At 68.0% G+C, this 57,296-nt stretch carries 51 protein-coding genes and 1 riboswitch (1 of these 52 running past the window's edge); of the genes, 24 read left to right on the forward strand and 27 right to left on the reverse strand.

What is annotated here, in order from left to right:
- Positions 1-398 precede the first annotated feature (398 nt).
- The 7 genes from ACQ260_RS12150 to thiO all read right to left on the reverse strand — a co-directional run bounded on the left by ACQ260_RS12150 (position 399) and on the right by thiO (position 9,158).
- Entirely contained in the window at positions 399-1,982 is a 1,584-nt protein-coding gene (locus ACQ260_RS12150) for a TROVE domain-containing protein (RefSeq protein WP_432559717.1), read from the reverse strand.
- A gap of 219 nt (positions 1,983-2,201) precedes the next feature.
- The gene (locus tag ACQ260_RS12155; protein ID WP_432559718.1) at positions 2,202-4,292 is read right to left on the reverse strand and encodes a hypothetical protein; all 2,091 of its coding nucleotides are present in this window, start codon (positions 4,290-4,292) and stop codon (positions 2,202-2,204) included.
- Between the two features lie 43 nt (positions 4,293-4,335).
- Complete coding sequence (locus ACQ260_RS12160; protein WP_432559719.1) at positions 4,336-5,580, reverse strand: amidohydrolase; 1,245 nt, start codon at positions 5,578-5,580, stop codon at positions 4,336-4,338.
- Positions 5,581-5,697: 117 nt separating this feature from the next.
- On the reverse strand, positions 5,698-6,897 hold the full coding sequence (gene moeB / locus ACQ260_RS12165) for a molybdopterin-synthase adenylyltransferase MoeB (protein WP_432559720.1): 1,200 nt from the start codon (positions 6,895-6,897) through the stop codon (positions 5,698-5,700).
- Positions 6,894-7,712 carry a thiazole synthase gene (locus ACQ260_RS12170; protein ID WP_432559721.1) on the reverse strand — a complete coding sequence of 273 codons (819 nt, stop codon included), beginning with the start codon at positions 7,710-7,712 and terminating at the stop codon, positions 6,894-6,896. The genes moeB and ACQ260_RS12170 overlap by 4 nt, the downstream gene beginning before the upstream one ends.
- Positions 7,709-7,945: a sulfur carrier protein ThiS gene (thiS, locus tag ACQ260_RS12175; protein WP_432559722.1), complete on the reverse strand. Its 237-nt coding sequence runs from the start codon at positions 7,943-7,945 to the stop codon at positions 7,709-7,711. Before thiS ends, ACQ260_RS12170 begins: the two co-directional genes overlap by 4 nt.
- A 43-nt stretch (positions 7,946-7,988) precedes the next feature.
- Entirely contained in the window at positions 7,989-9,158 is a 1,170-nt protein-coding gene (gene thiO / locus ACQ260_RS12180) for a glycine oxidase ThiO (RefSeq protein ID WP_432559723.1), read from the reverse strand.
- Positions 9,151-9,257, reverse strand: a riboswitch (TPP riboswitch). Its footprint overlaps the gene before it by 8 nt.
- A gap of 53 nt (positions 9,258-9,310) precedes the next feature.
- Here thiO and nthA point away from each other — a divergent pair.
- The 3 genes from nthA to ACQ260_RS12195 are packed head-to-tail and all read left to right on the forward strand — an operon-like array spanning position 9,311 to position 10,778.
- A complete protein-coding gene (gene nthA, locus ACQ260_RS12185) occupies positions 9,311-9,916 on the forward strand; it encodes a nitrile hydratase subunit alpha (RefSeq protein WP_432559724.1) in 606 nt (201 codons plus the stop codon).
- Complete coding sequence (nthB, locus tag ACQ260_RS12190) at positions 9,913-10,545, forward strand: nitrile hydratase subunit beta (protein WP_432559725.1); 633 nt, start codon at positions 9,913-9,915, stop codon at positions 10,543-10,545. The genes nthA and nthB overlap by 4 nt, the downstream gene beginning before the upstream one ends.
- Positions 10,542-10,778: a nitrile hydratase accessory protein gene (locus ACQ260_RS12195; RefSeq protein ID WP_432559726.1), complete on the forward strand. Its 237-nt coding sequence runs from the start codon at positions 10,542-10,544 to the stop codon at positions 10,776-10,778. The genes nthB and ACQ260_RS12195 overlap by 4 nt, the downstream gene beginning before the upstream one ends.
- A 46-nt stretch (positions 10,779-10,824) precedes the next feature.
- Here ACQ260_RS12195 and ACQ260_RS12200 read toward each other — a convergent pair whose 3' ends face one another.
- The 3 genes from ACQ260_RS12200 to ACQ260_RS12210 are packed head-to-tail and all read right to left on the reverse strand — an operon-like array spanning position 10,825 to position 14,438.
- Positions 10,825-12,063 carry a phosphotransferase gene (locus ACQ260_RS12200; protein WP_432559727.1) on the reverse strand — a complete coding sequence of 413 codons (1,239 nt, stop codon included), beginning with the start codon at positions 12,061-12,063 and terminating at the stop codon, positions 10,825-10,827.
- Between the two features lie 9 nt (positions 12,064-12,072).
- Positions 12,073-13,092, reverse strand: coding sequence for a tryptophan--tRNA ligase (gene trpS / locus ACQ260_RS12205; RefSeq protein ID WP_432559728.1), 1,020 nt, complete (start codon positions 13,090-13,092; stop codon positions 12,073-12,075).
- Positions 13,093-13,097: 5 nt separating this feature from the next.
- Positions 13,098-14,438 carry a hemolysin family protein gene (locus ACQ260_RS12210; protein WP_432559729.1) on the reverse strand — a complete coding sequence of 447 codons (1,341 nt, stop codon included), beginning with the start codon at positions 14,436-14,438 and terminating at the stop codon, positions 13,098-13,100.
- A gap of 160 nt (positions 14,439-14,598) precedes the next feature.
- Here ACQ260_RS12210 and ACQ260_RS12215 point away from each other — a divergent pair, with 160 nt between their 5' ends.
- From ACQ260_RS12215 to purU, 4 genes are read left to right on the forward strand one after another with little or no spacing between them, the layout of a single operon-like run.
- Positions 14,599-15,858, forward strand: a complete 1,260-nt coding sequence (locus ACQ260_RS12215) for a GNAT family N-acetyltransferase (RefSeq protein ID WP_432559730.1) — start codon at positions 14,599-14,601, stop codon at positions 15,856-15,858.
- Between the two features lie 20 nt (positions 15,859-15,878).
- Positions 15,879-16,502, forward strand: coding sequence for a DUF4352 domain-containing protein (locus ACQ260_RS12220; protein ID WP_432559731.1), 624 nt, complete (start codon positions 15,879-15,881; stop codon positions 16,500-16,502).
- A gap of 4 nt (positions 16,503-16,506) precedes the next feature.
- A complete protein-coding gene (locus ACQ260_RS12225; protein WP_432559732.1) occupies positions 16,507-17,481 on the forward strand; it encodes an ADP-ribosylglycohydrolase family protein in 975 nt (324 codons plus the stop codon).
- 44 nt (positions 17,482-17,525) lie between these two features.
- The gene (gene purU, locus ACQ260_RS12230; protein ID WP_432559733.1) at positions 17,526-18,377 is read left to right on the forward strand and encodes a formyltetrahydrofolate deformylase; all 852 of its coding nucleotides are present in this window, start codon (positions 17,526-17,528) and stop codon (positions 18,375-18,377) included.
- Between the two features lie 11 nt (positions 18,378-18,388).
- Here purU and ACQ260_RS12235 read toward each other — a convergent pair whose 3' ends face one another.
- Positions 18,389-19,129 (reverse strand): response regulator, encoded by a 741-nt coding sequence (locus ACQ260_RS12235; RefSeq protein ID WP_432559734.1) that lies wholly within the window; start codon positions 19,127-19,129, stop codon positions 18,389-18,391.
- Positions 19,033-21,282, reverse strand: a complete 2,250-nt coding sequence (locus ACQ260_RS12240) for a sensor histidine kinase (protein WP_432559735.1) — start codon at positions 21,280-21,282, stop codon at positions 19,033-19,035. Before ACQ260_RS12240 ends, ACQ260_RS12235 begins: the two co-directional genes overlap by 97 nt.
- Before the next feature lie 160 nt (positions 21,283-21,442).
- Here ACQ260_RS12240 and ACQ260_RS12245 point away from each other — a divergent pair, with 160 nt between their 5' ends.
- The 7 genes from ACQ260_RS12245 (at position 21,443) to ACQ260_RS12275 (ending at position 29,146) form a co-directional block, all read left to right on the forward strand.
- Positions 21,443-22,432, forward strand: coding sequence for a malate dehydrogenase (locus ACQ260_RS12245; RefSeq protein WP_432559736.1), 990 nt, complete (start codon positions 21,443-21,445; stop codon positions 22,430-22,432).
- Between the two features lie 125 nt (positions 22,433-22,557).
- A complete protein-coding gene (locus ACQ260_RS12250) occupies positions 22,558-23,031 on the forward strand; it encodes a MaoC family dehydratase (RefSeq protein WP_432559737.1) in 474 nt (157 codons plus the stop codon).
- Between the two features lie 92 nt (positions 23,032-23,123).
- Positions 23,124-24,236, forward strand: coding sequence for a thiamine pyrophosphate-dependent dehydrogenase E1 component subunit alpha (locus tag ACQ260_RS12255; protein ID WP_432559738.1), 1,113 nt, complete (start codon positions 23,124-23,126; stop codon positions 24,234-24,236).
- Positions 24,226-25,215 carry an alpha-ketoacid dehydrogenase subunit beta gene (locus tag ACQ260_RS12260; protein WP_432559739.1) on the forward strand — a complete coding sequence of 330 codons (990 nt, stop codon included), beginning with the start codon at positions 24,226-24,228 and terminating at the stop codon, positions 25,213-25,215. The genes ACQ260_RS12255 and ACQ260_RS12260 overlap by 11 nt, the downstream gene beginning before the upstream one ends.
- Positions 25,212-26,606 carry a dihydrolipoyl dehydrogenase gene (gene lpdA, locus ACQ260_RS12265; RefSeq protein ID WP_432559740.1) on the forward strand — a complete coding sequence of 465 codons (1,395 nt, stop codon included), beginning with the start codon at positions 25,212-25,214 and terminating at the stop codon, positions 26,604-26,606. The genes ACQ260_RS12260 and lpdA overlap by 4 nt, the downstream gene beginning before the upstream one ends.
- 65 nt (positions 26,607-26,671) lie before the next feature.
- A complete protein-coding gene (sucB, locus tag ACQ260_RS12270) occupies positions 26,672-28,369 on the forward strand; it encodes a 2-oxoglutarate dehydrogenase, E2 component, dihydrolipoamide succinyltransferase (RefSeq protein ID WP_432559741.1) in 1,698 nt (565 codons plus the stop codon).
- Between the two features lie 159 nt (positions 28,370-28,528).
- Complete coding sequence (locus ACQ260_RS12275) at positions 28,529-29,146, forward strand: DUF4190 domain-containing protein (RefSeq protein ID WP_432559742.1); 618 nt, start codon at positions 28,529-28,531, stop codon at positions 29,144-29,146.
- A gap of 13 nt (positions 29,147-29,159) precedes the next feature.
- On the opposite strand, the gene ACQ260_RS12280 is transcribed toward ACQ260_RS12275, so the two are convergent.
- The 5 genes from ACQ260_RS12280 to ACQ260_RS12300 are packed head-to-tail and all read right to left on the reverse strand — an operon-like array spanning position 29,160 to position 33,903.
- Positions 29,160-29,468, reverse strand: a complete 309-nt coding sequence (locus ACQ260_RS12280; protein WP_432559743.1) for a DUF3017 domain-containing protein — start codon at positions 29,466-29,468, stop codon at positions 29,160-29,162.
- A 1-nt stretch (position 29,469) separates the two neighbouring features.
- The gene (locus tag ACQ260_RS12285) at positions 29,470-30,336 is read right to left on the reverse strand and encodes a bifunctional methylenetetrahydrofolate dehydrogenase/methenyltetrahydrofolate cyclohydrolase (protein WP_432559744.1); all 867 of its coding nucleotides are present in this window, start codon (positions 30,334-30,336) and stop codon (positions 29,470-29,472) included.
- A gap of 28 nt (positions 30,337-30,364) precedes the next feature.
- The gene (gene purH / locus ACQ260_RS12290) at positions 30,365-31,924 is read right to left on the reverse strand and encodes a bifunctional phosphoribosylaminoimidazolecarboxamide formyltransferase/IMP cyclohydrolase (protein ID WP_432559745.1); all 1,560 of its coding nucleotides are present in this window, start codon (positions 31,922-31,924) and stop codon (positions 30,365-30,367) included.
- A 4-nt stretch (positions 31,925-31,928) separates the two neighbouring features.
- Positions 31,929-32,522, reverse strand: coding sequence for a phosphoribosylglycinamide formyltransferase (gene purN / locus ACQ260_RS12295; RefSeq protein WP_432559746.1), 594 nt, complete (start codon positions 32,520-32,522; stop codon positions 31,929-31,931).
- A gap of 10 nt (positions 32,523-32,532) precedes the next feature.
- The gene (locus tag ACQ260_RS12300) at positions 32,533-33,903 is read right to left on the reverse strand and encodes a cell division protein PerM (RefSeq protein ID WP_432559747.1); all 1,371 of its coding nucleotides are present in this window, start codon (positions 33,901-33,903) and stop codon (positions 32,533-32,535) included.
- A gap of 124 nt (positions 33,904-34,027) precedes the next feature.
- Here ACQ260_RS12300 and ACQ260_RS12305 point away from each other — a divergent pair, with 124 nt between their 5' ends.
- The gene (locus ACQ260_RS12305; protein ID WP_432559748.1) at positions 34,028-36,037 is read left to right on the forward strand and encodes a hypothetical protein; all 2,010 of its coding nucleotides are present in this window, start codon (positions 34,028-34,030) and stop codon (positions 36,035-36,037) included.
- Between the two features lie 98 nt (positions 36,038-36,135).
- Here ACQ260_RS12305 and sucD read toward each other — a convergent pair whose 3' ends face one another.
- The 3 genes from sucD to icmB form a co-directional block, all read right to left on the reverse strand.
- On the reverse strand, positions 36,136-37,029 hold the full coding sequence (sucD, locus tag ACQ260_RS12310; RefSeq protein ID WP_432559749.1) for a succinate--CoA ligase subunit alpha: 894 nt from the start codon (positions 37,027-37,029) through the stop codon (positions 36,136-36,138).
- Positions 37,030-37,045: 16 nt separating this feature from the next.
- Positions 37,046-38,227: an ADP-forming succinate--CoA ligase subunit beta gene (gene sucC, locus ACQ260_RS12315; RefSeq protein WP_432559940.1), complete on the reverse strand. Its 1,182-nt coding sequence runs from the start codon at positions 38,225-38,227 to the stop codon at positions 37,046-37,048.
- Between the two features lie 192 nt (positions 38,228-38,419).
- Positions 38,420-38,839, reverse strand: a complete 420-nt coding sequence (icmB, locus tag ACQ260_RS12320; protein WP_432559750.1) for a coenzyme B12-dependent isobutyryl CoA mutase small subunit — start codon at positions 38,837-38,839, stop codon at positions 38,420-38,422.
- Positions 38,840-39,113: 274 nt separating this feature from the next.
- Here icmB and ACQ260_RS12325 point away from each other — a divergent pair, with 274 nt between their 5' ends.
- Positions 39,114-40,265, forward strand: coding sequence for a M23 family metallopeptidase (locus tag ACQ260_RS12325; RefSeq protein ID WP_432559751.1), 1,152 nt, complete (start codon positions 39,114-39,116; stop codon positions 40,263-40,265).
- 103 nt (positions 40,266-40,368) lie between these two features.
- Here the strand turns inward: ACQ260_RS12325 and pcrA are convergent, their stop codons facing one another.
- Positions 40,369-42,780, reverse strand: coding sequence for a DNA helicase PcrA (gene pcrA / locus ACQ260_RS12330; RefSeq protein ID WP_432559752.1), 2,412 nt, complete (start codon positions 42,778-42,780; stop codon positions 40,369-40,371).
- Positions 42,781-42,868: 88 nt separating this feature from the next.
- Between pcrA and ACQ260_RS12335 the strand changes: the two genes are divergently transcribed.
- Positions 42,869-44,101 carry a phospholipase D-like domain-containing protein gene (locus tag ACQ260_RS12335; protein WP_432559753.1) on the forward strand — a complete coding sequence of 411 codons (1,233 nt, stop codon included), beginning with the start codon at positions 42,869-42,871 and terminating at the stop codon, positions 44,099-44,101.
- A 577-nt stretch (positions 44,102-44,678) separates the two neighbouring features.
- Positions 44,679-44,957 carry a GlsB/YeaQ/YmgE family stress response membrane protein gene (locus tag ACQ260_RS12340; RefSeq protein ID WP_432559754.1) on the forward strand — a complete coding sequence of 93 codons (279 nt, stop codon included), beginning with the start codon at positions 44,679-44,681 and terminating at the stop codon, positions 44,955-44,957.
- Between the two features lie 82 nt (positions 44,958-45,039).
- Here ACQ260_RS12340 and ACQ260_RS12345 read toward each other — a convergent pair whose 3' ends face one another.
- Both ACQ260_RS12345 and ACQ260_RS12350 read right to left on the reverse strand, forming a co-directional pair.
- The gene (locus tag ACQ260_RS12345; protein ID WP_432559755.1) at positions 45,040-45,741 is read right to left on the reverse strand and encodes a response regulator; all 702 of its coding nucleotides are present in this window, start codon (positions 45,739-45,741) and stop codon (positions 45,040-45,042) included.
- Positions 45,738-47,111, reverse strand: coding sequence for an ATP-binding protein (locus ACQ260_RS12350; RefSeq protein WP_432559756.1), 1,374 nt, complete (start codon positions 47,109-47,111; stop codon positions 45,738-45,740). The genes ACQ260_RS12345 and ACQ260_RS12350 overlap by 4 nt, the downstream gene beginning before the upstream one ends.
- A 149-nt stretch (positions 47,112-47,260) precedes the next feature.
- Between ACQ260_RS12350 and ACQ260_RS12355 the strand changes: the two genes are divergently transcribed.
- The 3 genes from ACQ260_RS12355 to ACQ260_RS12365 are packed head-to-tail and all read left to right on the forward strand — an operon-like array spanning position 47,261 to position 49,136.
- On the forward strand, positions 47,261-48,586 hold the full coding sequence (locus tag ACQ260_RS12355; protein WP_432559757.1) for a PspC domain-containing protein: 1,326 nt from the start codon (positions 47,261-47,263) through the stop codon (positions 48,584-48,586).
- The gene (locus ACQ260_RS12360) at positions 48,583-48,789 is read left to right on the forward strand and encodes a hypothetical protein (RefSeq protein ID WP_432559758.1); all 207 of its coding nucleotides are present in this window, start codon (positions 48,583-48,585) and stop codon (positions 48,787-48,789) included. Before ACQ260_RS12355 ends, ACQ260_RS12360 begins: the two co-directional genes overlap by 4 nt.
- A gap of 35 nt (positions 48,790-48,824) precedes the next feature.
- The gene (locus ACQ260_RS12365; RefSeq protein WP_432559759.1) at positions 48,825-49,136 is read left to right on the forward strand and encodes a PspC domain-containing protein; all 312 of its coding nucleotides are present in this window, start codon (positions 48,825-48,827) and stop codon (positions 49,134-49,136) included.
- A gap of 270 nt (positions 49,137-49,406) precedes the next feature.
- On the opposite strand, the gene guaA is transcribed toward ACQ260_RS12365, so the two are convergent.
- Both guaA and ACQ260_RS12375 read right to left on the reverse strand, forming a co-directional pair.
- Entirely contained in the window at positions 49,407-51,014 is a 1,608-nt protein-coding gene (guaA, locus tag ACQ260_RS12370; RefSeq protein ID WP_432559760.1) for a glutamine-hydrolyzing GMP synthase, read from the reverse strand.
- A gap of 55 nt (positions 51,015-51,069) precedes the next feature.
- Positions 51,070-53,259 carry a hypothetical protein gene (locus tag ACQ260_RS12375; RefSeq protein ID WP_432559761.1) on the reverse strand — a complete coding sequence of 730 codons (2,190 nt, stop codon included), beginning with the start codon at positions 53,257-53,259 and terminating at the stop codon, positions 51,070-51,072.
- A gap of 154 nt (positions 53,260-53,413) precedes the next feature.
- Between ACQ260_RS12375 and cysK the strand changes: the two genes are divergently transcribed.
- The 3 genes from cysK (at position 53,414) to ACQ260_RS12390 (ending at position 56,124) form a co-directional block, all read left to right on the forward strand.
- The gene (cysK, locus tag ACQ260_RS12380) at positions 53,414-54,343 is read left to right on the forward strand and encodes a cysteine synthase A (RefSeq protein ID WP_432559762.1); all 930 of its coding nucleotides are present in this window, start codon (positions 53,414-53,416) and stop codon (positions 54,341-54,343) included.
- A 100-nt stretch (positions 54,344-54,443) separates the two neighbouring features.
- On the forward strand, positions 54,444-55,331 hold the full coding sequence (locus ACQ260_RS12385) for a Rossmann-like and DUF2520 domain-containing protein (RefSeq protein ID WP_432559763.1): 888 nt from the start codon (positions 54,444-54,446) through the stop codon (positions 55,329-55,331).
- On the forward strand, positions 55,324-56,124 hold the full coding sequence (locus ACQ260_RS12390; RefSeq protein WP_432559764.1) for an Fpg/Nei family DNA glycosylase: 801 nt from the start codon (positions 55,324-55,326) through the stop codon (positions 56,122-56,124). The genes ACQ260_RS12385 and ACQ260_RS12390 overlap by 8 nt, the downstream gene beginning before the upstream one ends.
- Before the next feature lie 12 nt (positions 56,125-56,136).
- Here the strand turns inward: ACQ260_RS12390 and ACQ260_RS12395 are convergent, their stop codons facing one another.
- Together ACQ260_RS12395 and ACQ260_RS12400 are read right to left on the reverse strand one after the other, a co-directional pair.
- Positions 56,137-56,442: a chorismate mutase gene (locus ACQ260_RS12395; protein WP_432559765.1), complete on the reverse strand. Its 306-nt coding sequence runs from the start codon at positions 56,440-56,442 to the stop codon at positions 56,137-56,139.
- On the reverse strand, positions 56,439-57,296 hold the 3' portion of the coding sequence (locus tag ACQ260_RS12400) for a GuaB3 family IMP dehydrogenase-related protein (RefSeq protein WP_432559766.1). Its footprint extends 246 nt past the window's final position; only the last 858 of its 1,104 coding nucleotides appear in the window; its start codon lies beyond the right edge, outside the window; its stop codon occupies positions 56,439-56,441. The genes ACQ260_RS12395 and ACQ260_RS12400 overlap by 4 nt, the downstream gene beginning before the upstream one ends.

The raw sequence follows: 57,296 nt of genomic DNA on the forward strand, positions 1-57,296 counted from the left end.
GCAGAAAAGGTCCCAAAAAAGTGCATATGACGTAAAAACACGCTGTTGAGTTCTCAAAAACCGTACACACACCGCGCTCAACACGATCCATACGAACCGAATCTCGCTTGGGGCAACTTGGCTAAGTTTACCGGAGCTGGTCCTCGGTGTCAAATCCGATTCTTGCTCCGATTCCCCGGAACGTTACCTCCGAGGCGCCTCCACCACGCCTTCCGGCGTTGTGGCGACTCGATCTAACTTACGCTCTCTCCCCTGGCGAGTCAAATCGGGCGGCTGCCCGGCTCGATCCGACCGGGATCGGGAGCCCTGCCCCTCTCGGGACAAGACCCCCGATCTTGCCAGACCCCCACACCGCGCCGCAAATCGAGCTCGGAATCGGTCCTCACCGGGGTCGGCGCTCAGGCCCGAATGAAGTCGGCGATCACCGCCGGCGCCGACGCATCGAAGCCGACCACGTCCAGCATCCCGCCGTCGTTCGGGTCGGCGATCGACGACCCCGTGGCCGTCAGACCGACAACGATCAGCTTGGCCGGGATGCCGGTGCGCTTCCGGTAGTGGGCCAGTGCCTGGTGCGGATGCTGGTGTCCCGCCCAAGTCTCGTTGTCGGTATAGACCACGAATGCATCGACGTCGCGACCGCGCGCGAGGGCGTACTCGATCGGCTTAGCGCAGTCGGTCCCGCCCATCGGGACCCTCCGCATGGTGGCGACCACATCGTCCAGCCGCTGCCGCGGGGAGATGCGCAGCGGAACGAGCTCGTGGCTGAAACCGACCATCTCGTAGGTCCGCTCCGTGGCTGCGGTGACGAGCGACATCGCTGCCGCCCCCTCGCGAGGGGTCATCGCCGAACCGGCGACCGTCCCCCAGTCCATGGAGGCCGAAACGTCCACGGCGAGGAGCAATCGCTTTCCGGTCGGCACCACCGAGGTGAACGCCAGCCGGAACATCTCGTCCAAGGCGTCGACCAGACGCGGTATCGGATCCCACGTCATGGAGCCGCGGAGCCCGCGCCCGGCTGCGTACGTCCGCTGGGCCATCAGGACCTGGAGCGGATGAATGCGCGCCCGGCGGACGGCCTCCGGGTCTGTCAGCCGCGCGACCACCCGATCGAGCTCCGGGGCCGACGGCGACAGGACGCAGAGCCTCGTCAGCCGGTTGAGCTGGCGCAGCAGCGCGGTCATCGGCATCCCCTTCGCCAGCAGGGCCCGCCAGACGGCCGGCTCGGCCAGCGCGCGGTCAGGCAACATCTCCCAGGTGAGGGGGTACGCCGCCACGAGGCGGGTCACCTCCGCGGCCGATGCACGCTGGGCCTGTTCGAAGCCGCTGACAACTTCGAGTCCCCGCCCGTGGGGCACCTCGGCGCGCCGGACCACCCACTCGAACAACGCCCGCCGAACCGGATCGTCGGTGTTCGGGTGGGACAGCCGCAGCAGATCGCGATGGGACCAGCCTTCCCGCTGGGCATACTTCACCGTCTGGAGGGCGACGTGTGCGACATCGGGTCGCAGGTACCAGTCCGCGACGGCCCGCCGCAGCCCTCGACCCCAGCCACGGAACTGCTCGACGTAACCCGCGAACAGGAACAGGTGCGTACCCGTCCGGGCGATGTCCGGAAGCATCCGCAGCGCCTGGGCACGGTGCGCGTCATCCGCCAGCGACGCGGCCGCAGCCAAGGCGAAGAGCGTCGGCTGCTGCTTGGGCGCGAGTCCCGCGAGGGAGACCTCCCGGATGGTCGCGAGCAGGGTCGCCGGGTCCTCGGTGCACATGCGCTCGACGACCGCGGCGTTGTCGATGGTGAGCTCCAGCGGTCGCGTGTAGTAGGTGCCACCCTCGGTCCCGAGGATCAGGAAACGCCGCAGCCGTGCCGCGTCGTCAAGCTGAAATGTCCAGCCGCCCGCTGCGTTGGGAGCCTGATCCGGGTGCGCCGGCAGGGACTGCGCCGTGGTGCGCCGGTTGATGAATCGGAGAATGTCGGGGGTCATGGTTCCCTCCTTCCAAGAAGGTCGACGACGGGCCGGGTCGAACGGGCAGGTTGTGAAATCCGGAAATGCGGTGCTCTGCCCTTGAGCTACGTGCCCGAAAGCACAACGGGAATCGAACCCGCAACCTCCGTCGGAATGGTGATAACCGAATCTCTTCGGCCCGTTCGACTGCGACAACAGTGACAGATCCCTTGGCTCACCGCATCCGATTTATCGCGATCAGCCGCGCACTCCACCCGCGGGCGTCCAGGCCAACGTGCCACCCGTGAAACGCTGCGTGCACATCCACCCGCCGGACGAGGCACCGCACTCCTCGTCGCTCACCGGATAGCCGAGTCGCCCGTTCTCCCAGCCACGACGGCCCCATTCGTCACGGATCGCCCCTCGGACCCAGTGCGCTCCCGAGCGCGGCGACCAATAGAACGAACCACGCTGAAATGTCTGGAAGCAGCCGCCATCACGCAGTCCGCAGAATTCCCCGGACGTGGGATAGCCGAGCAGTCCGCGTTCATAGCCGGTGCCATTCCAAGCGGCCCCGATTGCACCACGCAACGGGTGTGCGTCGGACGCCGGTGACCAATAGAGCCGGCCGCCCTGATAAACCTGCCAACAACCACCTGCCACGAGACCGCACATTTCCGGCGAGGTCGGATAACGCAGCCAACCATTCTCCCAAGCGAGGCCACCCCAGCGCTCAAGGATGCGGCCCCGCACGAGGTGTTCCCCGGAAGCCGTCGACCAATAGAGCGACCCACCGATGAAGACCTGGAAGCAACCGCCGTCGCGCAAGCCGCAATAGCGGGCGGTTGAGGCGCTGCCATAGCGCGGGTCGAAGTCGACCGCGGTCGACCGCGAGTGGCCGCTGGCGATCACCAACCGTCCAGGAAGGGCGGGTGCAGCGACAGTGAAGGTGCCGTCAGCGGCCACGTCCGCCGTCGTGGTGCCCGACTCCGCTTCGATGCGCACGGTCGTCCCGGGCGGCAGGGAATCGTCCACCGCCACCCGACCCCGGACGCGTCCGCCCGCCGCTGCTCCCGCGGTCGGGGTGTTGAGCCACACGTCGAGGCTATGGCCGGCGGGCAGTCCGGTCAGGGCCGAGCCGAAACTGCGCCCCACGCCGTGCACCCCGGCCGAGAGGATTCCGACCGCTTTGAGGCCCGTCACCATGCCGGCACCGGAGTCACCCGCCTGTGTGGGCAGCAGGGTGCTGAAGCCATGGATCCAGCGGATATCAGCGGGGCCGTCGGGTCCACGGACGGCGTACGGACCCACCTCATCGATCGTCGAGCACTGCCACGCGCGGCTGGTGCGCCCGCTCGTGCACACCGGCGCACCCACGATCGGCGCCGCCATCCCGGTCACTCGCATGCTCCCGGGATAGCCGGCCAACGCCGGCCGCAGTCCGGGATCCGCGCCCGCATAGACGCTGAGATCGGTGCCGGGATCGGCGGCCGAGTTGGTCGGACGGCCGAACTCGGTGAAGGTGAGGGTGCCGAGGGAGTACGCGGGGTCGGTCTCCCAGCGCGCATCGCGAAGGGTCCCGTTGTCGCTGCAGTGGCCGGCGGTGATCATCGACCGGCGCCCGGCCGGATCGAATGCCGCGAAGCCGATCGAGCAGCGGGGCATGCGTGGCCCGGAGCCCCATCCCTCACCACCGAGGATGTCGGCGGTGCTTGTCGCGAGCGCTCCGGGTCGCACCTCGAGCTCGGGATTCGCGTCGGCGAGCTCGCGTGGCGTGCGGCCCGGGGACCCGTCGGCGAGAACGCCACGTGCGTCAGGGTCGACGACCGTGACCACCCAGCCGTCCACTGTCCAGGCGACCGCCAGCAGGCCGGTGCGACGATGGTCGACCTCGTCGATGAACAAGCGATCGATCCGATCGGCATCGAGATGCTGGGCGGGCCGTTCCGAGCGGGCGCCCTCGGCCACCGCGGCTCGTTCAACGGCGGCACCAGAGCCGGTCACCACCATCTCCGCGCCCTCGAGGGCGACGCCCTGATAGCCGGGGACGGTCGAGAGTTGCGCGTCGAGAACGGCGGCTTCTTCCGCCTGCCGCCCGAGCGCCAGATAGTCCGTCCAGGACAGCCCGAGATCACGCTCCACGGCTTGCCGCAGTTCTTCAGGCGGCTCCGGCGGAGTCGTGGAGGTGGTGGGCTCGTCCGCAATCGGTGGAGCCGCTTGCGCGACCGGGCCCGGCACCAGCGCGGCACCCAATCCCGTCGCGGCGCTCAACGCCGTCGCGGCAGCGACTGCAGCGAGCCGACGGCGCCACGGGAGCTGCCACCGGGCTTCGCGGGGGGAAGAAACCACGCGGCGATTCTGCCCGACGCTCCGCCGGATCCCGGGGAGGCGCTCAGGTCCGCAGAGCTGCCAGTCCGACCATCGTCTTGGCACCCACCTCGAGGCACCGCTCGTCCACATCGAACATGGGCCGGTGGAGATCGGGCCACTCGGCGACATCGACAGGACGCACGCCGAGTCGGCCGAGCGCACCCGGCACCTGCATCAGCATCTCCGAGAAGTCCTCCCCACCGAGCGACTGCTCGGTGTCGACGACGCTGCTCTCCCCGAGCAGGGCGCGACCGACCTCGGCGATGCGGCTGGCACCCTTCGGGTGGTTGACGGTGGGCGGGATGCCCTCGGCAAGTTCGACCTCGACATGCACCCCGAACGGCCCGGCCGCCTTGCGCACGAGGTCGGGCACCAGGTCGCGAGCACGGTGCCAGCCCTCGAGATCCAGCACCCGCAGGGTCCCCTCGAGAAGCCCGGTCGCCGGGATCGCGTTCGGGGCGCTGCCCGCGTCGACGTGACCCCACACGACGGAAGCGCCGGCCCGCGGGTCAGCGAGCCGCGACAGCAGGAGCGGCACCTCGGTGATGACCGCGCCCATGGCCATGACCAGATCTGCCGTGAGGTGCGGTCGTGAGCTGTGTCCGCCCGGACCGGCGAAGTGCACTTGGATCCGGTCGCACGCCGACGTGATCGGGCCGGGCCGGACGGCCACCTTCCCCACCTCGGTCCGGGGGTCGCAGTGCAGCGCGTACACCTCCCGCAAACCCAACATCCCGCCGTCGCGGATGATCTGACCGGCGCCGCCGGGGCTGGTCTCCTCGGCCGGCTGGAAGAACAGGCGCACTGCCCGCGGCAGGCGGTCCTGGTCACGCAGGCGGGACAGGACCGTGGCCGTGCCAAGGAGCAGCGCCGTGTGCACGTCGTGGCCGCAGGCGTGGGCGACGCCCGTGTTGACCGAGCGATAGGGCACGTCCTTGGTGTCGGTCAATTGCAACGCGTCGATGTCAGCGCGCAGGCCGATGCGCGGTGGGGTGCGGCGGCGGGGCGGCATGATGTCGACCCACAGCCCGGTCGGCCCCGACAGTTCCCGAGGGGTCAGCCCGAGGGCTTCGAGCACGCCCCTGATCCGGGCTGTCGTGCGGTGCTCGGCCCAGCTCGGCTCGGGGTGACGGTGCAGGTCGCGCCGCCACATGATCATGTCGTCGGCCACCTCAGCGGTTTCGGTCGCGATGAGGTCCGCCAACGATTCCTTCTCTGCCGCCAGCACCGCCGCTCGTTCGGCGGCCGCGGGATCAGAACGCGTCATTCGATTGCCAATCGGTCCACACTCGCCGCACGCTCATGACCGGAAACGTTACCCCGCCCGCTCGGAACGTGCGGAGGGCTGCTCCGGATCCGGGTCGCGAAGCGGCATGGGCACCGATCACTCCACCGCTTTCCAGGCGCCATAGCCACCGGCCAGGTGCCGGAGCGTGACCTCGAGACCGGCGAACGCGGGCCGAAGTGTTTCGAGGGCGCGACCGGACCGTACGCCGGCCGCGCAGTACAACACCACGTCACGGCCCCGCGCCTCCGGCGGCAGCGCTTCGATCCCCCGCTCCTGGATGTCGCCGAGCGGGGCGGCGATCGCCCCGGGCACCGTGCCGAGCTGTCGCTCCCAGTCCTCCCTGACATCCACGACGGCGAGCGCCAACTCACCGCTGTCCCGTCGCGCGATCAATGTCTTGAGCGCCGGCACGTCGAGCGTCTCCGCCGCGGTCGGACCGCCGACCGCACACACGAACTCCACCGGTCGGACCTCGGTCACCGGGGCGCGCTCCGGGTCCGGGAGGATCCGCATCGACCGGAAGTCCCCGGCGAGCGCGTCATGGACCAGGAGTCGCCCCAGCAGCGGTTCGCCGCGGCCCAGGATGAGCTTGAGCGCTTCGGTCGCCATCAATGTGCCGATGGTTCCGGGGAGCACACCCAGGACCCCGGCCTCCGCGCACGACGGCACGCTTGCCGGGTCGGGCGGCTCCGGGAACAGATCGCGATAGGTCGGCCCGCGACCGGCCCAGAACACCGCGAGTTGGCCGTGGAACCGCAGGATCGCGCCCCAGACGACGGGCTTGCGGAGGATCTCCGCGGCATCGGACACGAGATAGCGGGTCGCGAAGTTGTCGGTTCCGTCCAAGACCAAGTCATAGCCGGCGACGAGGTCGAGCACGTTGTCCGCGGTCAGCCGCTCGTGATGCTCGACCACTTCGACCAGCGGGTTGAGCGCCCGGACCCGGTCCGCCGCCGAGGTCACCTTGGGACGACCGATATCCGGTGTCGAGTGGATGATCTGGCGCTGAAGGTTGGACAGATCGACATCGTCGTCGTCGATCGTCCCGAGGGTCCCGACACCGGCTGCAGCGAGATATTGCATCGCCGGGGACCCGAGCCCGCCTGCCCCGACCAGCAGGACGCGGGCGTTCTTGAGGCGCCGCTGACCCTCGACGCCGACATCGGGAAGCCCGAGGTGACGCTGATAGCGCGCGATCTCGTCGGGGGTCAGCTCCGGACCGGGCTCGACGAGCGGGCCGATCGGTCCCTGCCCGCCGGCCGCGGACTCGACGGGCGGGGAAACCTGCGTACTCACGAAATCCGACCCTCCATCGGCGACGACGCCAGTGCGTGGCGGCGGCGTGGGATGCGCCCGGCACGATGAGCGAGCCGGCCGGCGGCCACTGCCTGACGCATGCCGTCGGCCATCAACTCCGGCCGCTGCGCCCGGGTGATCGCGCTCGCGACCAGGACGGCGTCACAGCCGAGTTCCATCGCCAACGCAGCCTCCGAAGCGGTCCCGATCCCGGCATCCAACACGATCGGCACGGAAGCACGCGCGCAGATCAGCTCGATGTTGTGCGGGTTGAGCACCCCGAGACCGGTGCCGATCGGCGACCCGAGTGGCATCACGGCCGTCGCACCGGCGTCTTGGAGGCGAAGGGCGGAGGCGGGGTCGTCGATGGTGTACGCGAACACCTTGAACCCTTGGTTCGCCAGTTGTTCGGTCGCCTCGAGCAGCTCAATGATGTCCGGCAGGAGCGTGTCCTCGTCGGCGATCACCTCGAGCTTGATCCAGTCGGTCTCCAGCGCCTCCCGGCCGAGTTGGGCCGTGAGCACGGCATCGCGGACCGTATAGCAGCCGGCCGTGTTCGGCAGGATCTTGATGCCGAGGCGCGTCAACATCCCGAACAGCGACTGGCCCTCGGCCGGCGAATATCGCCGCAGGGCGACGGTCGTCAGCTCGGTGCCCGAGGCGACCAGCGCGCGTTCGAGGGCCGCGAGGTCGGTGATGCCGCCGGTGCCCATGATCAGGCGCGAGGACAGGGTGACGCCGTCGATCGTCAGGGAGTCGGTCGCCACGGAGTCGGTCGTGTGGCTGTCGGTGGCACCGGTGAGAACGTCGGTCATCCGCCCTGCACCGCCTCCACGACCTCGACCTCCGCACCCGGTTCGAGGGTCGTGGTCGCCCAACGGCTCCGGGGCACGACGGCTCCGTCGACCGCCACCGCCAGTCCCAGCGCGGCGCCGTCGGGCGTGCGCCCGTCCGCACCGACCTCCTTCGCGGTGAGCGTCCGCACCAGGTCGCGCACGGTCGCGCCCTGGGTGAGGTCGGCGGGTTGGCCGTTCACTGTGTACGTCATCGTGCTTCCTTCCTACACCACGCGACCCGTCGGGAACGCGTTCTCAGGCAGTGCGGTCGTGACCGACCGCGGTGGTCAACAGGCGCGCGGGGTCCACCGCGGCCAGATGGTCGTGGTCATCCACAGCGGTGGTGCCGCAGACCAGGTCGGCGGTGAGCCGCGAGCCGAGCGCGGTGAGCAGGATGCCGTGGCGGAAGTAGCCCGCCGACAGCACCAACCCCGGCGCGACCTCGCCGATCAGCGGGATGTCGTCGGGTGAACCAGGCCTCGCCCGGGCGACCGCTTCGACGAACTCAGCCTCCAGCAGCCCGGGGACCAGCGTCCCGCCGTCGCGGAGCAACCGCCAGATCCCGCCGGCGCTCGGAGCGGCGAGACCGTCCTCTCGGCTGGTCGCACCGATGACGACATGGCCATCGCTGCGGGGGACGAGATAGACCGGCACGCCGTGGACCAGCCCGCGGATCGTGTGCCCGAGCAGGTGGGTGTCGCTGGGGCCGAGCAGGTGGGGCGGAATCGCGACCTTGAGCACGTCGCCGAAGACCGGGCGGACCGGGGCGTACGCCTGGGGCGGGAGCCCCTCGATTCCGCTCAGGCCGACGCCGGGTGCGAGCACCAGCTTGTCAGCGGACTCGGCTCGCCCGCTCTCCAGCCGGACCGACCAACCATCGCCCTGCGCTGCCACGGCCGTGACCGGTTCAATAATCAGACGCCGAGGATCGTGACGAAGGGCGGCGTCGAGCAGCGTCCGGACCAGCTGCCGCGGATCCACGCGATGATCGTCCGGGGTCCGGAAGCCCGCCGCGATGCGCGGGCCGACCGCCGGTTCGAGCCGGCGTACCTCCCGGCCGCTCAACTCCTCCACCGCCATCCCGTGCCGGTGCTGCACCTCCGCGAGCAGCGCGAGGGTGTCCCGGTCCGCACGGTCCGCGGCGAGCACCAGCGTGCCGACGGTCTCGTGGCCGGTGGGGAGTTCGCTGTCCCCGGCGAGTTCAGTGATGAAGGTCGGATATTCCGCAGCCGAGGCGAGCATGAGCGGATAGAGGGCCGCCTGGCCGTGCTGCACCTCGCTGATGGCCGCCAACATCCCGCCCGCCGCGTGGGTCGCGCCCATGCCGGGGGTCGGGTCGCAGAGCACGACATCGACTCCGCGCCTGCGCAGACGCCACGCGGTGGCGGCGCCGATAACGCCTGCCCCGACCACGATGACTCGCACTGGATTCCCTCCTTGCGTCGGCATGACCCGCATCAAGTTCGAGTGGTCGGTGCGGCGTGCACCCTCTCAGCCCGCGCCCGGGCTCCCACGGAAAACCCCAGTGTAGGCGGAGCAGGAAACGGGTCGGGCCGCCACCGGGGATACTGCTGGGTATGGCAGACGATCACCACGGCGGCGAGCTCGACGAGATGACGGCACGCACCAAGGCGCTCGAGGAACAGTTGGTCGCCCGGGGTCTGGTCGACCCGGCGGCACTCGACCGGATCGTGGAGCGCTATGAGCACGAGATCGGCCCACACAACGGCGCCCGCGTGGTCGCGCGGTCGTGGCTGGATCCGGAGTTCCGGGCGTGGCTCGAGCGGGACGCGACGGCGGCGGTGGCGTCGATGGGGTACGCCGGCCGGCAGGGCGAGCACCTCGTGGCCGTGTGGAACACCGACCAGGTCCACAACCTCGTGGTCTGCACGCTCTGCTCCTGTTATCCGTGGCCGGTGTTGGGGCTGCCGCCGGTCTGGTACAAGTCCCCCGCCTATCGGGCGAAGGCTGTGCGGGACCCCCGCGGGGTGCTGGCGGACTTCGGGCACACGCTGCCGGACCACACCCAGATCCGGGTCTGGGACTCCACCGCGGAGGTCCGCTATCTCGTGATCCCGGAACGCCCCGCTGGCACCGACGGGCTCGGCGAGGAGGAACTCGCGGCACTCGTGACCCGGGACTCGATGATCGGGACCGATCCCCTCACGGGAGGCGGCTCGTGAACGGCGTCCATGATCTGGGCGGGATGCACGGCTTCGGACCGGTTATCCCCGAACCCGACGAGCCGGTGTTCCATGCCGACTGGGAACGACGGGTGCTGGCGCTCGTCCTGGCCATCGGCGCGTTGGGGCGCTGGAATATCGACCAGAACCGGCACACCCGCGAGTCGCTGCCGCCGGCGACCTATCTGGGCAGCAGCTATTACCGGATCTGGTTGCTCGCGCTGCTCGACAATCTCGCGGCCACGCGCCTGCTCGACGACGACGCGACCACTGCTCTGTCGTGGTCGCAGATCGATGCCGGTCTGCGCTCGGGCACGCCCTATGACCGCCCGACCGAGCGGCCCGCGAGATTCTCGATCGGCCAGACCGTGCGTACGCGCACCATCAATCCGCCCGGACACACTCGCCTGCCCCGGTATGCCCGCGGGAAGGTCGGCCGAATCGTGCTGTGGCACGGCGGACATGTCTTCCCAGACCGCAACGCCGTGCCGGTCGGCGAACGGGGGCCGGGGACGGGTGAGCAGTTGTACACGGTCGAGTTCACCGGCACCGAGCTCTGGGGGCCCGACGCGGACCCGCGGCTGCGGGTGTCGATCGATGCCTTCGAGCCCTATCTGGAGGCGCTGTGACCGACTGGACGACCGATCGCCCGACCTTCGACGAGCCCTGGCAGGCCAGGATTTTCGCGCTCGCCGTGCAGCTCAACGAGACCGGCGTCTTCGAGTGGTCCGAGTTTGCCGCGGCGCTGGGCGCCCGACTCGCCGGCAGCGCGGACAGGACGGGCGCGGACTACTACCGGTGCTGGCACGCGGCGCTGACCGACGTCCTGGGAGTGCGGGGTTTGCTCCCCGGCACCGAGTGAACCGGTGACCGGCGTGGCGGGGTGGGGCATCGACGGTGCGCGGTGATCAAAGAACCTGAGCGACGAGCGTCTCGGCAGCGTCGACGATGCCGACGGTCTCCGCCTGCCAATTCGGCTCCTGGGAGCGATAGGGCCCGGTGGCGAGCGAGATGATGACGGCGGCCGCCCGCAGGCGCAGCTCGATCGGGTTCACTCGTTCGTCGAACACCGGCACCCAGGTCGCGAGCAACTGCCGGACCCGTGCCGCCTGCTCCGCATTCATGCGCTGGACCGTCGACAAGTGCGCGATCAGGCACGCGAGATCGTCGGCGCGGTTCCCGGGACCGGCCGTGTCGACGTCCAGCAGCCCACAGATCTGACCGCCGGCGACATGGACCTGGCCCTCGTGGAAGTCGCCATGTGTCGGCTCATTGCCATGCGGGATCGGCGCCAGACCCTGTTCGATCTCGCGGCACAACCAGCTGAGCCTGGGCTCGAGCGTGGGCATGGCTGTGCTGACGATCCGCGTGTAGTGCCGCACCGCATCCGACCACGGTGGCCGTCGCGGCAGCGATGCCACCTGTCGAGGCATCGAATCGAGCACCCAGATCAGCTGCTCGGCCGTGCAGGGCGGGACCGGGTCGAAGATCGCCCGACTCAGCGGCTTCCCGGGCAGCTCGTCGAGCACCAGCAGGCAGTCAGGCGTAGCGAGCGCGACGCGCGGGGCCGGCACCCCCGCCTGTCGCAGCAACTCGTGGCGCCGCTTCACCTCGCCGAACAGCGCCTCACGCAGGACTTTGATATAGAACACCGTCCGCCCGAACCCCTGCCCCGGGTCCGGAAGCACCGTCGCCCGCAGGACCGCACGGCGCCGCGGACGATAGCCGATCATCCTGAGCCGCACCTGGTCGGGCCGCAGACGCAAGCCCAGCACAGGCGAGAGCAACTCGGCCACGGACTCGGGATAGGCCGCCCGCGGCAGACCTGGCAGGTCGGGATCCTTCGGATAAAGCCACACCACCGCCTCGCGGTCACCGTCGCCGAAGATCTCGGCGCGCTCGTCGGTTCGCGTCCGGCCGTGTGCGCGCGCACTCACCCCCAGCAGCTCGTTGCGCCGCCCGAACGGCCAGTCGACCACCGCGCCATAGGTGGCGGTGGTCGACCGGTTCGGGTTGGCATCGACGTGATCGAGGGACCAGGACACGAGCCTGCCGCCCGCGTGCTGGACGGCGGCAGCGAGCAAGGGGGCCACTTGGCCTGTGGTCAACAGACGTGATCCGTCGGCGTCCGGCCCCATGCCCCCCATGGCCCTCCTTCAGATGAGCATGCCGATCTTGTCATAGACGGCCTTCGTGGTGGCGTACGCCACAGTGCGCGCCTTCTCGGCTCCGCGGTCGAGGAGGCGTTCCAGCTCTGCGCGATCATCGAGCAACTCCAACGCCCGCGCCCGGATCGGTGAGACCTCATCGGCGACCGCCTCCGCCACGGCGACCTTGAGGTGACCGTAGAGTTTGCCGTCGAATTCCTCGACCAGCTGCGGAACCGGCGTACCCGAAATCGCCGACAGAATCGACAGCAGATTCGAGACCCCCGGCTTGTTCTCGAAGTCGTAGGTGATCTCCGAGCCCGAGTCCGTGACGGCGGACTTGAACTTCTTGGTGTTCTTCTTGGGGTCGTCGAGGAGGTTGATCAGGCCATTCGGCGAGGCCGCCGACTTCGACATCTTGGCCGTCGGCTCCTGCAGGTCCTGGATCTTGCCGACGGACGCAAGGATGTGCGCGTCGGGGACGACGAACGTGTCGCCGTAGCGCGCGTTGAACCGCTCCGCCAGGTCGCGCGTGAGTTCCAGATGCTGACGCTGGTCCTCGCCCACCGGAACCTTGTCGGCCTGATAGATGAGGATGTCGGCCGCCATGAGGATCGGATAGGTGAACAGCCCGACGTTGGTGGTGTCGACGCCGCGCTTGGCGGACTTGTCCTTGAACTGGGTCATGCGGGATGCCTGACCGAAACCGGTCATGCAGGCGAGCGTCCACATCAACTGGGTGTGCTCGGGGATCTGCGACTGCACGAACACCACCGACCGGTCCGGGTCGATGCCGGCCCCGATGATCTGTGCTGCCGTGGCGAGCGTGCGCTCGTGCAGTTCCTCGGGTGAAGGCCATTCGTTGTAGGAATGCAGGTTTGCCACCCCGAAGAACGCCTCGAACTCGTCCTGCATCCCGACCCATTGCCGCAGCGCACCGAGATAGTTTCCGAGGTGCATGGAATCGGCGGTCGGCTGGGCCAGGGACAAGGCACGGGGTTTTGCGGTCGCAGTGGACGAGTTAGGCATGGGCGTCATTGTTCACCGTCGGCGTCCGACTCCGCGACCGAGTTCATCCTCCGCAGCCGGATGCGGGCCGCCCGCCGACCGTCGAGTTCCGTCACGCGCAGGGAGACCGGCACGGGTTCGGCGTCCTCCGGCGCCTCGCCGCGCGCCAGCGCGACCTCGATCTCGTCACCCTCGGCCGGGAGCCGGCCCAGCTGGGCCATCACATAGCCGGCGAGGGTGTCATAGGGCCCCTCGGGCAGGACATAGCCTGTCTCGTCGCCGAAGTCCTCCAGGGACACGAGCCCCTCGAGTTCGACCGTGTCCACCTCGACCGGCACGGGGTCGCTCACGACGTCGTATTCGTCGGTGATGTCACCCACCAATTCCTCGACCAGATCCTCCATGGTGACGATGCCGGCCGTCCCGCCGTATTCGTCCCGCACGATCGCCAGATGCGCCGCGCCCCGGCGCATTTCGCTCAGGGCCCGCAGCACCTTCACGGTCTCGGGGAACGCGAGAATGGGGCGTACGAAATCGATGACGGGTGTGGAGCGGGTCGCAACCTCGGGGTCGAAAAGGTCCCGCACGTGCACGAAGCCCGCGATGTCGTCGGCGGAGTCCCGGGTCACTGGATAGCGGGAGTGGGGGGCGTCGACCATGATGCGCACCGCCTTGTACGCCGGCAGGTCACCATCCAGAAACTCCACCTCGGTGCGCGGGATCATCACCTCCCGCAACGAGCGCTCACCCGCATCGAATACGTCGTCCACGATCCGGCGTTCCTCGTCCCCGAGGGTCAGCGACGACGACACCATCGACCGGATCTCCTCGTCGGTCACCTCCTCGCGCGCTGCCTTCGGGTCACCGCCGAGCACGCGGACGACAATGTCGGTCGACAGGCCCAGGAACCAGATCACCGGTTTCAGCGCGGTCGCGATGCCGTTCACCATCGGCGCGAGCGCGAGCGCGAAGCCCTCTGCCCGCTGCATGGCGAGCCGCTTGGCGGTGAGCTCGGAGAGAACGATCGAGAAATAGGAGATAACGATCGTCACGAGCACCAGCGAAAGCGTTCCGGCCGCGGGGACTCCCCGGTCGTGAAGGACCTCACCGAGCCGGGCCGCGATCGTCGCCCCACCGAACGATGCGGAGAGGAAGCCCGACAGGGTGACGCCGATCTGCACGGCAGACAGGAAGGTGTTCGGGTTGGCGGCCAGCTTGGCGACCGTGGCTCCGCGTTTGCCACGTCCGGCTATGCGGCGGATCTGGCTTTCCCGCAGGGAGACCAGCGCCATCTCCGCACTGGCGAACACCCCACCGATGATGATGAAGAGGAAAATCAAGAGAACGTCGGTCACCATGTGCGGCAACCTCGCCCTTCAACGCGGGCGCTGCGGCCCGCCCACTCGATGCGCCCGGACCCCGGTGGGTCGACGGGCGAGGGACTGTCGGGCTCCGGTCTGGCAGACGGCATGCCGACCAGCCTAAAGGACTTGGTGCTCGCGCCCCCTTGCGCTTCAATTCCGGGCCATGACGACGCCCACATGGCCGTGTTCGGGATTGCGGTGGCCCGACTCTGTGCCGACGCTCATCGATCCGGACCGCAGGGTCCAGTTGCGAGCGCATCGAGCCGACGACCTCGCGCGCGTTGTCGAGATGTGCACCGATCCCGAGTTCGTGCGATGGACGACGACTCCGCACCCTTACAGCGCCGTCGACGGCAGAGTCTTCCTCGGGACCTTCGTGCCCACGGAGGTCGACGCCGGTCGATCGATGATGTGGGCGGTGGCAGCCATCGACTCCGCGTCGACCCGGGGTGACGCTGCAGCCCGTTTCTGCGGCACGGTCGAGATTCGCCTGCAGGGAGACGGTGTCGGGGAGATCGCCTTCGGTCTCCACCCGGACGCCCGCGGTCAGGGGCTGTTGCGGCGGGCGGGCCGGCTCGCGCTGGACTGGGCGTTCGATGTTGCGGGCCTGCGCGCCGTGCGGTGGCGTGCGGTTGTCGGCAACTGGGATTCACGGCACCTGGCGGCGGCGCTGGGGTTTCGGTTCGAGGGCGTACGCCGCGCCGGACTCGCGCAACGGGGCGTGCTGACCGACTGCTGGACCGCCACGGTGCTGTCGACCGATCCGCGCACCTCCGTGGCGCCACCCCGGCAGCCGACGCTGCGGGGAGCGGGAGTCATCCTGCGTCCGTTCGCCGAACGCGACCTGCCACGGATTGTCGAGGCGTGTGCCGACCCCCAGAGTCAGCATTGGCTCGGCGGACTACCGCGCGACTATCGCGCGGCGCACGCCCGCGACTTCCTTGAACACTGTCGCGAGACCGCTGCCAACTTCACCGACTGGACCTGGTCGCTGACCACGCCGGAAACCGACGAATGCCAAGGCGCCCTCACGCTCTTCCACCTCCGGGACGGCTCCGAGGCCGGCGAGCTGGGCTATTGGACCCACCCCGATGCGCGCGGCCGGGGGCTCACCGGCGCCGCCGCGCGGGCCGTCGCCGACTTCGCCCTCGGCGAGCTGGCGGACCGGACCGCGGATGGCCCGGTTGGGCGGGCCTTGACAAGCCGGGGGATCCACCGATCGCTGACGGTTCGCGTCGCGGTCGAGAACCATGCCTCCCAAGCCGTTGCCCGGCGCACGGGGGCGGATCTGGTGGGCCGGCTCCCCGAGGCCGAACGGCTCGGCAATGACCGGTGGACCGATCTGTTTCTGTTCAGCCGGACGCGTCGATCAGGTGCGGTTGAGCCCGGACCCGCCGATGGTCACTCGGCGGTTCGGACTTGAGTGTGCGGGACACTCGGAGAGTGGGTAGATGGAGTGGTGTCAGCGCGGTGATCGCGACAGTCGTGCTGGTGTCGGGCTGTGGCGGCACGACGGTGAGTGGGACCGTGCCGACTCCCTCCGCCACTGCCGCGCGCACCCCGACCCCGAAGCCGCCCACCCCCTCCCCCACGCCCGAGGAGAACCGCGTCTTTGTCCCGGGCCCCCCCGGCGTCGTGACCCGCGCCCAGGAAGGCACCGCGACCGTCTCGGTGAATCGATATTCCTGGCAACGCACCGGCAATGGGCCGGATTCGCGGCCGCCCGAGGCTCAATACCTGGTCCTCGATGTGACGGTGCGGGCGTTGGCGGGAAAGGTGCAGATCAATCCGCTGTATTTCTCGCTTCGAACCGCCGGCGGACAGCCGCTGTCCCCTGTGCTCGGCTTGGACGGAAACGAGCCCGTCCTCGCATCGATGGAACTCAACGCACCCGATTCGGTGAATGGTCTCGTTGCGTTCGACACCCTTCCCGGACCGGTCGTGGTGGTGATCACGGACGAACTGGGCAACCAGGCCGGACAGATCCCCATCGGCCACCAAGGCGCAGCTCCCGAACAGCGAACCAGACAGGCATCCGGCACACCGACGCCCCGTCCGGCAGACTGACCGAATGATAATGACCCCCGCGCAACTCGACCGGGCCGCCGGCGTCCTGGTCGGCCAGGCCTGCGGTGACGCTCTCGGCGTGCCCTATGAGTTCGCGGTGCTGCCCGACGGTGAGCCCGAGATGATCGGTGGCGGTCTGGGCCCATATGCGCCGGGCGAATGGAGTGACGACACCCAGATGTCGATCTGCATCGCCAGGGTGGCCGCGACCGGAGCCGACCTCACGAGCGTCGCAGCCCAGGATTCGGTAGCCAGCGCGTTCGAGGAATGGCTGGCCGGCGGCGCGAGCGACGTCGGCGTCCAAACCGGCACGTTGCTCCGCGGAGTGGGTCGCGTGCCCGGTCCCCGGGGTGAGATCCTCCGGGCCGCATCCCGCGCCCTGCACGAGGAGACGGGGCGAAGCGCGGGAAATGGAGCCCTCATGCGGACCGCGGTGGTCGGGTTGACCCGATTGCTGGACCGTGCCGCCACCGCCACCGCGGCACGGGCCATGGCGGAGCTGACCCACTTCGACCCGCTGGCCGGCGATGCCTGCGTGCTGTGGAGCGAGCTGGTGCGCAGCGCCGTGCTCGATGGGCCCGGAGACGGCACGCCCGAGCTGGCGCTCGAACTGTTGCCGCCCGCGCGCCGCGACCAGTGGCAGCGTTGGCTCGCGGACGTCATTGCGGACCCGACACCGGCGCGCTTCCCGAACAATGGCTACACTGTCGCCGCGCTTCAGGCGGCTTATGCCGCGGTGGTCTTCGCCCTGCGGGGCCGCCCGGACACAGCAGTGCGGGCCGGGCTCGTCGCCGCAGTCCGCGCCGGTCATGACACCGACACCGTGGCGGCCATTGCCGGCGGTGCGCTCGGCGCACTGTTCGGGCGTTCCGCGATCCCGGCCGAATGGCGAGCACGGATCCACGGTTGGCCCGGTCTGCGCGCCGCTGAACTTGCGACACTGGCCACCGACACCGCCACGCGCGGACTGTCTGCCTGAACACGGTGTGGCCCGTTTCCGGGGCCGGACTAAGGTCGTTCCCCGTGACTTCCGAGACCGACCAGTGGGTTGTGACCCTGACCTGCAATGACCGACCGGGCATCGTCCACGCTGTTTCGGCGGCCGTCGTCGCCGCTCAGGGCAACATCACCGAGTTGCAGCAGTTCTCCTCGGACACCGGACGCTTCTTCATGCGCCTGCACGTGGAGACGGCCGCGACCGAGACAGCCTTGCGTACGCTCCTCGGCGAAGCCGCCACCGGACTGGACGCCGACTGGCGACTCGACCGGGTGGGGCGCCGGATGCGCACCCTCGTGCTCGCATCGAAGGCCGGTCACTGCGTCAATGACCTGCTCTTCCGGCAGCGGTCCGGGCTGTTGCCCGTCGAGATCCCGCTCGTGCTGTCGAACCATCCGGTCCTCGGTCCGCTGGCGGACTTCTATGGTGTCCCCTTCGAGCACCACGCGGTCCTGCCCGCGACGAAAGCCGCCTTCGAGGACCGCATCATCGAGGTGGTGGAACAGCATGACGTCGAGCTCGTGGTGCTGGCCCGCTATATGCAGATTCTTTCCCCCGGGCTCTGCGAGGCACTCACCGGCCGAGCGATCAACATCCATCACTCGTTCCTGCCCGGGTTCAAGGGCGCGAATCCCTATCGCCAGGCGCACGCCCGCGGCGTGAAGCTGATCGGCGCGACGGCACACTTCGTGACTTCGGATCTGGACGAGGGCCCCATCATCGAGCAGAACGTGGTCCGGGTGGACCACAGCAACTCCACGCAGGAACTGGTCGCCATCGGTCAGGACGAGGAGTCGCGGACGCTCACCGAAGCCGTGAAGCTGTTCGCCGAGCATCGGGTGCTCCTGGACGGGGCCAGAACGATCATCTTCCGCTGACCGCGCCCGGCTCACAGGTCGAGGTGACCGTCCTTCATCGCCTCGCGCACGACCTCGGCCGCGGTGCCGACACGGCGCCCCAGCTCCGCATATCGCTTGGTGGCCCGCGCAATGTAGGTGTTCACGGTCGCCTCCGCGACCGGAGGCCGCATTCGACCCCCCACTGCTTTGCGTGGAATACCCTGCGCCAGGAGCTGCAACGCCTCCAGCTCTCGAGGCGGGAGCTGGGCCGCCAGCGTTTCGTCCGTTGCCAGCAGATAGGCCAGCTCGCTGCTGACGGCGATCTCCCCTGACACGGCCATGTCGATCGCGTCCAGCAGCGCCTCCTCAGGGTCGGCCTTGAGCACGACTCCACGCGCTCCGGCCGCGAGCGCAACCCTGATCGGCACGGGACGCAACTCCGAGGTGAACAACAGACATGGCACCCCTCGTTCCACCAGTCTGGCCACCGTGTCCCCGGCCCGGCTGTCGTCCGCCAGGTGAAGGTCCAACAGAGTCAGGTCCACCGGGACGCTCTCGAGTGCATCGAACAGGTCTTCCGCTTCGCTGACGGCAATGTCGAGGCGCACCCGGTCAGGATGCTCTGCCGCGATCGCGCCCAGCCCCCGCAGCATCACCCGGTGGTCGTCGACGGCGGCGAGGCGCACCGGCCGCGTCAGTTCCCCCGCAGTGGCACCAACGGCTCCGTCCGTTCGCTCACCGACGTGGTCGCTCCCCTCGGCGCCAAAGCCCTGACTGTCAACCGACACCATTGGTCCCCCTCCTCCAGGTCGATCTCCGTGTGCTCACGCCACTCGCGCAGCTTCTCCTCCGCAGGGTTCCGAACCACCAGAGCCACCTCCCCGAAGGCGCTCAGGAAAGCGGTTCCGGATTCGCTGCCGTCCGCTCCCAGCGCCAGGAGCAGCACCTTCGCGCCGGTCGTGACAGCACGCCGCTGGGCCGGTCTGACGCGGATCTCGAGCTGCCATCCGGCCCGCCGAGTCTCATCAACCGCCGCCGCCAGCAGGTCGTCCGGTCCACCGAATCGCAACTCGTCGCGGACCGTCGCCTCCAGGCGAAGCGCCGCCTGCCGAACGGCCGGGTCACGCAGATCCACGCGGTCCTCCGCAACCGCTCGCAGGAAAGGCACGACTCTGCGCCGCGTGCGTCCCAGGCGCGCATCCTCGGCGCCATGGCGCTGGGTCAGGTGCTCCACCCGCAAGCGCGTGCGCAGTGTCTCGTCCCGAGCGCACAGTGCGCGTCGCACGAAGCGGCTCAGGACGGCCCGCGGCAGCAGAATGCCCAGCACCGTGGTGGGCGCTGTCAGCGCGCCGAAGAGGTCACCGGTGATCGCATCCAGACCGAATCGGGTGGCGCCGAGCCCGAACAGGGCGAGCCACAACACTCCCATCGCAAGCAGCGACCAGCCGAACCGATGCTGGATCGCCACCATCAGCAGAAGGGCCGAGCTGCCTCCGGCCAGGAAGAGTTGATAACCGTTGTCGATGTCCGGCGAGACCGCGAGAACGTTCAGCGCGAAAGCGATCACCCCGGCCGCGATGAGAAGCGCGTAGGAGCGCATGGGGTTTTCTCGGGTGCCCCGAACGAGTGCCCACGAGCCGCTGGCCGCGAACACCACGAGACCGGCAACGGCGAGTGCGGGCGTCGCGAAATAGGGGAACATCAGCAGACCGAGCAGCACGGTCCCCACCAGCCCGGGAATCACCATCGGCGTCATTTCCCGTGTGAGTTCCCGCCATGTGCCGTCGACCCGCTGGGTCACGCCCGCGGGCGACCAGCTGAACTCGACCGTGGTGCCCGCACCACTCGACCGGATGGCAACCGCACCACCGATCTCACTCATGCGCCCGACCATCGACTCGTTGATCCCGACTCCCCAGGTCACGTCCTCGGGCATCCCTCGGCCGTGGTCGACCACGGCGACCACCACACCCGACCGCACGGTCCGCACTCGGATGCTCGCCGTGGCGGTGCCGGCATGGCGCGCCACGTTGCGGAGCGCCTCCGCGCAGGCGGAGACGATGGCCTCGGTCACCTCGAGCGGAAGCCGGGGATCTCGACCGGTGACCTCCGCCCGCACACCGGTGATCCCGTCGAGAAGCTCCAACCGGTCGATCAGGCGCAGGTCGGCGGCGGGCTGCGCCGACCCGACCCGCAGGTCACCGGACTGAAGCCCACCCACGGCCCTTCCTGCCAGGGCCTGCACGGCTGGGTCGTCACTCACGCGTGCCTGGGCCACAGCCCGCAACGCATGGCTCACATCGTCATGCAGGAATCGCGCAACCCTCCGGGCTTGGTTGGTCGCCGCGCTGCGCGCGGCTTCCTCGCGCAACGCTCTGGCGTGCTCCTGCTCGGCCTCATCGCTGGCATCGGCCACCCGGCGCACGGCAGCGAGTCCCAGGATGACCGTCAGGACCAGTTGGTTGCTGATCACCAGATCCGCGACGCTCATGCGCCAGGAGTCACCGCTGAGGAGGCCGGCCCACAGGCGGACGCCGGCGAACAGAACCAGCGCCACCCCGCCGGTCCACCAACGAAACCGACTTCCGAAGGCCAGCACCCAGCACAGGACCATGACCATGATCGAGGTAGGCCACCAGTGCGCATCCCAACCAACCTGCTTGTGTGACAGCGCGAACGCGAACATCGCGGCGGCAGTGGCGAAGGCGACCACGGCCTCCACGACCCAGTTGCGCACCGAAAACAGCAGGAGCGCCGCGACCCCGAAATGCAGCGCCCCGAGGAGGAGGAGTGCCGACTGGCCCGAAACGTCCAGATGGACGAACTCAGCAAGGAAACTGCGCCAGGCACCGAGGAAGGTTCCGAGCCCAGGAACCACCACCGCCCAGCGGACGCCCTTGTCGAGCACCCGCGCCCAGCCACTTCGGGGCACCTCGTCCTCCATGCACCAGACCCCGACGGAGCCGGAGTTCCCTGTCCATCAAACCAAGGCGCACCGACACTACCTACCAAATGTCATGAATTTGTCCGATCCGCACTCCCGCCACGCGGGCCCAGCCCTCGCTGGTAGCGTCGGGGCGGAGTTCGGACAAAGGAGTTAAACCGTGACAAAGACCCCCGTCAAAGTGGCCGTGACAGGCGCAGCCGGCCAGATCTGCTACAGCCTGCTCTTCCGGATCGCGAGCGGTGAGCTGTTGGGCAAGGACCAGCCGGTGGCTCTGCATCTGCTGGAAATCACGCCCGCACTGAAGGCGCTCGAGGGCGTCGTCATGGAACTGGACGACTGCGCGTTCCCTCTGCTGCAGAACGTGGTGACCGGCGACGACGCCAACAAGGTGTTCGACGGCGTCAACATCGCCCTCCTGGTCGGTGCGAAGCCGCGCGGCAAGGGCATGGAGCGGGGCGACCTGCTCAAGGACAACGGTGGCATCTTCGCCCCGCAGGGCAAGGCGCTGAACGATCACGCCGCGGACGACATCCGCGTCTTGGTGACCGGCAACCCCGCCAACACGAACGCGCTGATCGCGATGCACAGCGCGCCCGACATTCCCAACGAACGCTTCAACGCCCTCACGCGTCTGGATCACAACCGTGCGATCTCGCAGTTGGCCGCCAAGCTTGACGTCGACGTCACCGACATCAAGAAGATGACCATCTGGGGCAACCACTCCGCGACCCAATATCCGGACCTGTTCAACTGCGAGGTGAACGGCAAGAACGCCGCCGAACTGGTCAACGACCAGGCCTGGCTCGCCGACAACTTCATCCCCACCGTGGCAAAGCGCGGCGCCGCCATCATCGAGGCCCGCGGACTGTCGTCTGCGGCATCCGCCGCCAACGCCACGATCGACCACATGCGCGACTGGGTTCTCGGCACCCCGGCCGACGACTGGGTCTCCATGTCGGTGCCCTCCGACGGCTCCTACGGGGTCGCCGAGGGCATCATCTCCTCGTTCCCGTGCACGGTGACCAACGGTGAATACGCCATCGTGCAGGGCCTGGAGATCAACGAGTTCTCCCGCGGAAAGATCGACGCATCTGTCGCTGAACTCGTCGAGGAACGCGACACCGTCAAGGACCTCGGGCTCATCTGAGCCGCCAAAACCCCCGAAAGCGGACAATTCACGTCCAACAAGCGAACTGCCCAGGATTGGGCAGTGACACCCCACCACCCGGCCCATTAGGGTCGGGGCCACATGCAAGGAGGCTGTTAACAACTATGAGCGACGAGCGCAAGCCCTTGGTCATCACCGGCCGCGACGAGCTGATGGAATACGTCGGCAAGGATCTGGGCACCAGTGACTGGGTCACCGTCAACCAGGAAGACATCAACACCTTCGCCGATCTGACCGGCGACGATCAGTGGATCCACGTCGATCAGGAGCGCGCCAAGGCGGGCCCCTACGGCACCACGATTCAGTACGGCTTCCTCACCCTGAGCAAGTCCACCGGCCTCCTCTGGGAGGTCTGCGTGGTGGAGGGCTTTGAAGTCATCCTCAACTACGGCCTCAACAAGGTCCGCTTCCCGTCTCCGCTGAAGACCGGACAGCGCTACCGGATGCACACCAACCTGGCCGAAGTGAATGACATCAAGGGCAACGGGGTCGAGACGATCTACAAGCTGACCTACGAGGTCGAGGGCGAGGACAAGCCCTGCTGCGTGGCCGATCTCGTCTTCCGTTACTACAACTGATCACTTGAACCCTGGGCACTCGTCAATGATGCGGGTGCCCAGGGCCGCTCAAGCACGACACAAAAAGTTCCGCACAGGGGAGGAGGGTGCCCATGGCAACCCGGAAACGAACGAGCACGCCCCCGGAGAAGGAGGCGACTTCGTCGCCCACCCTGGCTCCGCCGGTCGCCAAGGATCTCGCACCGGAGGTCTTGGCAGCACTGGATATCACCGACACCAGCGGCAATCCGCCGGCGTCGCTCGATGGGCGAGATCCGGAGTTCTTGAAGAAGCTCTACGAGGGCGTCGTCCGCGCACGCGCTTTCGAGGACCGCATGCACTCGATGTATCGTGCTGGCGATCTTCTCGGCTCCTATTACTCGGGCAACTGGCACGAGGCCATCAGCGTCGGCACCATGGCCGCGATGACGCCCGAGGATTACTTCGCGCCGCTGCACCGCGACGTGGGTGCGCACCTCATGCGCGGCATGCCGCCGGAGGAGATCATGGGCTCCTTCATGGGCAAGGCGATCGCTCCCACCGGTGGGCGCGACGGCACCCTGCACTACGGCCGTCTCGACCTCAACACCTACAACCCGCCCAGCCACATTCCGGCGAACTACCCGGTGGCGACCGGAATGGCGTTCGCGGCGAAATACCGCGGCGACGACCGGGTGGCGGTCGCGATCTGTGGTGACGGCTCCACGTCGCGCGCCGATTTCCACGAGGCCGTGAACATCGCTGGTGCGATGCAGCTGCCGATCGTGTTCCAGGTTCAGAACAACCAGATCGCAATGGGGACCAAGCTGTCGATGCAGACCCATTCGTCGAGCTTCGCGATCAAGGCTGTCGCCTATGGCATCCCCGGCATCAAGTGTGACGGCACCGACGTGGTGGCTGTCTATGACGCCATGAAGGAAGCCGTTGACCGCGCCCGCGCCGGCGGTGGGCCCACCCTCGTCGAGGCAGTCACCATGCGCATGCACGGGCACGCCGAGCATGACTCTGCCGACTATGTGGATCCGGCCCTCATCGAGGAGTGGGGCAAGAGGGACCCGGTCGAACTCTTCGAGAAGCGTCTCCTCGACGCGAAGATCATCACCGACGAAGAGGCCACAGCGGCTCGCGAAGATGCCCGCAAGTGGGCGATCGCAGCCCGCAAGATCGCGGTATCCGCTCCGATGCCCGACCCCAGCAACATCGAGGAAGGTGTCTATGCCAACTGAAGAGAAAACCTCCTACACCTACCTTGAGGCGATCAGTGCCGCGCTTGATCACGAGCTCGAGCGGGATGAAGATTTCTTCATCATCGGCGAGGACGTCGGCGCCTTTGGCGGCCCCTTCAAGGTGACCAAGGGCTTCCTGGAGAAGTTCGGGCCCAAGCGGATCATCGACTCACCGATCGCCGAGACCGGCATGGCCGGTCTGGCGGCGGGCGCGGCGCTGGTCGGCTTGCGTCCGATGGTCGAGTTCCAGTTCGCGGACTTCATCTCCTGCGCCTTCGACCCGATCATCAACACGATCGCGCGCCACCACTGGCGAACCGGCGATCCGATGCCGCTGACCATGCGGGCACCGTTCGGTGGCCGACTGCGGGCGGGCCCCACCCACTCGCAGAGCATGGAGTCCTATTTCGCCCACGTGCCCGGCCTGAAGATCGTCATGCCCGGCACTGCAGCCGATGCAGCCGGTCTGTTGATCTCGTCGATCCGCGACAACAACCCGGTGATGTTCTTCGAGAACAAATATCTGTACCGGCGTCTGACCACCCCCGGCCCGCTGTCGCTCGACCCGATCGAATTGGGCAAGGCGAATGTGGTCACGCAGGGCACGGATATCTCGGTGATCACCTATTCCGCCGGTGTCCATCAGGCCGTCGAGGCTGCGGAGGAGCTCGCCAAGGACGGCATCTCGGTGGAGGTCGTCGACCTGCGCACCATCAAGCCGCTCGACACCGAGACGGTCGTCGAGTCGGTCAAGAAGACCTCCCGCGCCGTCGTCCTGCACGAGGCCGCCGAGTTCCTCGGAATGGGTGCCGAGATTGCTTCGGTCATCCAGAAGGAGGCGTTCTGGTATCTGGATCAGCCGGTCGAGCGGATCGCGGCACTGAACACCCCGACTCCGACCAGCCCCCCGCTGGAGGACGCGGTGATTCCGCAGCCGGCTCAGATCGTTGAGACCATCCGGAAGGTGGCCAAGGCATGACTCAGTACGACATCTGCGTCCTTGGCGGAGGCCCTGGCGGCTACGCCTCGGCTCTGTATGCGGCATCGGCTGGGCTCAAGGTCGCCATCGTCGAGAAAGACATCTTCGGCGGCACCTGCCTCAACCGTGGTTGCATCCCGGCCAAGGGTCTGCTCCAGGCAGCCGAGGTCTATCGGGCGGTTGGTCATGCCAACCAGTTCGGCTTCGAACTGCCCAAGGGCGAGACGAAGATCGACTGGCCGGCCGTCAACAAGCGCAAGGGCACGGTCGTCAACCAGCTGGTTCGCGGCCTCGAGGGCCTGATCAAGAAGCGCAAGGTCGACATCTTCCGTGGCAAGGGCACGATGAACGCCGACGGCAAGATCGTCGTCGACGGCCAGACCATCGACTCGAAGAACACGATCATCGTGTCGGGTTCGGTGCCCAAGTGGTTCCCGGGCATGGAGCCGGGTCCGCGGGTCATCACCTCCGATGAAGCCACCAACTCGACCTGGGAGTCCCTGCCCAAGTCCATTGCGGTCATCGGCGGCGGCGTCATCGGTGTCGAGTTCGCGTCCGTCTACATCGACATGGGCGTCGAGACCACCCTGCTGGAGTTCATGGACGACCCGATTCTGCCGCTCGGCACCGACCGCGAAGTCGCGGACACGGTCGCCAAGAGCCTCAAGAAGCGCGGTCTGAAAGCCATCGGCGGAGCCAAGGTCGGCCAGCTCAAGGACAACGGCAACACCGTTACCGTGCCTTACGAGAAGGGCGGCAAGCAGGAGTCCATCGAGGTCGAGCAGGTGCTCGTGGCAGTGGGCCGTCGTCCGCTGTCGGAGGATCAGGGCTTCGAAGAGGCCGGCGTGAAGCTCGACGAGCGTGGTTTCGTCGAGGTGAACACCGACACGATGCAGACCTCCAAGTCGAACGTCTACGCCATCGGCGATGTCGTGAACACCCCGGGGCTCGCCCATGTGGCGTACGCGGAGGCCATCGTCGCTGTCAAGCACATCCTGGGTGAGAATCCGGTGCCGGTGGACTACGGCAAGGTGCCGAACATCGTGTACGCGCACCCGGAGATCGCTTGGTCCGGAATGAGCGAGGAGCAGGCCAAGGAAGCCGGCATCGACTATGAGGTCAAGAAGCACGGCTGGCCCGGCAATGGTCGGTCCATGATCGTTGGCGAGACCGAGGGCATGGTCAAGATCATCGCCGAGAAGAACGGTCCGATCATCGGCTTCCATATCGCCGGTCCGTGGGCTTCGGAACTGATGAACGGCGGCTACTACGCGGTCAACTGGGAAGCCACCCCGGAGGACCTCGGCCACCTGATCCATGCCCACCCGACCCTGGCGGAGAACATCGGCGAGACCGTGATCACCTTCTCCGGCCGTTCCTTGCACAACTAACCCACGCGATACACCACGCCCGGCCCGCACGGTTGCGGGCCGGGCGCCAACACAGGAGACGATCAATGGCAGACGAAACCTGGGTCGTGACAATGCCCAAGCTCGGTGAGACCGTCACCGAGGGCACGATCGGCTCGTGGCTGAAGAACGTGGGTGACACCGTCGAATTCGACGACCCGTTGTTCGAGGTCTCGACCGACAAGGTCGACTCGGAAATTCCCAGCCCCTATGACGGGGTCATTCTCGAGATCTACGTTCAGGCCGGCGAGACCGTGCCGGTCGGCACCGACGTCGTCCGGATCGGCCCGCCCGGGTCCACCCCGGGCGCTGCCCCCGCAGCCGACGCTCCGGCTGCCGAGGCAACCGAATCAACTGCAGCGGCCGACGACCCGCAGGCCGGCCAGTCGGCCATGGCCGAGGGCGCAGGCGTCGTCCACGATCTGACGATGCCCAAGCTCGGTGAGACCGTCACCGAGGGCACCATCGGCTCGTGGCTCAAGAATGCCGGGGACACCATCGAGTTCGATGACCCTCTGTTCGAGGTCTCGACCGACAAGGTCGACTCGGAAATCCCCAGCCCCTATGACGGAGTGCTGCTGGAGATCCTGGTCCAGGCCGGCGAAACCGTCCCGGTCGGCACTGTTGTCGCCCGCATCGGTGAGCCCGGCGCAACTCCGAGCGGCTCGGGCGCGGTCGCACCGGCCACGCCGGCCTCCGGCCCGGCAGCTCAGCCCACAAGCTCTGCATCCTCGGCCACCCCGGCCGCGGCTGCCGGCAAGAACTACTCCCCCATCGTTCGCCGGTTGGCTGCCGAGAACGGCATCGATCTGGGCACTGTCACCGGCACCGGTGCGGGTGGTCGGATCCGCCGAGAGGACATCCAGGCCGCGATCGAGAAGCGTCCGGCCCAGGGTGCGGCCGCTCCCGGCGTCACCCCGTCCGCTCCGACCGGAGCGGCTCCGGCTGCTGCTCCTGCAGCTGCGCCCGCAGCTCAGGCGCCCGCAGCAGGGATGGGCCCGCAGGCCGTTCCTGCGGTTCCCGGGGTCCCGGACGAGCGTGACGAGATCCAGACGCTGTCCAAGATGCGTCTGGCCGTCGCTGCTGGCATGGTGCAGTCCCTCCAGATCTCTCCGCAGGTCTGGACCTCGATCGAGGTGGACTACGAGAACGTCGAGATCGCACGGCGCAAGCACAAGGATGCCTATCGCAAGGCAACTGGGGCTTCGCTGTCCTACCTCACGTTCGTGTCCAAGGCCGCCTGTGAGGCTTTGCTGAAGTTCCCGGCCGTGAACTCCAGCATCGACGTCCCGAACAAGACCCAGACCTTCCATCCCTATGTGAACCTGGGTATTGCTGTCGACCTGGACCAGAAGGGCCTCATCGTCCCGGTGGTCAAGGACGCTGATCAGCTCAACCTCAAGGGCATCGGCATCAACATCAAGAAGCAGGCTGAGAAGGGTCGAAACGGCCAGCTCGGGATCGACGAGATGAAGGGCTCCACCTTCACCATCACCAACGTCGGTCCGTTCCAGAGCTACGCGTCGGCGCCGATCATCAACCAGCCGAACGTGGCGATCCTGTGCACCGACGGGGTTGCGCGCAAGCCCGTTGCCATCGGCGACACCATCGCGATCCACTCCGTGGGCATCATCGGCATGGTCTATGACCACCGTGCCTTCGACGGGTCGACCGCTTCGATGTTCCTGTTGGAGCTGCGGAACATTCTGCAGACCCGCGACTGGGACGCCGAGCTCGGTGGCTGATTTCCGCCGCTGCATCGGCTGAGACGGTGCAGCACGGCCAGAGGGCCGGTTCTCCTTCAGGGGGACCGGCCCTTTGGCATTGCGCGCTAGGGTCGAAACCTGTGACGGCCAGCGCGATAGGCGCAGGCGACAAGCGGATGCCAGAGATGGAAGGGATCCATGACGGGACAACACGAGCCGGACCCGAACAATCGGTTCGAGACCTGGGCGGACGGCAGGACGCCAGCGGGCCAGGAACCGCCGTTCAGTGCCTCCTCGGGGACCGAACCGCCCGACTGGTCCCCAGGGGCCGGGGACGAGCCCGCGAGCGGCCCGTCGGCTTCTGATCCGCCCTGGCAACCGGAACGCAGCGCCGATCCTCTGCGCCAGGACCCGGACTTCCCGACCTACCCCTACGCCTCGACCTATGGGGATCCGCAGCAGGACGAGGCCTACTCAGCGTTCCGGGGCTATCAGGCCGGCACCGGCGGCTATCCCGGCCAGTCCGTTCAGCCATACCAGCCCTATCAGGGCCCTTACGCAACAGGCGCCAACGCGTTCCCTCGCCCTGCGCAGAATGCTCCGTTCGCCGTTCCCTCCCTCGTCCTCGGCATCGTTTCCATGTTCTGCGGCGGAGTCACCGGACCGATCGGATTGGGGCTTGGCATAGCCGCGCTGAAGCAGATTGAGGCCCAAGCGGGACTCGGTGGACGTGGCATGGCGATCGCCGGCATCATCACCAGTGCGCTGGGCACGCTGGTGATGCTCATGTGGCTGATGGGCCTGTTCTTCGCCTGAGCCCGCGCTCGGCTCAGGGGGCGGGAACGTTCATCGCGAGCACGATGATCCCGACTCCACACCCGAGCAGGAACGTGACATCGAACGCCCTTCCCCGCACCTGCAACAACCCCGCGACGTCCCGGGGCAGGAGCGCCCGGAGACCAGCCGCGAGGCAGAGGGCCGCTCCCATCAGCGCCGTGCCACGGCGCCAATAGCCCAGCACGACCAAGACCAAGCAGATGGCCACCAAACCGAGCACCAGCAGCAACGGCCACTGCGTCAACGACGACGCCTTGGCCCGAGCGATGGCCTTGAAGCTGCCGGTGTTGTCCGGCTCCATTTCAGCCACTATGGGCCGCGAGACTTTCAGCCCGTTCAACCACGTTCTCCAGCAGCATCGCGCGCGTCATCGGACCGACCCCTCCGGGGTTGGGAGTGACCCAGCCGGCCTTCTCCCAGACCTCCGGCGCGAAGTCCCCCACCTGTTGCCCGGCGGCGTCCCGTGTGATGCCAACATCGACGAGCGCAGCCCCGGGTTTGATCATGTCCGCCGTGATCAGTCCGGGCACTCCGGCCGCACCCACCACGATGTCAGCTGCCCGTGTGTGCGCGGCCAGATCACGTGTTCCGGTATGGCAGAGGGTAACCGTCGAGTTCTCCGACCGTCGAGTCAGCAGCAGTCCGAGAGGTCGCCCGACCGTTGTGCCACGCCCGACGACGCACACCTCGGCGCCGTCGAGTTCCACTCCGTGCCGCCGCAGCAGTTCGACGATGCCGCGGGGTGTGCAGGGCAACGGTCCGGGGTCGCCCAGAACCAGTTTTCCGAGACTCATCGGCGCCAGACCATCAGCGTCCTTGTCGGGCTGGATCAGCGTGAGTGCTTCGTTCTCATCCAAGTGCTTCGGCAGTGGCAGTTGCACGATGTATCCCGTGCAGTCAGGATTCTCGTTCAGGGCCAGCAGTTCCTCGCGGAGCCGGGCGGGACTCGTGTCGCCGGGCAGGTCCACCCTGATCGAGGCGATCCCCACCTGCTCGCAATCCCGGTGCTTTCCGTTCACGTAGATGTGGCTGCCGGGATCGTCGCCGACGAGCACGGTGCCCAGACCGGGAATGATCCCGTGGCGCTCACGCAAGGTCGTCACTCGGGCGGTCAACTCGGCCTTGATGGCGGCCGCTGTGGCCTTGCCGTCCAGCCTCTGCGCGGTCATGGAGTTCCTTTCGATGTGCCGCGGTGGATCAGTGGAAGAAGTGTCGGGTCCCGGTGAAATAGAGGGTGACTCCTGCTTCCTGGCAGGCGGCGACGGTGTCCTCGTCACGAACCGAGCCACCCGGCTGGACGATCGCCTTGACACCTGCATCGATGAGGATCTGGGGCCCGTCGGAGAACGGGAAGAAGGCGTCCGAGGCAGCCACCGAGCCGGCGGCTCGCTCCCCCGCCCGTGACACGGCGAGCCTGCAGGAGTCGACGCGGTTGACCTGCCCCATCCCGACACCCACCGATGCGCCGGCGCTGGCGAGAAGGATCGCGTTGGATTTGACCGCACGGCAGGCGCGCCAGGCGAACTCGAGGTCCGCCAACGTGGCCGCGTCGGCCGCATCGCCAGCGGCAATCGTCCAGTTGGCCGGATCGTCGCCCTCGGCATCAATCCGGTCGGGGGCCTGCAGCAGCGCCCCTCCCGAGATGGGGTGCAGATTGCGACCGCGATGCGTGTACGCAGGCGCGGTCAGCAATCGGATGTTCTTCTTGGCCGTCAGGATCTCCAGCGCGCCGTCCTCGAAGGCGGGCGCAATCAGGACCTCGGTGAAGATGTCCTTGACAGTCTCCGCCATCGCGACGCTCACCGGGCGGTTCGTGGCGATGACGCCGCCGAATGCCGACAGCGGGTCACAGGCGTGTGCCTTGGCGTGGGCTTCGGCGATATCGGCGCCGACGGCGACGCCGCAGGGATTCGCATGCTTGATGATCGCGACGCAGGGCTCGTCGAAGTCGTAGGCCGCCCGATAGGCGGCTTCGCCGTCCGTGTAGTTGTTGAAGCTCATTTCCTTGCCGTGCACCTGCTCGGCCTGGGTGATGCCGGCCGGACCCGGCGGATAGGAATAGATGGCCGCCGGCTGGTGGGCGTTCTCGCCGTAGCGCAGAGTGCCCTGCTTCCGCCAGGCCGCACCCAACCAGGCCGGATAGCCGTCGCCGTCCGAGCTGTCGGTCAACACCGACCCCATCCAAGAGGCCACAGCGATGTCGTATTCCGCCGTGTGCTGGAACGCCGAAGCAGCCAATTGCTGACGCTCCGCCAGGGTGAACCCACCCTCGGTGAGCGCGTTGCCGAGTCGTGCGTACTGGTCGGGGGACGTGACGATTGCCACGCTGGGGTGGTTCTTGGCCGCCGCGCGCACCATCGTCGGCCCGCCGATATCGATCTGCTCGACGCACTCGTCCGGCGTCGCGCCGGAGGCGACAGTCTCCGAGAACGGATAGAGGTTCACGACGACCAGATCGAACGGAGTCACGCCCAGCTCTGTCAGTTGGTCCCGGTGGGTCTCGAGACGGCGGTCCGCCAGGATCCCGGCATGCACCATCGGATGCAGCGTCTTGACGCGGCCATCGAGGCACTCCGGGAAACCGGTGACCTGATCAACCGGTGTGACGGGCACACCCGCGTCCGCCAGCCGCTTCGCCGTGGAGCCGGTCGACACAACCTCGACACCGGCTTCCGTGAGCGCTCGACCGAGGTCCTCGAGTCCAGTCTTGTCGTAGGTGGAGACCAGCGCGCGCTTGATGGGCAGACGGTCGGACATGGGGTCAGTTCTCCTCAGGTTGCTCGCGCAGGTTCGACGCGAAATCAGTGACGGTATCGATCAGGAGTCGTCGTTCGACCACCTTGATGCGTTCGTGCAGGGACTCCACGGTGTCGTCAGGCAGCACCCGCACGGCCTCTTGGGCCAGAATCCGCCCGGTGTCCACACCCGCATCCACCTGGAACACCGTGGCTCCGGTGACCTTCACCCCTGCCGCGAGGGCGTCACGCGGTCCGTGCATCCCCGGAAAGGCCGGCAGGAGCGCCGGGTGGGTGTTGATCATGCGACCGCCGAAGCGGGCAAGAAAGGTGCCCCCGACGAGCTTCATGAAACCGGCGGAAACCACCAGGTCCGGGTCGTGCTCGGCCACGCGACGCGTCAGTTCCGCGTCCCAGACCGCACGATCACTGCCTTTGACATAAGGGTGGCTGAATGTGGGGATGCCGCGACGCTCGGCTCGCGCCAAGCCCTCGATCCCAGTCCTGTCGGCGCCGACGGCCACGACTGCGGCCGGCACCTCGCCGGCGTCGATCGCCTCCAGCAGTGCCGCCAGCAGGGTCCCTGAACCGGACACCAGAACGACCACCCGACAAGTCACGGATTCGACTCTATCGCCCCGTGATAATCGTGGGTTCGTCATCGTCCATGGCAGACACCGCCGGGTTGACACGCGAGGTTTCGAGGACTCGCGTGGGTTCGGCGACGGGATCCTCTGGCGGCTCGCCGTCCTCGCCATCCACTTGATCGGACCTGTTGCCCCGCACCTGCCGGACCAAGCCACCGATCAGCCCGACCGTCACCGCAGGGAGGGTCAGCAGCGGTCCCGCCAGCAACAGCAGCTCGGGAATGCGCGGACCGAGGCCGGTCAGTCGGGCCACACCCAGATCGCCGCGGGCGACCAGCGACAGCAGAGTCACGGCAATGAGCGCCGCCAGTCCGGCCAGAAAGCTGACCCCGGCAGTCTCGTCCAGCCGCGCTCCGGAGCGCCGTCGGAGGACGACCCAGCCGGCCAGCGCACCGGCCACGACTCCGATCAGCAGCCACGCGAGCATCCAGTTCCCGCCGGGCTCCACCGGCATCGCGCCGAGCACGGGGATGGACGGGACAAGTCCGACATCGGTGGCGGGGGGCGAAACGACGGTGCCGTCGCCGAGCGTGAAACCCGCACCCAGCGCCCAAGCACCCGCCCAGATGAGCAGATTCGGCCAGAACGCCGCTTGGGCCAGGACCAACTGGGCGGTGCTGCCCGGGTCAGCGCCGAGCCCGTCGGCAATCGCCGTGATCCGTTCGCGATGCATCACGATGCCGGTGGCCAGGACCGCAGCACCGCCGGCGAGCACCGTCCAGACCGCAGCAACCGCGGCTGCGGGCACGGGGCGCGCCCACTCGGGCAGCAACCGAACCAGCCCAAGATCGACAACCCGACCTGCTCCCCAGAGGGCGGCCACAACGACAAGGGCGACCGCTCCCGACACCGCTCGGGCCGTTTGTTCCCACGAACCGAAAGCGGCGGCCGCACCGCCGACGACAACCACATAGCCCGCCCCGACCAGTGCCAACAGTCGCAGCACGGTGCGCCGACTCAAGGAGTCCGCGCTGACGGCTCGATGCACGAGTCCCGAGATCAACCCGACGGCGACGAGCAGAATCAGTGCGGTAAGCCCCAACGGAATCAGCGTCCACCGGACGCCTCCGATGCTCAAGCCGCCGCCGTGGGCGAGGAGCCAGATCTGGGTCGCGGCCCCGAACACCGGGCCGATGTCTCCCGACAGGCTGGTCAACCAGTTGATGACCACGACCAGACAGACGATGAGCCAGCCGGCGACACCTGCGCCGGCACCGGTCAGGATCGCCGCGGCCCAAGCCGGCAACCGAGAACCCGGCCGAGGGGGTTCAGTGCCGGAATCCGGAACCGCGCCGGCCGTGCGTACCTTCAACCTGAGCCGATTGCGGGTGCGTCGCCTGAAATCACTGGACATATCTCTGAGCATCCTCACCGAAAGTCGGGACGCAGGATCGCCGGACACGCGCTGGCGAGCTAGATTTGGCCTCTGTGACATCTGAGGCGCGCGGTGCGCGCCCAGATCCTTGGGAGGAGTGAGCTTGACCAACGACGCGAACGACGATCGCTCTCGGCGGGACGCGGACTCCGCCCCGGAGGACGGTCTCCCTGAACCGAAAGCCGTCGACAGCGAGCAGCCTAGTGCTCGCCCCCGTCAGGGCTGGTCCGATTCCGCGGCGGAAGATTCCGCGCCCACACCGAGCGACGCCGAGCACCTGAACGTCGGATCCGACGACGACTCCACGATCAAGGGCACGCCCACACCGGGCCACCAGACGCCGACCGGGCGGCGGGAGGAGGGCCCCTCGATCGTGGCCCGCCCGCTGACCGGGACCACCCCCAAGGCAACGAACGAACCGCCTCAGGCACCGAGCGGTGCAGGCAGCCGACCGACCGCCCCCAAGCCGATCGAGGACGGCCCGCGCGAGGTGGTGCCGGACTTCCGCCCCGCCGCTTCGTCATCGACCCCGCCACGGGCGACTTCGTCCGCGGCCGCAGCGCACGACGCGACAGCTGATGAGTCGTCCGCGGCAGACACGTCAGCAGCAGCTGCAGGAAGCGGTGACGGCGAGCCCCTGACCCGTCCCGACAACCCGTTCGCGCCGAAATCGGAGCATGAGCCGGAGTCAAAAACCCGCTCCCAGAAGCGGCGCAGGACGCCCGACGAGGAGACCACCACCGGGAAACGCGCGGCTGCGCGACCCAAACGCTTCGGCCGCAAGGCGGATGCCGCGCCTGACGAACGGGGCCCACTCGGCGGCCGGAACGTTGTGGCTCTTGCCGTGGCTGGGGTCGCTGTCGTGGCCATTGTCGCGCTGATCGTCAGCACCGTCCTGTGGTGGTTCACCAGGGACACCGACATGGCCGGCAACGCCGCGCCCGATGAGCAGACGACTCCGGGCCCGGTGCTCAGCGCCGAGATGATGCTCAACCGCGAGATGGCCACGCTTATCGATCCGAGCAGAACCTGGACCCAGACGCTGGATCAGGCCGGGGTGAACGATTCGTCACCCGGCATCGCCTGCATCGGCCCGCTGGCTGCCGACCAGCCGATCCCGGAGATCACCCAACTGCGCGGCCTGACCGCCAGCGGCACCGACCGCACAGGCGCCCTGCACCGCGCTGATGCGTACGCGACGAACGAGGAGGCTCAGAAGGTCTTCGAGTTCCGCAGCGCTGAGCTCGGCTCCTGCACCGACACACCCCTCTATGTCGAGAAGGGGCTGGACGTGACCGGCCTCGGCGATCAAGCCCTGGGCGTGCGGCTCGTGCTCCACGACAACAAGCCGGAATATCACTCGGTCCTGCTCGTGCGCACCGGCAAGGTCGTGAACCTGCTCGACGTCGCTCGCGTGGACGAGCCGGCGGACATGGAGGCCCAGGTGACCGCGCTGGGCGAGTCCATCAACCGCCAGTGCGGCCCTGCAGTCGGGCTGTGCACCGCGCCCACCACCTCCGTGGAGATCGGCGTGCCGCCGGCCGGCGGTGAACAGCCGGGCTTCCTGACCTCCGGAGACATCCCCCGTGTCAGCCCGGGCGTCGGGACGTGGCGCGGCAACCCCCCGGCCACGCGGGTTGACGTGCAGGACGGCTCCAGCTGCGAGGCCATCGACTTCGCCTCGATCGGCGGCACGGGCGTCACGCGGCAGCAGCGCACCTATCTGCTGCGCAACGACGCTGCCGCCCCGCCGCAGTTCGGCATCGACCAGGTGGTGCTCACCCTGGGCTCGCCCGAGGAGGCCAGCGAACTGGTCGGGCGCATCAATGGCAACATCACGAGTTGCAACACCCGCACGCTGACCTCCCAGATGGTGAAGGAAGCACCGCTGATCACGCCCGGCCAGGACGGAGTGGAAATCCGGGGCCATTGGTACATCGTGGATTCCAAGGTCGATCAGGCCCAGACGCAGAAATACCGGGTCGGCATCTTCAGCGCCGGCAACAAGCTGGTCTATCTGCGGTCGAACCCGACCGAGACGTTCGACTTCACTGACGATGCCTGGATCGGAGTGAACCTCCGCGCGGGCGAGCGCATCACCCAGGTGGAATGAGCGCGATCTCGAGACACATGAAAAACCCCGGACACCATCGTCCGGGGTTTTTCAGTCCAGCTGCTTGGGTCACCCCTGAGATGGGCAACCCGCAATCATCAATTGGCGAGTGACTCCATGATCTCCCGCATCAGCGCGGCCGTCTCCGACGGAGTCTTGCCGACCTTCACGCCCGCGGCCTCGAGCGCCTCCTGCTTCGCTGCGGCGGTGCCGGACGAGCCCGAGACGATCGCGCCGGCATGGCCCATCGTCTTGCCTTCGGGCGCAGTGAAACCGGCCACATAGCCGACGACCGGCTTGGTGACGTTGGCCTGGATGTACGCCGCCGCGCGTTCCTCGGCGTCGCCCCCGATCTCACCGATCATGACGATCGCATCGGTGTCCGGGTCGTCCTGGAACGCCTGCAGGCAGTCGATGTGCGTGGTGCCGATCACCGGGTCGCCACCGATGCCGACCGCGGTCGAGAAACCGAAGTCCCGCAGTTCATACATCATCTGATAAGTCAGCGTGCCGGACTTGGACACCAGGCCGATGCGACCGGGGGTGGGCGCGATATCCGCCGGAATGATGCCGGCGTTGGACTGTCCCGGAGAAATGATGCCGGGGCAGTTCGGGCCGATGAGGCGCGTCTTGCTCCCCTTGGTGAGGGAGAAGAACTCCGTGGTGTCCTTGACCGCGACGCCCTCGGTGATGCAGACCACCAACGGCATCTCGGCCTCGATCGCCTCGACCACGGCTGCCTTGGTGAACTTCGCGGGCACGAAGACGACCGACACATTCGCGCCGGTGGCATTCATGGCTTCCTTGACGGTGCCGAAGACGGGCACCTGGACTCCGTCGGGAAAGTCGACCTGCTCCCCCGCCTTCCGCGGATTCACACCGCCCACCACGTTGCTGCCGGACGCGAGCATGCGGGTCGTGTGCTTCATGCCCTCCGAGCCGGTCATGCCCTGGACGATGATCTTGGAGTCAGCGTTCAGAAAGATTGCCATCTTGTCGTCGTCCCTTTCACTTGGCCTGGTCGGCCAGTTCGGCAACCCGGCGGGCTGCACCGTCCATGGTGTCCACCCGCTCGAGCTTGGGCAGGTTGGCGTCGTCGAGGATCTGGCGACCCAGATCGGCGTTATTGCCGTCGAGGCGAACCACGAGGGGCTTCGGGTGCTTGCCGTGGTCGCTGAGGATCGAATAGGCCTGCACGATGCCGTTGGCGACCGCGTCACAGGCGGTAATGCCGCCGAACACGTTGACCAGGACGGCCTTGACCTGTTCGTCTTCGAAAATGACGTCCAGGCCCGCGGCCATCACTTCAGCGTTGGCTCCGCCGCCGATGTCCAGGAAGTTGGCCGGGGAGGGCTTGCTCGGGAACTCCTCCCCCGCATACGCGACGACGTCGAGGGTCGACATCACCAGACCCGCGCCGTTGCCGATGATGCCGACGTTGCCGTCGAGCTTCACGTAGTTCAGACCGCGCTCCTGGGCGATGACCTCGAGCCGGTCGGTAGCAGCGATGTCCTGCAGTGCGGCGTGATGCGACTGCCGGAAGCTGGCGTTGTCGTCAAGGGTGACCTTGCCATCGAGCGCGACGATTTTTCCCTCGCCGGTTTTCACCAGCGGGTTGACCTCGACCAAGGTGGCGTCCTCGGCCTGATAGACCTCGCCGAGCTTCACGAGGACCTCGGCGATCTGATCGCGGTCGGCCTCCTGGAAGTTCGCAGCGGCCACGATCTCGTCGGCCTTGGCCCGATCGATGCCGACCAACGGGTCCACCTCGACCTTGGCCAACGCCTCCGGGCGCTCCTCGGCGAGCTGCTCGATGTCCATGCCGCCCTCGACCGAGCACATGGCCAGATAGGAGCGGTTGGCCCGATCGAGCAGGAGCGAGAAGTAATATTCCTCGGCGATGTCGGCGCCTTCGGCGATCATTACCCGGCGCACGGTGTGACCCTTGATGTCCATGCCGAGGATCTCCCCGGCCTTTTCTGCGGCTTCCGCCGGGCTCTTGGCGATCTTCACGCCACCCGCCTTGCCGCGCCCACCGGTCTTGACTTGCGCTTTGACGACCACGACGGGGGTGCCGAGCTGCTCGGCGGCTGCGCCGGCTTCCTCAGCGGTAGTGACTGTGATGCCCCGGAGCACCGGGACGCCGTGCGACTCGAAAAGGTCGCGCGCCTGGTATTCGTAGAGATCCACGACGGCTCCATCCTTGGTTGCGTGTCCGCCGGAAGCCCGACGGTTCTCCATGCCCGCCCAGCGGGCGTACGCCCCGGGTGGGCGCACAGGCGCGACGCTTGCGCCCACGACGTGACAGTAGCGGACCCTGAATGAGAACACCGAAAAAGCACTGGATCCGGACGAAGCAGAAACGCTGCGGCGGCTGGGAAATCAGGCCAGCGCGGAGGACGGTTTCACATGGGCCCGGGTCCACTCGACGATCTCGGCCATTGTCGCTCCGGGAGTGAACACTTGGGCCACGCCGAGATCTGCGAGCGGTTGCCGATCATCATCGGGAATGATGCCGCCACCGAACACGACGATGTCCGAGGCGTCCGCTTCGGCCAAGAGTTCGATCACGCGGGCGAACAGGGTCATGTGAGCCCCCGACAACACCGAAAGCCCGACCGCGTCTGCGTCCTCAGCCAAGGCCGTCTGCACGATTTGCTCGGGAGTCTGGTGGAGGCCGGTGTAGATCACCTCCATGCCCGCGTCACGCAGCGCTCGCGCCACAACCTTGACGCCACGGTCATGCCCGTCCAAACCTGGCTTGGCGACAACCACACGAATCGGAACCGAGGTGCTCTCCACCCTCACCAGCCTACCTGTGGACACCCTCCCTGAGAGGAATCGGCTGACTATAGCCGATCCGCACCGCGCGAAATCCCGGTGTCCACGGGGTTCCACGAGATGGCACAAGGCGTGAGACTGGGGCGGAAGTTTGCGATCCTAAACATGTAACGAACTACCTGAGAAGGCTTCAGGTGCAAAGCCGCACTCAGCTTGAGCGCCGGTTACCTATCCGTTATCTTCAATAAGGCGATTCCGCAGAGGACCGCCGGATCGCAGTCATAGGAGTTCACACGTGTCGAAGCGCTTGTTCGGCAAGGCCAAGGCCCGGCGGGCCCTGGGCGTCGAAGACACCACCGACGTCCTGGCTGGCAACAGCGCCACCATCGACGAAGACCTGAGCGTCAAGGGCTTGGTCGCCCACGGTCTCGCCGCGTTGGCCATCTCTGGTCTCGGACTGGCTGTTGCAGGATCTGTCGCGCTGACCGCCTCCGCCCAGGCCACCGAAGTGACCAAGACGAGCGCGGCGGTGCAGGGCAGCCAGGACTACTCCCAGGCCGTCCCCGCCGAAGAGTCGAAGCGGATCGCTGAGGAGCAGGCCGTCATCAACGAGGTCCGCAACGCCCAGGAACAGGCCGCCAGCGAGGGCCAGTTGGACACCTTCGGCCGCAGCGCTGACGGCGTCAGCCGCAACGCGGTGCGCAACGAGATCGACCGCGCGGTTGCCGACCAGATCGCCAAGGAGCGAGGAGCCTCCCTCGAAGCCACCGGCGAAAAGGCGACCGAGACCTCCGGCGAGGCCCTCGACGAGGCCCGCAGCTCCAACCTGCAGAATGCTGCCGCCGCCACCCAGCGTGAGCAGGACCGGCTGGCCGAGGAGCGCCGCAAGGCCGAGGAAGCACTCCGCGCCCAGCAGCAGCAGGAGGCCATCGGCGGCACCCTGCAGGCAACCACCCCGAACAATGCGGCCGCTGCCCAGCAGCCCGGCGCCCCGGCGTCGGCACCGGTTGACGCCGCATCCATCTCCTCCGGCGGCGCTGCGTCGCCGCTGCCCGCCGGTCGTTACACCGTGGGCGCCCGCTGGGGTGCTGTCGGCGCTTGGTCGCGCTATCACACCGGTCAGGACCTGGGCGCCCCGATCGGCACCCCGATCCGCGCGGCTGCCAATGGCGTCGTGGTCTCCCCGAATGCGGGGGGCTGGGCCGGTGTCCACGTGATCGTCCAGCACAGCAACGGCTCGACGCTCTATGCGCACATGGCGTCCACCACCGTGCGCCCCGGCCAGCAGGTCACCGCCGGACAGGTCATCGGCTATGTCGGCATGACCGGCCGGACCTTCGGCCCGCACCTGCATCTTGAGTACTATCCGGTCGGCGCCTCGACCTCGAATCCTTACTCGACCTCCGATCCCTATCGGTGGCTGCTGACCCAGGGCGTGCGCATGTGACACCCCCAGCCGCCATGGCTGCCTGAACGACAGAAAAGGGCCCCTGCCGAATCCGGCGGGGGCCCTTTCCATGCCCGCGCACGGGGCATGGCGGCTGGTCCACTCAGAGCTTCTCCAGCGGCGCGAACTGCAGGGCCAACCGCCGCACGCCACCCGATCCGAAGTCCACGTCGGCCAGTGCCTTCGCACCCGATCCGTGGAGAGCCACCACCGACCCGAGACCGAACGCGTTGTGGAGCACCCGATCCCCCACCGTCAGCTCGGGGACATCCCGTTTCACGGGCACCGTGTCGATCCGAGTGCCGAACCCGTCGCGCTTGTTGCGTTCTCGATAGCGCGCGGTGGCGCTGGTATTGCGCCAGGTCGTCTGCGCCGAACCCAGCCGTCGCCAGTCCAGCAGCCGGTCGGGGATCTCGGCGAGAAAGCGGCTCGGCGGATTGTGTTGCGGCGCACCCCACGCCGACCGACTCACCGCCCGGCTCAGATAGAGCCGTTTGCGGGCTCGGGTGATGCCCACGTAGGTGAGACGTCGTTCCTCGGCGAGCTGGTCGAGGTCGGTCACCGTGCGCTGGTGGGGCAGGATCCCGTCCTCACAACCGGTGAGGAACACGGTGTCGAACTCCAATCCTTTGGCGGTGTGCAGAGTCATCAGCGTCACCACCCCGACCGACTGCGACTCCGCCCCGTCCGTTGCCTGCCCGGCCGACCCCAGTTGGTCCGCGTCCGACACCAGGGCGATCCGCTCCAGGAAGGCCGCCAACGACGGATCGGGTTCAGGTGCGCCGAGCAGCCCGTCCTCGGTCGCCAGGTCGAAGCCCGGCTCGGTCTCGTCGAGTGACACCGCCGACGCCGATGTGACGAACTCCTCGGCGACCGCGAGGAATTCGGCCAGATTCTCCACGCGCGTCTGGTCCTGCGGGTCGTTGGAGGCTTCGAGCTCCGCCAGATAGCCGGAGGCGCCCAGGATCGACGCAACCACCTCGTGAGCCGGCGTACCCCCCGCCACCAACTCCTCATGCTCGTCCATCATGTCCGCGAACGCCTGGAGTCGACGCACGGAGGCTGCTGCGAGACCCGACTCCGACGCCCGCCGGAGGGCATCCCCGAAACTGATGCTCTCGCGCTGGGCGAAGGCCTCGATCGCCGCCTCGGCCCGGTCACCGATTCCCCGCTTGGGCACGTTGAGGATGCGGCGCACCGAGACGTCATCGGCACGGTTGACGATCGCCCGCAGATAGGCGATCACGTCGCGGACCTCCTTGCGCTCATAGAACCGGACGCCCCCGACGACCTTGTAAGGCACGCCTCGCCGGATGAACACCTCTTCGAACGCCCGGGACTGCGCGTTCGTGCGATAGAACACCGCGGTATCCGCATAGGTGCTCGTCCCTGCCGCAGCCAGATCCTGAATCTCGCCGGCGACGAACTGGGCTTCGTCGTGCTCGGTGTCCGCGACATATCCCACCACCCGGTCGCCGTCCCCGGCAGCCGACCACAAGTTCTTGGCGGGCCTCCCCTCGTTGTGGGAGATCACGGCGTTGGCCGCAGACAGCACGGTCTGTGTCGAGCGATAGTTCTGCTCCAGCATGACCGTCCGCGCGCCCGGGAAATCGGTCGCGAAGTCCAGGATGTTGCGAATCGTCGCCCCACGGAACGCATAGATCGACTGGTCGGAATCGCCGACCACCATGAGCTCGGGCGGATCGATCTCGTCTGCCGCCAACTCCCCCTCGCGTACGCCACAGAGCTCACGGATCAGCACATATTGGGCGTGGTTCGTGTCCTGGTATTCATCCACGAGCACGTGTCGGAACCGGCGCCGATAGTGCTCCCACACCTCCGGGAAGGCCTGGAAAAGATGCACGGTGAGCATGATGAGGTCGTCGAAGTCGAGCGCATTGGCGGCGCGGAGACGGCGCTGATAATTCGCATAGGCTTCCGGATAGAGTTCCTGCCCGGCTGCCGCCCGGGAACGGGCTGCCTCATGGTCGACCAGATCGTTCTTGCAGTTGCTGACCCAGTTGAGCACCTGGCGGACCGGATGCTTCTTGGGGTCGAGCCCGAGCTCCGAACACACCAGCTGCATGAGGCGCTTGGCGTCGGCGTCGTCATAGATCGAGAACTGGCGGGCATAACCGAAACGGTGGATCTCCGCGCGGAGGATCCGCACACAGGCCGAGTGGAACGTCGAGACCCACATGATGCGCGCGCGGTTGCCGATGATCTCGGCCACCCGGTGTCGCATCTCGGCGGCCGCCTTGTTGGTGAAGGTGATCGCGAGGATGGACCCGGGATGCGCATCGCGCTCGGACACCAGATACGCGATCCGACGCGTCAGCACGCGGGTCTTGCCGGACCCTGCTCCGGCGACCACCAGCAACGGCGAGCCCCGGTGCAGCACGGCCTCGCGCTGGGGGTCGTTGAGGCCCGCGAGCAACTCCTTGGCGCGGCTGCGTTTCCGCGGTCTCGGCGCCGGCTCGTCGGTCAGGGTGGGCTGGTGGTTGTGCTCGCTCATAGGGGCTCCACCTTAGGCTCCCGCCCCGACAGTTGTCGGCGGTCGCGGCGGGGCGGGCGTGGTTCGCCGGCAGGGCTACATTGGTCCCGTGTACTGGCGCCAGATCAAGCGAATCGTCCGCCGTGTCGTTCTGGCCGTCTTCGGAGTGCAGCTGGCCACAGCGATCACGCTCCTCATCATCGACAGCCGCCGCAAGAAGGAGCGCGCTCCGGTCGTCTTCCCCAAGTCCGATCCCGTGCCCGTCACGGCCGGCGACTCGGACATCACGGTCTACACCTATGGGCAGGACCTCTACACCGACATGCTCAGGGTCATCGACCACGCGTCCGACCGGATCTATTTCGAGACGTTCATCTGGAAGAACGACCCCATCGGTCGCTCTTTCAAGCGGGCGCTGATCCGGGCGGCCAACCGCGGCGTCGCCGTCTACGTCGTCTTCGACGAGTTTGCGAACCTCGTCGTCCCGCGCCGGTTCTTCCGTTTCCCGCCCAGCATCCACGTCAAGCACCATCCGCTCATCGTGGGCGGCTGGGGCTTCTGGCATCCGCGCAACTCCGGGCGGAACCACCGCAAGCTCATGGTGGTCGACGGCCGGGTGGCGTTCACCGGTGGCTACAACATCGGATCGCTCTATGCCACCGACTGGCGCGACACGCACGTCCGCGTGACGGGTGAGGCCGTGGGCGAACTGGAGAACGCCTTCGTCGACTATTGGAACCTCTGGGGCAACCGCCGCCATCCCGAGCTGGAGGACCCCAAGCACCGCACGTGGGACTCGCCCATCCGCGTGCACCGCAACGTGCCGCGGCAGCTGATCTATCCGATTCGGTACATGTACCTCGACGCCATCGACCGCGCCCAGGCGCGCGTCTGGCTCACCCACGCCTATCTGATCCCCGACGACGATCTGCTCGGGGTCCTCATCGGGGCGGCCCAGCGCGGGGTGGACGTGCGGATCATCGTTCCCGAGCGGTCCAACCACATCGTCGCCGACTGGGTGTCGCGGGGTTACTACCGCGGCCTGCTGGAGGGGGGCGTACGCTTGTTCCTCTATCAGGGCGCCATGGTGCACGCGAAGACCGCAGTCATCGACGACCAGTGGTCCACGGTCGGCACCGCCAACCTCGACCGGCTGTCGCTCATCGGCAACTATGAGATCAACCTTGAGGTCACCGACCATGAGATGGCGGAGAAGATGGCCGAGGTCTTCCGGCTCGACCTCACCAACTGTCGGGAGTTGACCCTCGACGAGTGGGTCCAGCGGCCCATCATGGTCAAGTTCTCCGAGGCGATCCTCAAGCCGTTCAGCCCGTTCCTTTGATCAGTAAGCACCCTCCTGGCCCGGGTTCAGTACGCCCCGCCTCGCACGTTGCCCGGGTTCGGTCACGTCCCCCGGGTTCATAGAGCTCCTTGCCCTGGTTCAGTACGCCCCGCTCGCACATTGCCCGGGTTCGGTCACGTCCCCCGGGTTCATAGAGCTCCTTGCCCGGGTTCAGTACGCCCCGCCTCGCACGTTGCCCGGGTTCGGTCACGTTCCCCAGGTTCATAGCTCCTTGCCCAGACTGGAACCTGAGCAAGGAGCCACGTAAGTGGGGAAAGTGACGAAACCCGGGCAACGTGGCCTCAGGGCAACCGTGGGATAGGGACCCGAGCAGAGCGCCCCGAACGGAGGGGGCCCGAATCCGGGCCAGCATGGGCTCGCCCCACGGGCAAGACACCACCCCCGGGCGTTCGTCCGCGTGGACCCTCGGTTGGGGCAAGAGGTGGCCGGGTTGCGTGGCAGCAACATCCTGCTGCTCCCGTCCTGGATGCCTGTGCGAGCCGCACGCAGCCCAATCGTTACCCGAAATTGTCGACATAGCGTCGATCTGTTCAGAGGCTGCCGCTAAATTGATCACATGGGCATTATCTTTTGGATCATTATCGGCCTCCTCGCCGGAGCAATCGCCAAGTTCATCATGCCGGGCAAGCAGGGTGGCGGCATCATCGTCACCATCATCCTGGGCATCATCGGCGCCTTCGCCGGTGGCCTCATCACCAACCTGCTCATGGGCAACGGCTTCCAGTTCACACCTGAAGGTGGCTTCTTCTGGACGCTCCTCGTAGCTGTCATCGGCGCGCTGATCGTCCTCTTCATCTATGGCAAGGTCACCTCGGGCAGGGGCCGCGCTGCCTGACCCTTCGACAACCAGAACAGCCCGTCCCCGAAAGGGGGCCGGCTGTTTGCTTTCCACCGGGCTGCCAAGCAACCCGACCTGTTCACACCAAACGCCGGTCCGTCGCCCACCGCGTCAGCTGATGGCGGTTGGACAACTGCAGTTTCCGCAGCACGGACGAGACGTGGGTCTCCACGGTCTTGATGGAGATGAACAGTTCGCGCGCGATCTCCTTGTACGCATAGCCCCGCGCGATCAACCGCAGCACCTCCCGCTCCCGGTTCGACAGCCGATCGAGGTCCTCGTCGATCGAAGCGACCTCGATCGAATCGGAGAACGCGTCGAGAACGAAGCCCGCCAGCCGCGGTGAGAACACCGCGTCGCCGTCGGCGATGCGCCGAATGGCATCCACCAACTCCTCGGCGCTGATGGACTTCGTCACATAACCCCGTGCACCGGCGCGGATGACCCCGATGACATCCTCGGCCGCATCCGACACCGACAGCGCAAGGAAGCGGAGATCGGGCATGGTCGCGTGCACCTGCTTGATGACCTCTCCGCCACCGCCACCCGGCAGATGGACGTCCAGGAGGACGACGTCCGGCGTACTCCCCTTGATCGCCGCCACCGCTGTCGCGACATCCTCGCCCTCCCCGACGACTTCCACGGCTTGGCCGATCTCCGCTTTCACACCCGATCGGAACATCGCGTGGTCATCGACCACCACGACACGCAGGGGGCGGTCGGTGGACGGGGCGGTCTCTCCGGGGCCGAGCGAATCTGGCTGGGGCAGGTCGGTCGTCATCTCTTCATCTCCAGTCGTACTTCTGTGCCGTCCTCCGCGGACGAACGGATCCGGGCAGTGCCGCCGTGACGTTCCATGCGCCCGATGATGCTGCCCTTGACACCCATTCGATCATCCCCGATCTCGTCGAGGTCGAAACCCTTTCCGCGATCCCGGACGAAGATCTCGACAAGTCCCTCGTCAACCTCCGCAAAGACGTCGATCCGAGAGGCACCCGAATGCTTGGCCGCGTTCATCATCGCCTCACGGGCGGCGCGGATCATGGCGGCGAGGTCCTCGGTCAGGTCACAGTCACCGACGCACACGACCTCGACGGGCACGCCCCGCTCGTCATCCACCTCCGCGGCCGCCGCGGTCAGCGCCGCCTTGAGAGTTTCCTCGCGGAGAACGTCGCCATAGAGATAGGTCCGCAGTTCCCGCTCCTGCTTCCGGGCCAGCGTGGCGACCGTCCGCGGATCGTCCGAACGCTTCTGGATCAGCGCGAGAGTCTGCAGGACCGAGTCGTGGAGATGAGCGGCCATGTCGGCACGCTCATCGGCCCGCACCTTCTCCTCGCGGGCCTGTTGGAGGGCTTGGCGCGACCGGTACGCCCACGGGGCCACCACCAGGCCTGTCCCCGCCAGCGCCAGACCGGTCATCCCCAGAACCCGGGGCAATTCGGCCAGGCCGGCCTGGGAGGCGATGACCATGCCGACGGCGGCGCCGACGAGCCCCAGTCCGAGGATCGTGCGCACCAGGGTAAGCAGGCGTCCGCGGGCGACGAACGGTCGCAGCCACGCGGGCCCGGCGGTTTCCTCCCGCCAGTTGGCGTCGGAGTTGTCGGCGGTACGCCACACCAACGCGACCCCGGCGCCCGCGAACGCGATCGGCCAGAAGATCCTCGCCGACAGGCCCATGCCGCTCGCCTGCACGAGCCAGATCAACCCGACCGAGAGCAGGCCGAGCGCGGCGACCGCGCCCAGATCGGTGGCCCGGCGGGACTTGTCGACGGTGCGCATCTGCGTGCGGTCGTGCGACTCCAGTCCGGGTGCAGCCTCGGGTTTCGGCGCCGCCGGCATGATGAGCCACAGGACCGCGTACACCACCAATCCCACGAACTGCACCAGCGCCAGGGCGACGAACCCCACGCGCAGGACCATGACCGGCCAGCCGAGGTGGTCCGCGAGGCCGGTGCAGACACCGCCGACCCACGCACCCTCAGGAATCCGGTGGGCGCGCGCCCGTTTCGGCTGGTCGTCCTCCGCGCTCGCCGGGCGATCGGCGGGGGGTGTCGGCGGTTCCGCCGCTTCTGCAGGCACGACCACGCGCGCCGGCAGCCGCTGATCGAGTTCAGCGCTGCCGACGACGTCGGAATCGTCAGGAGCGGCCATGGTGCTTCAAGCCTCACACGAGACAGGTCACCGGCCAACCGGGACCTCCCTGGTGAACCCCTGATCCGCCGGGGCGAATCGGAGGCTCGGGCGCCAATCGGGGTCTCCCCCGATGGTGTCGGTTGACCGATGCGGGGAGGATGGTGGACATGGAGCCCCTGACCGAGCTGCGACGCAGCGTCACCGACCGCAAGGTCGCCGGTGTGTGCGTCATGCTCGCCGACCGATGGCGGGTCGACCCGCTGCTGGTCCGTGTCGCCGCCCTGCTCCTCGCGCTGTCGAGTGGCATCGGGCTCGTGCTCTATGCCGCTGCTTGGGCGGTGGTCCCGCCCGAGGGAGCCGAGCGTGCTCCGATCGACTCGATTGTGCCGGGGGTGCGCCGCCTCGGCCTGAAGGCCGGCATCGCGCTGTTGGTCGTGGCCTGCATCGTTGCCGCTGCCCTGGTGGGGCACGTGGCACCCTTCGGCATCGGCCCGGCATTGGTGATCGGTGCGGTGTGGTATTTCGGGTGGTATCGGCCAGAACAGCAGCGGCGTGCCGTCGCACCGAGGACACCGGAACCGCCTCAGCTCTCGGCCCGGCCGTTCGCTGCGCAGACGCCGTTCACGGAGGCCGCCGCCGCCTGGCAGCTGCGCATGCAGCAATATCTGGCGGAGCAGGCCGGACCGGCCAACCCGTCACCACCGACCACCGAGCATGACCCCGGCTATTCCCTCCAGGCCTATTTGGCGCATCCGGATCCGGTCGGGCTCTATCAGCCCACTCCGCCGCCGGCGCCGCAGCAGCCTCTTCCCCAGCAGCCCCCGGCGCAACCGCAGCCCGCCGCAGCGCCGTCGCCCCACGAGCCTGACAAGGTCGCTGTGGTCGCGGCCCAGCGGAAGCGCCGCGGACGACGCACCTGGCGGCTTCAGCTCGTGGGCTGGGCCTTGGCGCTGGCCGGCATCGGCACGGTGGCCGCACTCGACCAGTCCATGAACCTGCCGTTCTTCGCCTATCCGGCCGCGGTGCTGCTGGCGGTCGGGATCACGATGATCATCGGCGCTTGGGTCCCGAGGCCACGGGGGCTCGTCGTGGTGGGCGCGCTGCTCGCCGTGCTGATCGGTGGTGCTGCCGCACCGGTCCCCGAGACCCCCCAGTCGAGCGTCGCCTATTCGACCGTCGCCGAGCTGCCGGCAGGGGTGACGGCCCACGACGCCGGTGAGCATGTTGCAGACCTCTCCGCGGTGCTTCTCGATGGTGACGCCACCTATGCCGCAGCGGTCGATGTCGGCCGTCTGACGATCGTGGTCCCGCCGGACACCAACGTCCGCGTCGTGTGGGCCGTCGACGTGGGCGAGGCCGACGTGCTGGGTCTCTATGTCGGCAATGGCTTCGACCTCGGTGACACCACGATCAGCCAGGGAACCCAGGCCAACGGCCCGACCCTGACGATCGAGGCCCGCGTCGGGCTGGGCCAACTGGAGGTGAAACGATGAAGGAGAAACAGCACACAGCCTCGCAGCGGCCGGCTGTCGACAGGTTCTCGCTCGTGGTGGGTCTCCTGTTCTGCAGCTTCGCCGGTGGCGCGCTCTATGCGGCCCTCGGCGGAAACCTCGACCCGCGCGTGTGGAACGTGGCGTTACCCGTGTTCCTCGTCGCACTCGGGATCATCGGACTCGTTTTGGCCCGACGCACCTGACCCCAAACCCGAACCCCCATCCGAAAGGAACCATCATGAACAAGAAGCTCGAACGGTCCACCACCGACAAGATGCTGGGTGGCGTCTGCGGCGGCCTGGCCGAATATCTCGGTGTCGACGCGACGATCGTCCGCATCATCACGGCGGCCATCGTGCTGCTGTTCACCGGCGTCGGCCCGATCGCCTACATCCTCGCCTGGGTTCTCATCCCTGCTGCCAGTGGCAAGGCCATCGCCGGGGACTGGACCCAGAAGGCGACGAATTGGTACAACACCCAGCAGGCCAACAAGCAGGCCGGCCAGCCCTATGGGCAGAACCGTGTCCACAACCCGGAGGACCTGCGCTGATCCACGTACTAGCGCAGGGCCGACGGACCAAAGGTCTATTAGGCCCGCGGCAGTGCCATTAGGCCCGCGGCAGTGCCATTAGGCCCGCGGCAGTGCCATTAGGCCCGCGGGGGCTGCATCGAGCACGCGTTGCAGGGCGTGCCCATTGCGGCTCCCGCGGGCCTACTGCGGCTCCGGCGGGCCTATCGCGGCTCCGGCGGGCCTATCGCGGCTCCGGCGGGCCCAACCCGGCTCCCCCGGGCCCAACGCGGCACCAACGGACCTCTCCACTCACTCCCACTCGATCGTGCCCGGCGGCTTCGAGGTCACGTCGAGGACGACGCGGTTGATGTCCCGGACCTCGTTCGTGATGCGGGTGGAGATCCGTTCCAGCAGTTCGTAGGGCAGGCGGCTCCAGTCGGCCGTCATCGCGTCCTCGCTCGAGACCGGACGCAGGACGACGGGGTGGCCATAGGTACGCCCATCACCCTGCACGCCCACCGACCGCACATCGGCCAGCAACACGACCGGGAACTGCCAGACGTCGCGATCGAGACCGGCTCGGGTGAGTTCCTCCCGCGCGATGGCGTCGGCATCGCGCAGCAGGTCCAACCGCTCGCGGGTCACCTCGCCGATGATGCGGATCGCGAGACCGGGGCCCGGGAACGGCTGGCGCCAGACCATGGCCGCCGGCAGACCCAGCTCTTCGCCGACCGCGCGTACCTCATCCTTGAACAGCGTCCGCAAGGGCTCGATCAGCGTGAACTGCAGGTCGTCCGGGAGGCCACCCACGTTGTGGTGGGACTTGATGTTGGCGGTGCCCTCTCCCCCGCCGGACTCCACGACATCCGGATAGAGCGTGCCCTGCACGAGGAAGTCGACCCCTTCGTGAGCCGCCACGTCGCGCGCAGCGGCCTCGAACGTGCGGATGAACTCGCGGCCGATGATCTTCCGTTTCGTCTCGGGGTCGGTCACGCCGGCGAGATGGCCGAGGAACTGATCCGCCACGGACGCCACGATCAAGCGCACGCCGGTCGCCGCCACGAAATCCTGCTCCACCTGCTCGGCCTCGCCCTTGCGCAGCAGCCCGTGGTCGACGAAAACACACGTCAGCTGGTCCCCGACCGCCCGGTGCACCAGGGCCGCGGCGACCGCGGAATCAACGCCACCGGACAGGCCGCACAGCACGTGCTTGTCGCCGACCTGCTCCCGGATCGCCGCGATCGAGTCCTCGACGATGTTCGCCGCGGTCCAGTCGGGACGGAGTCCTGCAATGTCGAACAGGAAGGCCTCCAGGACCGCTTGGCCGTGCTCGGAGTGGCCGACCTCGGGATGCCACTGCACGCCCGCCAGACGGCGCTCGACGTCCTCGAAGGCCGCGACAGGCGCCCCGCCCGTGCGGGCGAGCACGGTGAACCCCTCGGGCGCGGCCGCGACGGCATCGCCGTGGCTCATCCAGATGTTCAGCGTGGCGGTTGCGTCCACTTCCGCTGCCGCGAGTTCCTCGGGCACGCCGGCCAGCAGGGTTCCGCGTTCGGCGACGACCGCCGGCGTCCGCCCGAACTCCGACAACCCTGTCTTCGCCACCTCGCCGCCGAGGGCGGCAGCCATCGCCTGGAAGCCATAGCAGATCCCGAACACGGGGACGCCGGCGGAGAACAGCGCCGGGTCCACTTGCGGTGCCCCGGCGGAATAGACCGAGGAGGGCCCACCGGACAGGATCACGGCCGCGGGCTTGCGGGCCAGGATGTCTGCCACCGAGGCGGTCGACGGCATGATCTCCGAATAGACCCGCGCCTCGCGGACGCGGCGGGCGATCAACTGGGCGTACTGGGCTCCGAAGTCGATGACGATCACCCGGTCGTGATCGGCCACCACTTCTGCAGCGAGGTCGGACATGACGGGCAGTCTAGAGCGCCCGCCGATCCTCACCGTGGGCTGCGGAATCGTGGACTCACCCGGCGGCACGACGCCCGGTGCTCAACTCGACCACGAAGGCCGCGTCACCGTGTCGGATCGTCCAGGCCTCGTCCGTCGAGGCGGTGACCCAGGGGCTCGCGATGCGTTCGGCGAACCGTTGGTCGACCTCGTCCGCGTCCTGGGTCAACGGCCCGTCGGTGGCATAGGTGAGCACTCCCTCGGTCGGTGAGTGATAGCGAACGACATAGCCGCGGGGAATGCCTGCGATCGTGCCCAGGTCGATGGCGCCCACCTCGCTGTCGGTGACGGCGGTGACGAAGCTGTCGAAATCACCCCAATGATCCTCGGTGCCGACCTCCGCGATCCACACGTTGCCGGCGCCGCCCTCGGCGACGAGATCGTAGGGCGCGGTCAGCCCGGCCGGATTGGGGCGCGACACAGCCCAGCGCGTCGGGCGATGGGACCAGAGGGCCACATAGCCCTCACCCTTGCGCGCGACGGTCCAGGCGCCGACACTGCGCACCTCGTCAAAGTGCTGCTGCGGGAAGAACGCGTGCGTGAACGGCTGGTAGTTCGCGTCCGGGTCCGTGTTGCCGGCCGCCGGGAACCGGGGCGCATAGATGTTGATCGCGACGGCACCGACCTGCCCGGTGCGCGGCATGGTCGCGGAACCGTTCCAATAGAGGTCGTCATCGGCCCAGCGCCCGCGGTCCGCGTTCCCCGGGTGCGTGGTGAACACGACCGCGTCAGCACCGAGCGTGGCCTGCCAGGCGTGGTATTGCCGTCCGAGGCAGCCGGCGCGATAGTCCTGCACGCTCGACAACGACACTCCGTGCGAGCGCCAGGTCACCGTGTGCGCCTCGCTGAGCAGCCCGGCGTTGATCTGGCAGCCGAGGGCATAGGAGACGTGCTGCGCGCCCTCGGCCGTGGAGGTGCCCGGCTGGCGCAGCAGGGGTGCGACCGGAGCGAACAGGTCACCGCGCCAGAGCTCGTGCTCGCGGATCGCCTGCATCGACAACGGCACGACCTGCCACGCCGTCATCGCCCCGCGGTCCCACCAGAACGCGAGGGCCTCCGGGTCGGTGAACGACGTCCCGGGCGGCGGCATCGGGTTGGCGGTGACCGGTTCGGTCGGGTCGAGCGCGACACCCATCCGCTGTTTCGTCACGCTGGTCGCCGGCTCGAGCGCGATGTGCTGGAAGACGGCCGGGAGGCGGTATTTGCTGGCCGTGGCCAGCAGCAGCGCACCGAAGTCGACCCACGGCGCGTAGCCATCGGGGTTCGTGTCATAGAGGAAATGGATGATGTCGCGCGTGTTCTGGTCGGCGGCGCGCGACTTGTCCTTCATGTAGGACCGGCCGTGCGTCGTGCCGAAGTTGCCCTCGACCTGGGCCATCGCGAAGTCGAGGAACAGGACGTCGAGCAGCGCCCGCGCACGGGCCGCCAGCGGCTCCTCGGCGTGCTCGGACAGCAACAGGAGCGCCTGGACGTCCTCCGGGTAGTAGACGTCCGAGTGCCACTCGGAAAACCCCCAGCGGGCCTTCTCGTCGAGCCAGGCGGTGAGGCGTGCGCGGCCGCGGTCGGCATGGGTACGCCCGGATTCGCCGCTGATCGCGAAGGTCTCGTCGGGCAGGGCACCGCCCGCCAGGTATTCCAGTGTGTGCACGATCAGTCGGTGGTTCTCCGACCAGAACCACTTGTGGTCGACCTCGCTGCGGTCGTCGCCGCGGGGATTGGCGGCAGGCGGGAGGGGATCGGTGTACCAGTAGCGAAAACCCAGCAGCCGCTGCTCGAGAGCCTGTCTGGTCGCAGGCGCGAGCGCGTCGCCGTGGCTCCGCCACAGCAACCAGAGCCGCATCAGGTCGAAGTCGGAGGTGTCGACGTGCCGATCGATGCGGTCGAACTTTTGCTGCAGATCGGCGGGGGTGAACTCGGCGGCGTCGATGCGGAACCCGGGGTCCCGGTCGGCCCGCCCCAGCGCCGCCAGGATGCTCTCGGGATTGCGCCGGTCGAGGGTCTCTGTGGCATGGCGGAGATAGCCGCGCTGGCGCTCCTGCCAGGCATCGACGGCCACGAACCCGTCCGGCGGAGGCGGGGGCGGCGGTTCCGGCGCCGACGGCGTGCAGGCCGCCAGCAGGAGCAGGGTGAGGACGATGAGCCCCGCGACCGCGCCCCTGACACGGGGACGGGTCGCTGCGGGGCTGGGTCTCCGCGTACTCTCCACGAGGCCCCAGTCAACCAAGTCCGCCCAAGAGAAACCGGACGACGAGATGAACGCGCGGTGACCTCCGGTCCATGCGTTTGTGCAGCACCCGGAATGGGCGTCCACATCACGGACAGGTTTGGCTCCAATAGGGCCATAGGTGTTTCCTATGGCCATGACTATCTATGACGACGTGACCCAGCTGATCGGCCGGACCCCGCTCGTGCGCCTCAACCGTCTGGTCGGGGACGCGTCGGCTACCGTGCTCGCGAAGCTCGAGTTCTACAACCCCGCCAACAGCGTGAAGGACCGCATCGGCGTCGCGATGATCGACGCGGCCGAGCAGTCCGGCCAGCTGAAGCCCGGCGGCACCATCGTGGAGGCAACCTCCGGCAACACCGGCATCGCCCTCGCCATGGTCGGCGCTGCTCGCGGTTATCGCGTGGTCCTGACCATGCCGGAGACCATGTCGGCCGAGCGCAAGGCCCTCCTGCGTGCGTATGGCGCCGAGCTCGTGCAGACCCCCGGTTCGGAAGGCATGAAGGGTGCGGTGAACAAGGCCGAGGAGATCGGTGCCTCCGAAGGCGCCGTGCTCGTCCGCCAGTTCGCCAACCAGGCCAACGCCGAGATCCACCGCCGGACCACCGCGGAGGAGATCTGGAACGACACCGACGGCAAGGTCGACATCGTCGTGGCCGGCATCGGCACCGGCGGCACCATCACCGGTGTCGGCGAGGTGCTCAAGTCCCGGAAGCCCGAGGTGCAGATGGTCGCCGTCGAGCCCAAGGAGTCGCCGATCCTGTCCGGTGGCCAGCCCGGCCCGCACAAGATCCAGGGCATCGGCGCGAACTTCGTCCCGGAGATCCTGAACCGCGAGATCATCGACGAGATCGTCCCGCAGGACGCCCCCACTGCCGTCGAGTGGGCCCGTCGCGCCGCGACCGAGGAAGGCCTGCTCGTGGGCCTGTCCTCCGGTGCCGCGATCGCCTCCGCGGTGGAGGTCGCCCAGCGTCCCGAGAACGCCGGCAAGACCATCGTCGTGATCATCCCGTCGTTCGGCGAGCGCTATCTCTCCACCATCCTCTTCGAGGGGCTCAACGGCTGATTCTTCGTCATACCTCGGCAGGGCGTCACTCCATCGGGGTGGCGCCCTGTTGCTGTGCGCGGGGGCGTTCCGGGGGGGGTACGCCCGTACGCTGCGGTTCATGAGTCAGAAGAGCACACCTCCACCCCGCACGGTCGGGATCCTCGGGGCGGGCCGGGTCGGGGCGGTGCTGGGCGCGGCCCTGCGCGCCGCCGGGCTCGAGGTGGTGGGCGTGACGGCCCGCTCGGCGGCCAGCCGTGAGCGGACCGCGGCGCTGCTGCCCGGGGTGCCGGTGATGGACGTCGAGGAACTCGTGGCACGCAGCGAGTTCGTCGTGCTCTGCGTCCCCGATGATGCGCTGGCCGATTTGGTATCCGGTATCCGGTCCTGGCGCTCGGGACAGTGGGTTGCCCACGTGTCCGGGCGCTTCGGTGTCGACGTGCTGGACCCTGCAGCTCGAAGGGGCGCCGTGCCGCTGGCGCTGCATCCCGCGATGACGTTCACCGGCACCGACGCGGACCTCGCTCGGCTGAGCGACTGCTGCTTCGGTGTGACAGCGTCCGACGCCGTGCTGCCGGCGGCGCGGGCTTTCGTGCGGCGGTTGGGGGCCCGACCCGTGGTGATCGCGGAGACGGACCGGGCGCTCTATCACGCAGCACTCGCCCACGGCGCGAACCATCTGGTCACCCTGGTCGCACAGGCCCGCCAACTCCTCACCTCAATGGGCGTCGAAGAGCCCGGAGAGGTGCTCGGCCCGCTGCTCCGCGCCGCGCTCGACAATGCACTCGTCCGGGGCGACGACGCCCTGACCGGTCCCATCGCCCGCGGGGATGCCGGGACGATCGCCGCCCATGTGGTGGCCGTCGGGTCCCGCGCCGACACCGCTGATGTGCTGCCCACCTATGCCGCTGCCGCGCGCGCCAGCGCCGAGCGCGCGGCGTCCTCCGGGCGACTCGGGGCGGAACGGGCCGCTCTCCTGCTCGCTGTGCTGGCCGCCGACCATGCCTGAGGGCGACACCGTCTTCCGGTCCTGCGCGCTGTTGCACCGCACGCTGGCCGGGCAGGAACTGACCCGTGCGGAACTGCGAGTGCCGCAGCATGCCACGGCCGACCTCATCGGGATGACCGTGCGGGAAGTCGTCGCGCGCGGCAAACACCAGCTCACGCGACTGGATTCGGGACTGACCCTGCACACGCACCTGCGCATGGACGGGACGTGGCGGGTGGTGCGCGTCAGTGAGCGCCCGCCGGGTCCCGCGCATCAGATCCGGGTCGTGCTGGGAACCGCTGCGTCACTCGCGGTCGGACTGCGGCTGCCGGTGGTGGAATTGCTGAGCACGGCCGACGAGGAGTCCGTCGTCGGACATCTCGGGCCGGACCTGCTCGGCCCCGAGGGCTCCCCCGGGGGCTGGGACGAGACCGAGGCGCTGAAGCGGCTGGGCGCGGACCCGCGGCGTACGATCGGCGAGGCGTTGCTCGACCAGCGCAACCTGGCCGGCATCGGCACGTTCTATCGGGCGGAGATCTGCTTCCTGCAGGGGGTTCATCCGCGCACCCCGGTCGGCGAGGTGCGCGAGCTGACCCGGTTGGTGCGCAGGGTGCGGCAGCTGCTGCGGGCCAATGTCGACCGGCCGACGCAGGTCACCACCGGGGTCGACCGGCGCGGGCAGCGGGCGTGGGTGTTCGAGCGGCCCGGCAAGCCCTGTCGCCGCTGCGGGACCCTGGTCCAGGTCGAGGAGTTCGGGCCGCTGGGCAAGGAGCGGCTGAGCTATTGGTGCCCGCACTGCCAGCCGCGGAACTGAGACCGACGTCGCTCAGCCGTCCCGGCGCTCCGCGGCGATCCGCTCGTGGTGCCGGACGACTTCCTCGACGATGAAGGTGAGGAACTTCTCGGCGAACTCCGGATCGAGCCTGGCATCGGCCGCCAGCGCCCGGAGCCGCTCGATCTGGCGCTGTTCACGGTCGGGATCCGCGGGCGGCAGCCCGTGGGTCGCCTTGAGCTCCCCGACCCGCTGGGTCACCTTGAACCGCTCGGCGAGAAGGTGGACCAGCGCCGAGTCCATGTTGTCGATGCTGCCCCGCAGGCGCTCGAGCTCCGCCCGGACCTCGCCCGCGGTCACGACAGCACGACCTCGACCCGCTGGAACTCCTTGACCTCCGTATATCCGGTGGTCGCCAGCGTCCGCCGCAACGCGCCGACGAGGTTCATCGTGCCGTCGGCGACGTGGGAGGGGCCGAGGAGGATTTCCTCGAGCGTGCCCAGCGCGCGGAACTTCGTCCGCTCGCCCCGCGGCAGCGAGGGGTGCCAGGCCTCCGCGCCCCAGTGCCAGCCCCGGCCCGGCGCGTCCGTCGCGCGGGCCAGGGGCGCACCGACCATGACCGCGTCCGCCCCGCAGGCGATGGCCTTGGCGATATCACCCGAGCGTCCCACGGCCCCGTCGGCGATCACGTGCACATAGCGGCCACCGGATTCGTCCAGGTAGTCGCGCCGCGCCTCGGCGACGTCCGACACCGCCGTGGCCATGGGGACCGAGATGCCGAGGACCTCCTGCGTCGCGTGGGTCGCTCCGCCACCGAAACCGACGAGCACCCCGGCGGCACCCGTGCGCATCAGGTGCAGCGCGGCCTGATAGGTGGCGCAGCCGCCCACGATGACCGGCACCTCGAGGGAATGGATGAACTCCTTGAGGCTGAGCGGTTCGACCACGCTGGAGACATGCTCCGCCGACACGGTCGTCCCCCGGATCACGAAGAAGTCCACCCCGGCTGCCTCGACCGTCTGGGCGAACTCGGCGGTGTTCTGCGGGGACAACGAACCCGCGACGGGCACGCCGGCCTCACGAATCTGCCGCATCCGGGCGGTGATCAGCTCGGACTGGATGGGCTCCGCATAGAGCTGCTGCATGCGCCGGGTCGCCTCGATGTTGTCCTCGATGGCCGCGATCTCGGTCAGCAGGGGGCCGGGATCCTCATA

It is taken from the genome of Ammonicoccus luteus, from assembly GCF_050880385.1.
In the GTDB taxonomy this organism is placed as follows: Bacteria; Actinomycetota; Actinomycetes; order Propionibacteriales; family Propionibacteriaceae; genus Enemella.

Bases quoted from the DNA above. Each gene is read 5' to 3' on its own strand.
- ACQ260_RS12150 (WP_432559717.1), bottom strand. From the start codon at position 1,982: ATGACCCCCGACATTCTCCGATTCATCAACCGGCGCACCACGGCGCAG.
- ACQ260_RS12160 (WP_432559719.1), bottom strand. From the start codon at position 5,580: ATGACGCGTTCTGATCCCGCGGCCGCCGAACGAGCGGCGGTGCTGGCG.
- ACQ260_RS12170 (WP_432559721.1), bottom strand. From the start codon at position 7,712: ATGACCGACGTTCTCACCGGTGCCACCGACAGCCACACGACCGACTCC.
- thiS (WP_432559722.1), bottom strand. From the start codon at position 7,945: ATGACGTACACAGTGAACGGCCAACCCGCCGACCTCACCCAGGGCGCG.
- nthA (WP_432559724.1), top strand. From the start codon at position 9,311: ATGGCAGACGATCACCACGGCGGCGAGCTCGACGAGATGACGGCACGC.
- ACQ260_RS12200 (WP_432559727.1), bottom strand. From the start codon at position 12,063: ATGGGGGGCATGGGGCCGGACGCCGACGGATCACGTCTGTTGACCACA.
- trpS (WP_432559728.1), bottom strand. From the start codon at position 13,092: ATGCCTAACTCGTCCACTGCGACCGCAAAACCCCGTGCCTTGTCCCTG.
- ACQ260_RS12215 (WP_432559730.1), top strand. From the start codon at position 14,599: ATGACGACGCCCACATGGCCGTGTTCGGGATTGCGGTGGCCCGACTCT.
- ACQ260_RS12225 (WP_432559732.1), top strand. From the start codon at position 16,507: ATGATAATGACCCCCGCGCAACTCGACCGGGCCGCCGGCGTCCTGGTC.
- ACQ260_RS12235 (WP_432559734.1), bottom strand. From the start codon at position 19,129: ATGGTGTCGGTTGACAGTCAGGGCTTTGGCGCCGAGGGGAGCGACCAC.
- ACQ260_RS12240 (WP_432559735.1), bottom strand. From the start codon at position 21,282: ATGGAGGACGAGGTGCCCCGAAGTGGCTGGGCGCGGGTGCTCGACAAG.
- ACQ260_RS12250 (WP_432559737.1), top strand. From the start codon at position 22,558: ATGAGCGACGAGCGCAAGCCCTTGGTCATCACCGGCCGCGACGAGCTG.
- ACQ260_RS12255 (WP_432559738.1), top strand. From the start codon at position 23,124: ATGGCAACCCGGAAACGAACGAGCACGCCCCCGGAGAAGGAGGCGACT.
- ACQ260_RS12260 (WP_432559739.1), top strand. From the start codon at position 24,226: ATGCCAACTGAAGAGAAAACCTCCTACACCTACCTTGAGGCGATCAGT.
- lpdA (WP_432559740.1), top strand. From the start codon at position 25,212: ATGACTCAGTACGACATCTGCGTCCTTGGCGGAGGCCCTGGCGGCTAC.
- sucB (WP_432559741.1), top strand. From the start codon at position 26,672: ATGGCAGACGAAACCTGGGTCGTGACAATGCCCAAGCTCGGTGAGACC.
- ACQ260_RS12275 (WP_432559742.1), top strand. From the start codon at position 28,529: ATGACGGGACAACACGAGCCGGACCCGAACAATCGGTTCGAGACCTGG.
- ACQ260_RS12280 (WP_432559743.1), bottom strand. From the start codon at position 29,468: ATGGAGCCGGACAACACCGGCAGCTTCAAGGCCATCGCTCGGGCCAAG.
- ACQ260_RS12285 (WP_432559744.1), bottom strand. From the start codon at position 30,336: ATGACCGCGCAGAGGCTGGACGGCAAGGCCACAGCGGCCGCCATCAAG.
- purH (WP_432559745.1), bottom strand. From the start codon at position 31,924: ATGTCCGACCGTCTGCCCATCAAGCGCGCGCTGGTCTCCACCTACGAC.
- ACQ260_RS12300 (WP_432559747.1), bottom strand. From the start codon at position 33,903: ATGTCCAGTGATTTCAGGCGACGCACCCGCAATCGGCTCAGGTTGAAG.
- sucD (WP_432559749.1), bottom strand. From the start codon at position 37,029: ATGGCAATCTTTCTGAACGCTGACTCCAAGATCATCGTCCAGGGCATG.
- pcrA (WP_432559752.1), bottom strand. From the start codon at position 42,780: ATGAGCGAGCACAACCACCAGCCCACCCTGACCGACGAGCCGGCGCCG.
- ACQ260_RS12340 (WP_432559754.1), top strand. From the start codon at position 44,679: ATGGGCATTATCTTTTGGATCATTATCGGCCTCCTCGCCGGAGCAATC.
- ACQ260_RS12345 (WP_432559755.1), bottom strand. From the start codon at position 45,741: ATGACGACCGACCTGCCCCAGCCAGATTCGCTCGGCCCCGGAGAGACC.
- ACQ260_RS12350 (WP_432559756.1), bottom strand. From the start codon at position 47,111: ATGGCCGCTCCTGACGATTCCGACGTCGTCGGCAGCGCTGAACTCGAT.
- ACQ260_RS12355 (WP_432559757.1), top strand. From the start codon at position 47,261: ATGGAGCCCCTGACCGAGCTGCGACGCAGCGTCACCGACCGCAAGGTC.
- ACQ260_RS12360 (WP_432559758.1), top strand. From the start codon at position 48,583: ATGAAGGAGAAACAGCACACAGCCTCGCAGCGGCCGGCTGTCGACAGG.
- ACQ260_RS12365 (WP_432559759.1), top strand. From the start codon at position 48,825: ATGAACAAGAAGCTCGAACGGTCCACCACCGACAAGATGCTGGGTGGC.
- guaA (WP_432559760.1), bottom strand. From the start codon at position 51,014: ATGTCCGACCTCGCTGCAGAAGTGGTGGCCGATCACGACCGGGTGATC.
- cysK (WP_432559762.1), top strand. From the start codon at position 53,414: ATGACTATCTATGACGACGTGACCCAGCTGATCGGCCGGACCCCGCTC.
- ACQ260_RS12385 (WP_432559763.1), top strand. From the start codon at position 54,444: ATGAGTCAGAAGAGCACACCTCCACCCCGCACGGTCGGGATCCTCGGG.
- ACQ260_RS12390 (WP_432559764.1), top strand. From the start codon at position 55,324: ATGCCTGAGGGCGACACCGTCTTCCGGTCCTGCGCGCTGTTGCACCGC.